Source organism: Massilia sp. Root133 (genome assembly GCF_001426525.1).
Lineage (GTDB): Bacteria > Pseudomonadota > Gammaproteobacteria > Burkholderiales > Burkholderiaceae_D > Telluria > Telluria orientalis.
This window is the reverse complement of record NZ_LMEW01000012.1, coordinates 115,344-172,496: the sequence shown is the minus strand read 5'-3', so window position 1 is coordinate 172,496 and position 57,153 is coordinate 115,344. Positions and strand designations below refer to the sequence as shown.

Here is a 57,153-nt window from a genome sequence, read left to right as displayed (position 1 = left end):
CTCGGCCGTGAAGCCCAGGCGCGCCATCGGGGCCGGATCGCCCGTCGCGTGCGCGGCCTGTTGCGCCGTGCGCAGCGCCGATTTCTGGTTGTGCGGATAGCGCCGGCCCGTCAGGTTGTTGAAGACGAGCGCCGCGAGCACGATCAGCGTGGAGTTCAGGCACACGGGCAGGAACGCGAACCCGAAGCCGGCCGCGTGGATGGCCGGGCCGCCGAGGACGGCCGTCAGCGCGACCGCGCCGCTGGGCGGGTGCAGGCAGCGCAGCAGGAACATCACGAAGATCGCGCAGGCGCCCGCCAGCGGGGCCGCGAGGGCCGGATTGGCGACGCTCTTGGCGCAAATGATGCCGATCAGCGCGGAAATCGTGTTCCCCCCGATCACCGACCACGGCTGGGCCAGCGGGCTGGCCGGCACGCAGAACAGCAGCACGGCCGATGCGCCCATCGGCGCGACGAGGGCCAGCGGCCCGATGCCCGAGCCCCTGGTCAGCATGTCGCTGAGGATCGCCGTCACGAACAGCCCCACGAGGGCCCCTGCCACCGCGCGCATGCGTTCCCCGCGCGGCACTGTATTCGGTTGCGGTACGAACGAGCGCAACCATTCCAAACTGTGTTCCAGCATCATTCCTGTCGATTGTAAAAGAACGGCAACGCCGGGGCATCGCACGCTTTTGCTAAAAAAATGTATCACGTTATGATATATTATTTGGTTCCCAAAGCCAACGCCCACGCAAAACAAGCCAGTGAAAGACGAATCTCCCCCGCTGTCCAAGACGGATTTCGCCGCATTGTCGGAATTCCGCTACCAGATGCGGCGCTACGAGCGCTTCTCCGAAAACGCCGTGCAGGCCGAGGGCATCACGCCGCTGCAATACCTGCTGCTCCTGCACATCAAGGGTTTTCCCGGACGCGAATGGGCCACCGTCGGCGACCTGGCCGAACGCCTGCAGGCCAAGCAGCACGGCGTCGTCGCGCTCGTCACGCGCTGCGAGGCGGGCGAACTGGTCGTGCGCCGCACGAATGCCGAGGACCGGCGCCGTGTGGAAGTGCACCTGCTGCCCAAGGGCGAGGCGCTGTTGACGCGGCTGGCCGCCGTCCACCGCGCCGAGCTGCGCGCCCTGCAGGGCGTATTTACGATTCCCAATCTTGCATAACAAAATGAAAACTGCCACGCACCCCTCCACGCCGCGGCGCGATTTTTCAGGCGACGCCAGCCTGCTCCGCATCGCCGCCCTCGCCGCCGTCATCGGCGCGCTCAGCACGGTCGCCGCGCACGTCCTGCTGACCATGATCCGCTTCTTCACGGACCTGTTCTTCTATGGGAAATTCTCGTTCGCCGAGCTGTCTCCCGCCGACAATACCCTGGGCCCGTGGGTCATCGGCATCCCCGTGATCGGCGGCCTGATCATCGGCCTGATCGCCCGCTACGGCACCGAGGCAATCCGCGGCCACGGCATTCCGGAGGCGATCGAGGCGATCCTGTTCAAGCGCAGCGCGATGTCGCCGAAGGTGGCCGTGCTGAAACCGGTGTCGTCGGGCATCGCGATCGGCAGCGGCGGCCCGTTCGGCGCGGAAGGGCCGATCATCATGACGGGCGGCGCGATCGGCTCGCTGATCGCCCAGCACTTCCACCTGACGGGCGGCGAGCGCAAATCGCTGCTCGTGGCCGGCGCCGTGGCCGGCATGACCGCCGTGTTCGGCACGCCGGTTGCCGCCGTGCTGATGGCCGTCGAGCTGCTGCTGTTCGAACTGCGTCCGCGCAGCCTGCTGCCGGTGGCGACCGCGTGCGCCGTGGCCGGCTTCCTGCGTCCGCTCGCGATCGGTTCCGGCGCGCTGTTCCCGGTGGCGACGGCCCCCGTCGCACCGATCGCCCTCCTCTCCTGCCTCGCGGCCGGCATCGCATGCGGCGCGCTCGCGTGGCTGATGTCGACGGCGCTGTACCGCGTCGAGGACGGTTTCCACCGCCTGCCGATCCACTGGATGTGGTGGCCGGCGCTGGGCGGTCTCGCCGTCGGCATCGGCGGCTACTTCGAGCCGCGTGCGCTGGGCGTCGGCTATGACGTCATCGGCGATCTGCTGCACAACCACATGGTGGCCAGCGCCATCGTCGGCCTGCTGGCGGTGAAACTGGTGATCTGGCTGATCGCGCTCGGTTCCGGCACGTCCGGCGGCGTGCTGGCCCCGCTGCTGATGCTCGGCGCGGGACTCGGCGCGCTGCTGGGCCCGTACCTGCCGGGCGCCGAACCCGCGCTGTGGCCGCTCGTGTTCATGGCCGCCACGCTGGGCGGCATGATGCGCGCGCCCGTGATGGCCGTCGTGTTCGCGTTCGAGCTGACGCACGACGCCAACGCCCTGCTGCCGCTGCTCGCCGCCGCGGCCGGCGCCTACGGCTTCACGGTGCTGACGATGGGCCGCTCGATCCTGACGGAAAAGATTGCCCGCCGCGGCCATCACATCTACCGCGAATACGGCATCGATCCGCTCGAGCGCCACAGCGTGGCCGAGGTGATGAGCACGGACGTCCACTACATCGATGCCGATGCCACGATCAGTGAGGTCCTCGCCACGCAGTTCGGCCCGGGCCAGAAGCACCGTGGCTTTCCCGTCACGCGCGCCGGACTCGTCGTCGGCATGGTCGCGCGCGACACCCTGGACGGCCATCCGCCGGCGATGCGCGTCGGCGACCTGTTCGGCGCCAATCCGCCGCTCGTCGCCCTGCCCGGCGAAACGTGCCGCGCCGTGGCCACGCGCCTGGCCGTGCACGGCATCGAGCGCCTGCCGGTCGTCGCGCAGACGGGGCATGCGCAACTGCTGGGCGTCGTCAGCCGCAGCGACCTGATCAAGGCGAGTGCGACCTTGCACGACGAGGAACACGAGCGCCGCACGTTGCGCACGTTGCCGCTCGTGCGCCGTCCTTGAGATAAGGCAAGCAGGGTCCAGCGAGTTACTGAACAATCATGTACGATAAGCAACCCGCGTCCGCGCGTTGTGTCATCCAGAGAGGATAAGAACATGATCAAAGCACTCAAGCACACCCTGCTCGCCGCCGCCGTCGCCGCAGCCACCGTTGGCGCCCAGGCCGCTGCACCGATGGTCAAGACCCCGGCCCCCGGTTTCTTCCGCGTGATGCTGGGCGACGTCGAAATCACGCCGATCAGCGACGGCACCTTCGACCTGCCGATGGACCAGATCATCCGCCAGAAGCCGGAACTGACGCGCACCACCCTCACGAAGAACTTCCTGAAGCTGCCGGTGGAAACCTCCGACAACGCCTTCCTGATCAACACAGGCAGCAAGCTGGTGCTGGTCGACACGGGCGCGGGCGCCATGATGGGCCCGACCGTGGGCAAGCTCGTCAACAACCTGAAGGCGGCCGGCTACCGGCCGGAGCAGATCGACGAGATCTACATCACCCACATGCACGGCGACCACGTCGGCGGCCTCGTCAACAATGGCCAGCGCGTGTTCCCGAACGCCGTCGTCCGCGCCGGCAAGGCCGATGCCGACTACTGGTTGAGCCAGGCGAACATGGACAAGGCCCCGGCCGACAAGAAAGATTTTTTCAAGGGTGCGATGGCGTCGATCAACCCGTACATCCAGGCCGGCAAGTTCAAGCCCATCGAGAAGGACGGCGAACTGGTCCCGGGCGTCTCCGCCCAGGCCGAGCATGGCCATACGCCCGGCCACACCGTGTACGCGGTCGAAAGCCATGGCCAGAAGCTCGTGCTGATCGGCGACCTGATCCACCTGGCCGCCGTCCAGTTCGACAATCCGCAGGTGACGGTCGCGTTCGACAGCGACGAGAAGGCGGCCGCAGCGGCACGCAAGAAGGTATTCGACGACGCGGCCAGGAACGGCTGGCTCGTGGGCGGCGCGCACCTGCAGTTCCCGGGTCTGGGTCACCTCCAGACGCAGGGCAAGGGGTATCGCTGGGTGCCCGTCAACTACACCCAGATGCGTTGAACCGTCGGCCCTGGACTAGCCGTCTACTTTGGCCAGGCCCGGGTTTGAGGTGACGCGACCGAAATTGGATCCCCGCCTTCGCGGGGACGACATCGGTTAAGTTTGAATCCCCGCCAGCAGCACGGCCAGCTCGTCATTGGATCCCCGCCTTCGCGGGGACGACGTCGGTTAAGTTTGAATCCCCGCCAGCAGCGCGGCCAGCTCGTCCATGTCGACGGGCTTCACGAGGTGGTGATCGAAGCCCGCCTCGAACGCCGCGCGGCGGTCCTGTTCCTGGCCATATCCCGTGACGGCCACCAGCACGATGGCCCCCGTCTGCGCATCCGCGCGCAGGCGGCGGGCCAGTTCGTTGCCGTCCATGTCCGGTAAACCGATGTCCAGCAGCGCCACGTCCGGCCGCTGGTGCCGCGCCCGCTCCAGCGCGCGGTGCGAATCGTGTTCGACGTCGACCAGGTAGCCGCACGCTTCCAGCAGCATGCCCAGCGTGGCCGCCGCGTCGACGTTGTCGTCGACCACGAGCACGCGCAGCGGACGCCGCGCACCGCCCACTGTCCCGCCTGCAACGGCACCGGCATCGGCCGGCGCCACGCGCGCGCCCCCTTCCATCAGCGGCAGCGCCACCTCGAAGGTACTGCCCTGCCCCAGCCCAGGACTCGTGCAGGCGACGGTCCCGCCGTGCAGCTCGACGAGGTTCTTGACGAGCGCCAGGCCGAGGCCCAGCCCGCCCTGCGCGCGGTCGACCGAACGCTCGCCCTGCGTGAACAGGTCGAACACGTGTCCCGTGAGCTCCGGTTCCATGCCGATGCCTTCGTCGTGCACCGTCAGTAGCAAACGGCCACGCGCAGCGTCGACCGTGGCCGCGACGTCGATGCGGCGGTCTTCCGGCGTGTACTTGGAGGCATTGTTCAGGAGGTTCGCGAGCACCTGCACGAGGCGCGCCTTGTCGCCCAGCACCAGCGCGTCCGGGTCGGCGATGCCGATGGCGAGGTGCTGGCGGCGGGCCTCGAACATGGGGCGTACCTGCTCGATGGCCTCGTCGACGATGGCGCGGGCCGCCACGGGCGCGCGCGCGAGCGTGACGAGGCCGCGCGTGACGCGCGAGACGTCGAGCAGGTCGTCCACGAGACTCGTCATGTGGCGCACCTGGCGGCCGATGATGGCGCTGCTCTGGCGCACGCGGGCTTCGTCCAGGCGGCCGATGCGCAGCAGGTCGGCGGCGGCACTGATCGGCGCCAGCGGATTGCGCAGTTCGTGCGCCAGCATCGCGAGAAATTCATCCTTGCGCCGGTCGGCGGCGCGCAGCTTGTCCTCGGCCGCCTTTCTCTCCGTGATGTCGCGGAAGAACGAGACGATGCCGCCGTCGGGCGTCGGGTAGGCGCGCACTTCGCACCAGATATCGACGCCGTCCGGTATGCGCTGGCGGTACTCGGCGGTGCCGGCCACGCGGTCACGCATCACGCGGCGGTACATGCGCCCCGCTTCGCTGTCGATCGCTTCCGGCCACACGTCCCAGTGGTTGCGCCCGATGAACTCGGCCGGATCCATGTGCGCGATGCGCAGCCCGGCGGGATTCATCTGCAGGACGGTCCAGTCGCGGTCGAGCAGCATGAAGCCTTCCGCGATCGTGTCGAGGATCGAGCGGCCGCGGTCGCGTTCCGCGCGCAGGGTGCCCTGCACGCGCGCCAGCTCGACGGCGTTCCGGATGCGCTCGGCCGTGCCGCGGGCCAGCGCCACCTCGGCGTCGGTCCACGGGTGCGGCCGGTCCAGGCCCAGCATCAGGAACGCCTGCAGCCGCCCGCTCTTGCGCAGCGGGACGGCGAGGCAAGCCTGGATGTCCAGTGCGAGATACGTGCCCTGGCGGGCGGCCGCGCGCGGGTCGGTGCGCACGTCGGCCAGCCGCACGATCTCGCCGGCGCGGCCCGCGTGCGCGAGGCCGGGGCCGAAGGCGTCGATGGAAAACGTGTGCCCGGCCGCGCTGGCGAGGCCGGGCCGGTGCCAGTCGCGCGCGACGGCCAGCGTATCGAGCGCCTCGTCGACTTCGCCGTACAGCACGCGCGCCATGCCCAGTTCCAGTCCCAGCAGGGTGCAGCCGGTGCGGATGGCGTCGTCGGCGGACGCCAGCGGGCGCAGCGCGTCGGCCACCGTCAGCTCGAACGCGGCGCGGCGCTCGGCCTGCACCCGGCTCGTCGTCTCGATGACGGTGCAATACAGGCCCGCCACGCGGCCATGGCCGTCGTGCAGCGGCGAATACGAGAACGTGAACCAGGTCTGCTCGCGGAAGCCATGACGCTCCATCGTGAGCGGCAGGTCTTCGAAATACGCGGATTTGTTGGACAGCGCGCGATCGACGATGGGCACGAGGTCGGGCCAGATCTCGGCCCAGACGTGCTGGAACGGCGCGTCGAACGCGGCGGGGTGCTTGGCGCCGAGGATCGTGGCGTAGGCGTCGTTGTACAGGAAGCGCAGGTCCGGCCCCCAGGCGACGAACATCGGGAACGCGGAGCTGACCGTCATCGACACGGCGGTCGCCAGTTCGGGCGGCCAGTCGGCCGGCGGCCCGAGCGGCGATGTGCTCCAGTCGTGCTCCTGCAGGAGACGCCGGACGTCGCTCTCTCCGCCGAGACCGGCAGTGGTACGCAGAATGTCAGCCATGGCCCGATTCTCGCATACCTGGCGGCGGGGCCCATGCACGATTGCAACTTTGTGCCCGAGCTCGCTTTGTCGCGTTACAGTTTGATGAAGTGCTCGCGGTAGTAGCGCAATTCTTCGATGGACTCGATGATGTCGGCCAGCGCCGTGTGCTTCTGCGCCTTCTTGAAGCCGGACGCCAGTTCCGGCTTCCAGCGGCGGCACAGTTCCTTCAAGGTGGACACGTCCAGGTTACGGTAGTGGAAGAACGCTTCCAGCTTCGGCATGCCGCGCGCCATGAAGCGGCGGTCCTGGCAGATCGAGTTGCCGCACATCGGCGATTTATTTGCCGGCACCCACTGCCTCAGGAAGGCGATCAGCTGTTCCTCGGCCTGGGCTTCGTCGATCGTCGACGCCTTGACGCGGTCGATCAGGCCCGAGCGGCCGTGCGTGCCCTTGTTCCAGTTGTCCATCTTGTCCAGCGTCGCGTCGCTCTGGTGGACGGCGATCACGGGGCCCTCGGCCAGCACGTTCAGGTTGGCGTCCGTGACGACGGCGGCCACTTCGATGATGCGGTCGTTGTCCGGATCCAGGCCGGTCATTTCCATGTCGATCCAGACGAGGTTGAATTCGTTCGGGCGTTGTGTCGTCGCTTCGGTGGGGTTGGCTTGTGACATAATTCTCTCTTCGCTAAAAGCTTTTAATCAGTCGGGGGCAGAGCATTAATTTGGCGAGGTCAGAGCACAATCGTGAAAACCGTGCTCTGACCCCGCTGATAGAAATTCGTGCTCTGACCCCGAAAAACAGGATTTTCTCACAGGCATAGAATGCTTTCATCCGCGTTTTCGGTTTTGTTCGTCGTCTTTCTCCTGCTCACGCTCGGCCTGCGGTACTGGCTGGCGCGCCGGCACATCCGCCACGTCCTGCGGCACCGCGACCAGGTGCCGGCCGAATTCGCCGCGAAGATCCCCCTGTCCGCCCACCAGAAGGCCGCCGACTACACCGTCGCCAAGACCCGCTTCGGCCTGTGGGCCGCGCTGTGGAACACGCTCGTGCTGACCGGTTTCACGCTGCTCGGCGGCCTGCAGGCGCTGTCGACGGCGCTGCTGCACGCGACCGGGCCCGGTATGGTGCACCAGATCCTGCTGATCGTCGCGTTCGCCATCGTCTCCGGTGCGCTCGACCTGCCGTTCTCGTACTACCGCCAGTTCGTGCTGGAAGAACGCTTCGGCTTCAACAAGATGACGGTCGGGCTGTGGATCGCCGACGCCGTCAAGGGCGGACTCGTCGGCGCCGTCATCGGCCTGCCGCTGCTGTGGGTCGTGCTCACCCTGATGGACAAGACGGGCGCCCTGTGGTGGCTGTACGCCTGGCTCGTGTGGAGCGGCTTCCAGTTGCTGATGATGGTGCTGTACCCGACCGTCATCGCGCCGCTGTTCAACAAGTTCACGCCGCTCACGGACGACAAGCTGAAGGACCGCATCGAAGGCCTCATGACGCGCGTCGGCTTCGCGGCCAAGGGCCTGTTCGTGATGGACGGCAGCAAGCGCTCCGCGCACGGCAACGCCTATTTCTCCGGCTTCGGTTCCAATAAACGCATCGTGTTCTTCGACACCCTGCTGTCGCGCCTGGCCCCGGAAGAGATCGAGGCGGTGCTGGCGCACGAGCTGGGCCACTTCAAGCTGAAGCACATCATCAAGCGCATCGGCGTGCTGTTCGCGCTGTCGCTCGCGTTCCTCGCACTCCTCGGCTGGCTCAAGACGCAGGTCTGGTTCTACACGGGCCTCGGTGTGCTGCCGCTGCTGGGGCAGTCGAACGATGCGATGGCCCTGCTGCTGTTCACCCTCGTGCTGCCGGTCTTCACGTTCCCGTTCTCGCCGCTGACGTCGATCACGTCGCGCAAGCACGAATTCGAGGCGGACGCGTTCGCCGCGAGCCACAGCGATGCGCGCGACCTCGTGTCGGCCCTCGTCAAGATGTACGAGGACAATGCCGCCACCTTGACGCCGGACCCGATTCACTCCGCGTTCTACGATTCGCACCCGCCGGCCTCGGTGCGCATCCGCCACCTGCGCCTCGCGGGGGCCGCATGAACCTGATCGACCGCCACTGCGTGCACGGCGCGCCTGCGCTGGACGATGCGACGATCCAGGCGCTGCTGCCGCAGGTGCCGGACTGGCACGTGAATGGCACGCGTCTCGAACGCGAATTCGTGTTCCGCGACTTCCATGAGACGATGGAATTCGTGAATGCCCTCGCCTTCATGATCCACCGCGAAGACCATCATCCCGACCTGACCGTCGGCTACCGCCGCTGCACGGCGGCATGGACGACGCATTCGGCCGGCAACCGCCTGTCCGACAACGATTTTATCTGCGCAGCGAAAGCCGACGCACTGTACGCGGGACGGGCTGGCGCATGACCAAACACGATTTGACGGGTACCATCGTCGCGGCGCACGGCCGCCATTACCTGGCCGACGTCGACGGCGAATTCCTGCAGTGCGTCACGCGCGGCAAGAAGACCAACGTGGCAGTGGGCGACATCGTCCACCTGAAGCGCACGTCGAACGACCAGGCCGTGATCGAGAAGATCGCCGAGCGCACGACCTTGCTGTACCGCTCCGACCAGTACAAGAGCAAGCTGCTGGCGGCGAACATCAGCCGGCTGTTCATCGTCATCGCGACGGAACCCAGCTTCGCCGACGACCTCGTGTCGCGCGCCCTCGTCGCCTGCGAGGCGGCCGGCGTCGACGCCCACCTCATCCTGAACAAGGTCGACCTGGAACCGAACCTCGCCCGCGCGCGCGAACGCGCGAGCCTGTACACGCGCCTCGGCTACCCGCTGCACGAAGTGTCGGCGAAGACGCATCCCGACGACACCGTCGCGGCATTGACGCCGCTGCTGCAGGACCAGTCTTCCATCCTGATCGGCCAGTCCGGCATGGGCAAGTCGTCGATCGTGAACCTGCTCGTGCCGGACGCCGACATCGCCGTGCGCGAAATCTCGGAAGCGCTGGACACCGGCAAGCACACGACGACCTTCACCCGCCTGTACAAGCTGCCGGCCGGCGGCACGCTGATCGACTCCCCGGGCTTCCAGGAATTCGGCCTGTACCACCTGACGGAAGGCATGCTGGAACGGGCGTTCGTCGAGTTCAAGCCCTACCTGGGCGGCTGCAAGTACTACAACTGCCGCCACCTGGCGGAACCGCAGTGCGCGGTGCTGCAGGCGGTTGCGGATGGCAAGATCGCGAAGCTGCGCCACGAGCTGTACGCGCAGCTGCTGCACGAGTCCGCGCAGACGTTGTACTGACAACTTTTCCGAAACCGATTTCCCGGAAAGCAAGCAAAAACGCTTATAATCCAAGAGATTATCGTATCTCAGGCACAAAAATGGCTGGCACGACTCCCACCAACATCAAGCATTTCCTGCAGTTCTCCGACTTCACCCGCGACGAGTTCGAGTACCTGATCGAGCGCGCGACCGTCATCAAGCGCAAGTTCAAGAACTACGAGATCTACCACCCGCTCGTCGACCGCACGCTGGTCATGGTGTTCGAAAAGAATTCCACGCGCACGCGCCTGTCGTTCGAAGCGGGCATGCACCAGTTGGGCGGCGCCGCGATCTACCTGAACACGCGCGACAGCCAGCTGGGCCGCGGCGAGCCCGTCGAGGACGCCGGCCAAGTCATGTCGCGCATGTGCGACATCATCATGGTGCGCACGTTCGGCCAGGACATCATCGAGCGCTTCGCGGCGCATTCCCGCGTGCCGGTGATCAACGGCCTCACCAACGAACACCATCCGTGCCAGGTGCTGGCCGACATCTTCACGTACTACGAACACCGCGGCTCCATCGTCGGCAAGACGGTGGCGTGGATCGGCGACGCCAACAACATGCTGTATTCCTGGCTGCAGGCGGCGGAAGTGTTCGGCTTCCACCTGAACGTGTCGACCCCGAAGGGCTACGACATCGACCCACAGCTGGTCACGACGACGAACTACACCTTCTTCGAGAACCCGTCCGACGCCTGCGCCGGCGCGCACCTCGTCAACACGGACGTGTGGACGAGCATGGGCTACGAAAAGGAAAACGCCGAGCGACTGAAAGCGTTCGACGGCTTCATCGTCGACGAAGCGAAGATGGCGCGCGCGAGCGGCGACGCGCTGTTCATGCACTGCCTGCCCGCGCACCGCGGCGAGGAAGTGTCGGCCGGCGTCATCGACGGTCCGCAATCCGTCGTCTGGGACGAGGCCGAGAACCGCCTGCACGTGCAGAAGGCGCTGATCGAATATCTGCTGCTGGGCCGCATCGAAGACAAATAATCAATCGCACTACCACGACCCATGAGCCTGATCGTCGGCCCGCTGAGGGCCGGCTGACCATCATCCCCCTCCACATCTGACACCACTGGAACTTCCATGAGCGACATCAAAAAAGTAGTCCTCGCCTACTCGGGCGGCCTCGATACCTCCGTCATCCTGAAATGGCTGCAGGATAACTACAAGTGCGAAATCGTCACCTTCACCGCCGACCTGGGCCAGGGTGAAGAGCTGGAACCGGCACGCGCCAAGGCGCTGAAGTTCGGCATCAAGCCGGAAAACATCTACATTGACGACGTGCGCGAAGAATTCGTGCGCGACTTCGTGTTCCCGATGTTCCGCGCCAACACCGTCTACGAAGGCGAATACCTGCTGGGCACGTCGATCGCGCGTCCGCTGATCGCCAAGCGCCTGATCGAGATCGCCAACGAAACCGGCGCCGACGCCGTGTCGCACGGCGCGACCGGCAAGGGCAACGACCAGGTGCGCTTCGAGCTGGGCGCGTACGCGCTGAAGCCGGACGTCAAGATCATCGCCCCGTGGCGCGAGTGGGACCTGCTGTCGCGTGAAAAACTGCTGAAGTACGCGGAAGACGCCGGCATCGACATCGACATGAAGCACAAGAACGGCGGCGCGCCGTACTCGATGGACGCCAACCTGCTGCACATCTCGTTCGAAGGCCGCCACCTGGAAAACCCGAGCGCGGAAGCCGAGGAATCGATGTGGCGCTGGACCGTGTCGCCGGAAGCGGCACCGGACGAGGCGGAATACCTGGACATCGAATTCCAGAACGGCGACATCGTGGCCCTGAACGGCAAGCAGCTGACCCCGGCCGCGGTGCTGACCGAACTGAACCGCCTGGGCGGCAAGCACGGCATCGGCCGCCTGGACCTGGTGGAAAACCGCTACGTCGGCATGAAGTCGCGCGGCTGCTACGAAACCCCGGGCGGCACGATCATGCTGAAGGCGCACCGCGCCATCGAATCGATCACGCTGGACCGCGAAGTGGCGCACCTGAAGGACGACCTGATGCCGCGCTACGCCTCGCTGATCTATAACGGCTACTGGTGGGCACCGGAACGCGTCGCACTGCAGACGCTGATCGACCACACGCAAAAGAGCGTGAACGGCTGGGTGCGCGTCAAGCTGTACAAGGGCAACGTGATCGTCGTCGCGCGCGATTCGAAGACGGATTCACTGTTCGACCAGACCATCGCCACGTTCGACGAAGACGGCGGCGCGTACAACCAGGCGGATGCGGGCGGCTTCATCAAGCTGAACGCGCTGCGCATGCGCATCGCGGCGAACGCACGCAAGAAGCGCGGCCAATAAGTTTTGATGTTCGCGTAAAAGCCGCCGGTCTGCGAGGACCGGCGGCTTTTTTCATTCACGCACCCTCAAGACCGTCGCCCCTGCGAAGGCAGGGGCCCAAGTTGCGCGCGTGCCGACTGCGCGTAAAAATTGGATCCCCGCCTGCGCGGGGACGACGGGTGGTGAGCAACCGCGGTGGAATAAAAAAGCCGTCCTCCCGCTCACGCGAAAGGACGGCAAAGGGAGGCGCACCGCTTGATCCCCGCCCCACCCCGCATTGCCCCCACGGCTGCGGCGTACGGCGGAAGCGGCTGGCGCCGGCTCACAACTCAGAAATGGAAGTTGGCGGTCAGGCTCGCCCAGCGCGGCGCGCCCGGCGTGTAGCGGTAGCCGCTCTTGTTGATCGAGGCAACATACTCCTTGTCGAACAGGTTGTAGACGTTCAGGCGCAGGTCCAGCCAGCGGTTGACCCGGTAGTCCGCGACGGCATCCGCCACCCAGTAGCTGTCCGCGTACGCCGGCGTGCCGACGGCGCCGTCCGTCCCGCGCAGCAGCTTGCCCTGGTAGCGCACGCCGCCGCCGAGCGTCAGGCCCTGCGGCAATTTGTACGTCGTCCAGCTCGTGAAGGCCTGCTTCGGCGTGTACGACAGCGCGTTGGCGCCGCTCGCCGTGACGAGCTTGCCCGCCTCGATGCTCGTGTCCATGTACGTGTAGCCCGCGTTGATCGACCACGCGCGCGTGATCTCGCCCGTCACGGCCAGCTCGATGCCCTGCACGCGTTTTTTACCGGTCTGGTAGTACTTCAGGTCGACGGGATCCTGCTCGACCTCGTTCTTCACGTCCGTGCGGTACAACGCCGCGTTCAGCCCGAGACGGCGGTCGAACACTTCCCACTTGGCGCCCAGCTCCGTCGTCGTGCTGACCTGCGGGTCATAGATCGGGTTCGCCGCGCTGTTCGCACTGGCGCTCAGCGCCAGGTTCGAGCCCGGCGGGTTCCGCGAGTTGGCCCACAGCGCGTACACGCTGCTGTTCGCCGTCGGCTTGTACAGCGCGGACACCTTGCCGCTCACGAGGTTGTCCGACAGTTCGATATGCGTCGGCACAGGCGTGCCCACGGGGAGCGTCGGGGCCGACGTGGCCGTCGACAGCGCGATGGCGTCATACGTCGTGTCGAAGTGGTCGAGACGGGCGGACGCATTGAAGATCCATTGGTCGCCCAGCTTGATCGTATCGAGCAGATAGCCGGATTCCGTCGCGGATTCCCCCCGCGTGCGTGCGCCGCTCGGCTGCAGGTTCAGGCCTGCGATCGGCAGGGCCGGGTCGGGACGGTACAAATTCGCCGGCGCCAGCGTGCCGCCGCCCACGTAGCTGCGGTTCGACTGCTTCTCGTTCGACAGGTCCAGGCCCGCGACGAGCGTGTGGCGCAAGGTGCCCGTATCGACATCGGCCGTCAGCGTCGTCTGGTTCGCGAGCACCGTGTTTTCCTGGTCCTTGACCGTCCGGATCGTCCGCGCCAGCGACCACGTGGACGGGTCCGTGGCGCTCGGCGCGATGATGTTCGCCGCCGAACCCATGAAGGCGCTCAGCAGGTAGAACTGCTTGGTCTTGCCGTAGCGGCTCGTGTTCTTCAGGCGCATGCCATTGCGGAACTCGTGCTCGATGATGGCCGTCGCCATGTCGGCCGCCACCTTGTCGTAGTCGGACAGCGCGCCGTAGAAATTCTGCGGATCGACGGGCGCGGCGCCGGTGAGGAAAGGCCGCGTCGCGTCCGGGCTGCGGTAGCCCGGCAGGCCGATGGTCGGCACGCCGCCGTCCGGGCGATTGTCCTGCTTCACGTGCAGGTAGTCGAGATAGACGTGGGTCGGGCCGTGCAGGCCGAACGCGAGCGACGGCGCGATGGCCCAGCGCTTGTCGCGCACGGCGTCGCGTGCCGGATTGCCGGCGCGCTGGTCGAGGACGTTCAGGCGGAACGCGATGCCGGACTCGCGGTCGATGACGCGGTTGATGTCGGCGGTGCCGCGCACACGGTCCGCGCTGCCCACCGTGAGGCTGGCGTCGCCGGTGTTCTTCAGCGTCGGCTGCTTCGTGTTCAGGTTGATGGAACCGGTGGGCGCGCCGCGGCCCGTGTCGGTGCCGGCCGGGCCTTTCAGCACGTCGATCTGCTCGATGTTGAAGACGTCGCGCGAGATCGAGCCGATGTCGCGGATGCCGTCGACGAACAGGCTGCCGGACGTATCGAAGCCGCGCATGTAGACCGCGTCGCCCGTGTTCGTGCTGCCGTTCTCGCCGAGGAAGAACGTGCCCACGCCGGGCGTGTTGCGCAGCGCCTCCGTCAGCGTGGTCGCGCCCTGCTGCTCGAACAACTCCTTCTTGATGACGATGACGGTCTGCGGGGTGTCCACCAGCTTTTCCGTGTACTTGGACGATTGCGCATGCTCGGCCTTGTAGTCGTTCTCGCGCGCGCCGTTGACGTGGACGCGGTGCGGGCGGCCGGCGCCGGCGTCCGCATCGGCGGCGGCGTCGGGATCCGGCGCCGCGTGGCCGGCGAGCGGCAGCACGAGCATGGCGAGCGCGGCGCCCGCGCGGCGCGGTGTGGAAGGAGACAGATGCTTACGGCTGGTGATCGAGGTTCTCATCGTGGTCGTTGAATGTTGTTTTTGAATGTTTGTCGGAACGCCACGAACTGTATCAAGTTTTAACGGACAAGTAAACGCGAATCATTCTCATTTGTGTTAACAATACAAGTTTCACTCTTTTCAGCCTGACGCCGGCGCGCTACCATCGCGTCTTCGTTTTCCGCCTGCGAAGTGCGCATGAGCGACACCGGCGAGAATCCCTGCCTGTCGTGGGGTGCCCGCTGCATGACCTACCGCGTTTCCTTCTACTGGGCCGACGCCGACGCGCGCGGCCGGCCGCCCGCGCTCACGGAACAGGTGAACGCGCATTTCTCGTGCATGGCCGGTACGAATGCGAAAGCGCCGCGGTGCGCCGCCCTGCAGGGCGAGCCCGGCGGCAGGTAAGCGTGCCGCGTGTACGAATAGCGGCCCGAGCCCTGCCGCGAAGTCCAGATCGGCGACGTCAAATGCCAGCAGGCACACGCGCGCCACGCCCTGCTGGCCCTGGCCTGAATGGGCAATCCCCGGATTGGTGCACGCGGAGTCCCTTGCCTCCGGGCAGAAATGTTACATTCACCATGTCTTCACGCCATTTGGAGCGCGCATGTTTCACAACTTGAGCATCAGGAACAAACTGGTCGCCGGCTTCGGCGCGATCGTCGCGATCATCCTGTGCCTGCTCATCCTTGCCTATAACAATTTCGCACGGCTGTCCGACGCCAATCTGTGGAACCGCCACACCCTCGAGGTGCTGCGCGAACTCGACACCATCGCGACGTCGGTGCTGCAGATCCAGTCGTCCACGCGCGGCTACCTGTTGACGGGCAACGAGAACCTGGTGACGCCGATCCGCAACGAATACGCGACGGCGCGCGCGCACGTGAAACGCGCCCAGGCGATCACCACCGACAACGCCCAGCAGCAGGACCGCCTGCGCCGCCTGGACACGCTGCTCGTCACGTGGATGGAGCAGGTGGTTACCCCGCAGATCGAACGGCGCCGGACCGCCGGCGCGGCCATGACGGCGCAGGCCGAGGCCGGGGTACTGGCCGGCACGGGTTCCGTGGCCAGCCTGCGCGAGGTGCTGGACGACGTCGAAGCCGAGGAAAACCGCCTGCTGGTCCAGCGCCAGAAGGACACCGACGAACTGCGCCAGACCATGAAGACGCTGCTGACCGGGGGCGCCGTCATCTGCGTGGCGCTGGCGATCCTCATTTCGACGCTGCTCGTGCGCGCCGTCTCGCGGCCGCTGCACAGCCTGATGAGTGCTGCCGGCCAGATCGCCGGCGGCGTGCACGGCGCCCGCGCCGAGGTGCTGTCGCGCGACGAGCTGGGCCAGGTGGCGCTGGAATTCAACCGCATGGCCCAGGCCATCGAAGACAGCCAGGCGAAGGAACTTGCGGCGACGAACGAACTTCGCGCCAAGGTCGACATGCTGCTGGACGTCGTCTCGCGCGCCGCCCGCGGCGACCTGACGGGCACCGTCACGATCGCCGGCAGCGACGCCATCGGCCGCCTGGGCGAAGGCCTGGGCACGATGCTGGGCAGCCTGCGCACCCTGGTCAGCAATGTGCAGCGCGCGGGCATCCAGGTGACCACGTCGGCCACGCAGATCGCCGCGTCCGCGCGCCAGCAGGAGGCGACCGGGATCGAGCAGGCGCAGACGAGCGTCGAGGTGCTGTCCACCACGCGCGAGATCTCGGCCAATACGTCGCAGCTGCTGCGCACGATGGAAGAAGCGGGCGAAGTCGCCGACTACACGACGGCCGCCACGGCCGAAGCGCAGGGCAACCTGACGCGCATGGACCAGTCGATGCAGCAAATGGTCGCGGCCACCGACGCGATCACCGCCAAGCTCGCGACCCTGTCCGAAAAAGCCAGCAACATCAACAGCGTGCTGACCACGATCACCAAGGTCGCGGACCAGACCAACATCCTGTCGCTGAACGCCGCGATCGAGGCCGAGAAGGCCGGCGAGGCGGGCCGCGGCTTTGCCGTCGTCGCCGCCGAGATCCGGCGCCTGGCCGACCAGACGTCCGTGTCCACGTGGGACATCGAGCAGATGCTGAAGGAGATGCAGTCCGCCGTGTCGGCCAGCGTCATGGGCATGGACAAGTTTACCGAGGACATCCGCCGCAGCGTGGGCGAGGCGCGCCACGTGGCCGAGCAGCTGTCCGGCATGACGGAGCAGGTGCGCAAGCTGGCGCCCCGCTTCGACCTGGTGCTGCAGGGGATGCAGTCGCAGGCAGTGGGCGCATCGCAGATCACGGCGACGATGACGCAGCTGTCCGACGCCAGCCAGCAGACCGTCGACTCGCTGAAAGCGACGAGCGAGGCGGTGCATCAGTTGCAGTACGCCGCCACCGACCTGCAGCAGTCCGTCGCCACCTTCTCGGTCAATACTGCATGAGGACGATGGTGTTCCATATCGGCCGCGAGCGCTACGCCTTGCCGCTGGCGAGCGTGCTGCGCGTGCTGCCGGTGGCGCGCCTGAAGGCGCTGCCGGGCGCGCCGCATTTCGTGCCCGGCCTGCTGGACCTGCACGGCGAGGCGATCCCCGTGATCGACCTCTCGCGCCTGGCCGGCACGCCGCCGGACGCCGTGCGCTACGACACGCGCATCCTGCTCGTCGAGATCATTGCTGCCGGGCGCCGGCGCCCCCTGGGCCTGAAAGCGGAGCGCGTGATCGGCGTGGCGGCCCTCGACGGCGAACTGGCCGACGCGGGCGTCGCGAGCGCGCCGTGGCTCGGCCAGGTCGCGCCCGGCGCCGACGGCATGCTGCAGCTGCTCGACCCGGAGCGCCTGCTCGCGCCCGAGGTCGAGGCCCTGCTGTTCGGAGCAGGCCCGTGAATCTCACGCTGCGCCTGCGCGCCGCCACGGGCCTCGACCTGGGCGTCGCCACGGTCGAACGGGCCGTGCGCGAGCGCATGCGCGCCGCGGGTGCCGGCATCGACTACGATCCGCGGCCGGGCACGCCCGAATTCGACGCGCTCGTCGACCTCGTCGTCGTGCCGGAGTCCTGGATCCTGCGCGACCCCGCCGTGTTCGAGACCGCGCTGCGCTTCGTGCAGGCGCGCCTGCTGACGCGGCCCGGGCGGCAGGTCCGCGTGCTGTCGCTGCCCTGCGCCGGCGGCGAGGAACCGTATTCGCTCGCGATGCTGCTGGCGCACGCGGGCATCGAATCCGCACACTGCCGCATCGACGCGGTCGACCTGTCGCGGGCCGCGATCGCCCGCGCCCGCGCCGGCAGGTACACCGGCAACGCGTTCCGCGGCGACGACCAGGGCCTGCGCGCGCGCTTCTTCACGGAGCACGGCGAGGAACACATGATCGGCGCGGCGCCGCGCGCCTACGTCGTCTTCGCCCAGGCGAACCTGTTCGACGTCGACCCGGCGCTCACGGGCACCTACGACCTCGTGTTCTGCCGCAACCTGCTGATCTACTTCGACCTGCCCACGCAGCAGCGGGCGGCCGCGCGCCTCGCCGCGCTGCTGGCCGACGACGGCCTGCTGCTGGCCGGCTATGCCGAAGCGCCCGCGCTGTGCCGCGCCGGCTTCGCGCCGCGCACGCCGCACGACACGTTCGCGTTGCGCAAGCATGGCCGGCGCGCGGCCGACGTCTGGCGCGCGCCGCCCCGCCCCGCCGGGCGTCCGGCAACCCGCCCGTCCGCGCCACCGCCGCCGCCGCCGCGCGACCTGCTGGCCGAAGCGAAGGCCCACGCCGACGCCGGCCGGCTGGCGCACGCGGAAGACGCCTGCCGCGCGCTGCTCGCCGTGCGCGCGGACGATGCCGAAGCGTGGTTCCTGCTCGGGCTCACGGCCGAATGCACGGGCCGGCCGCAGAGTGCGCAAGACTGCTGGCGGCGCTGCGTCTACCTCGATCCCGACCACTACGAAGCCTTGTGCGGGCTGGCCCTGCTCGCCGAACAGCGCGGCGACGTCGCCCAGGGCGCCAGCCTGCGCGAGCGCGCCGCGCGCGTGCATGCGCGGCGCGGGAGGCAGCACGCATGAAGCACCTGCCGGTCCGTGCGTGGGACGAGGAGGCCTGCTGGCGCGGCATCGGCGTCGCGGGCGACCGCAGCTGTCCCGAGCTGGCAACCCACGTCCATTGCCGCAACTGCCCCGTGTACGCGGGCGCCGCCCAGCACAACCTGCAGCGTCCCGTCGATGCCGACTACCGCGATGCCTGGGCGCGCGAGCTGGCCCGTCCCGAACCGCCGCCGGCGCGCACGGACGCCGCCGCGCTGGCATTCCGCGTCGGCCGCGAGTGGCTGGCCGTGGCGATGGCCCTCGCCGTCGAAGTCGCCCCGCCGGCGCCCGCGCACCGCCTGCCGCACCGCAGCCGCGGCGCCCTGCTCGGCATCGTCAACGTTGGCGGCCGCCTGTTGCCGGCCGTGTCGCTCGCGCGCCTGCTGAACGTGGACACGGACGACGTCCCGCCGCCGCCGGGCCGCCACGCGTTCGCGCGCCTGCTCGTGCTGGCCCTCGGCCCCCACCGCTACGCGCTGCCGGTCGATGAAGTCCACGGCGTGGTGCGCCACGCGCAGGACGCCATGCGTCCGACCGCCGCCAACGTGGGCCACGCGCCGCCGGGCCTCGTCGCCGGCGTGATCGCCGACGGCGCCATCGAAGCGGGCCTGCTCGACACGGCGCGTTTGCGCGCCGAGCTGGAGGCGCTGCTGCGATGAGCACGAAGGACGGGAAAATAAGTGAAGACCTGAGCGGCTACTCGATGCTGGACCTGTTCCGCATGGAGACGCGCGAGCAGATGCGCGTGCTGACGGAAGGCCTGCTGCTGCTCGAACAGGGCGCGGTCGACGCGGCCCGGCTGGAATCGATGATGCGCGCGGCGCATTCGGTCAAGGGCGCAGCCGCGATCGTCGGCCTGGAGCCGGCCGTGCGCCTCGCGCATGCGATGGAAGACGTGCTCGTCGCGGCGCAGGAAGGCCGGGCCCAGCTCGACGCGAGCGGCGTGGACGTGCTGCTGGGCGCCGTCGACGTGCTGCAGCAGCTGGCGGAAGCCGATGGCGCCAGCGCGCCGCGCGGCAACCGTATCGCGGCCACGGTCGCGGCACTGGGCTCCCTGCACGGCCAGGGCAAGGCGCCAACCGCTGCCGCCCCGCCGCCGGCGCCGGTACCCGCATCGCCGCCCGGCCCGGCGCCCGCACCGGTCGACCCGCCCTCCCGGCAAGCGGGCAGCGACGAGCTGCTCACGCTGGCCGGCCAGGCACGCCTGCACGCGGGCCAGCTGCGGCCGTGGATCGCCGGGCTGCAGCGCTACAAGCGCCACCAGCGCGCCGTCTACGAGGCGCTGGACGACCTGCAGGACGCGATCCGCGCGACGGGCGACGCGCGCCTGGCCGAACTGGCGCAGCGCGTGGCCGACCGCGCCGCGCCGCTGCGCGACACCCTGCACCGCACGATCGAGGGCGCCGAGCGCTACGAACGGCAGGCGCTGACCGTCTCCACGCGCCTCGCCGACGAGGTACTGGCCCTGCGCATGTGTCCCTTCGCGGAAGGCGTGCACGCGCTGCCGCGCATGGTGCGCGACCTGGCGCGGGGCCTCGGCAAGGACGTGCGCGTGGAGATCGCGGGCGCGGACACGCTCGTCGACCGCGCCGTGCTGGCGCGCATGGAAGGGCCGCTGCACCAGCTGCTGCGCAACGCCGTCGACCACGGCATGGAGCTGCCGGCCGAGCGCACGGCCGCCGGCAAGCCCGCCCACGGGACGATCCGCCTGGAAGCGCGCCACCGCGGCGGCATGCTGGCGCTGGCCGTCGCGGACGACGGCCGCGGCGTCGATCCGGAGCGCATCCGCACGGCCGCCGTGCGCCGCCAGGTGGCCGCGCCCGCGTTCGCGGCCGAGCTGTCCCAGGCGGAGCTGATGGAATTCCTGTTCCTGCCCGGCTTTTCGCTGAAGGAAAGCGCGAACGAACTCTCCGGGCGCGGCGTGGGCCTGGACGTCGTGCGCGACGCCGTGCAAGGCCTGGACGGCACCGCGCGCGCGGAATCGGCGCCGGGCGCGGGCTTTACCACCGTGATCACCTTGCCGCTCACGCAATCGATCGTGCGCGCCCTCGTCGTCGACGTGGCCGGCGAGGCTTACGCGCTGCCCATCGCGCGCGTCGAAGGCGTGCGCCGTGTGCCGGCCGGCGCCGTGCGCACCCTGCACGGCCGCCAGTACGTCGACGCGACGGACGGCAGCGGGCAGCTGGGCCTCGTCGCTGCCAGCCAGGTGCTGGCGCTGGGCGAGGCCGTGGCGGGAGTCGACCTCGTGCTGGTCGCGATCGGGACGGGGCGCGAGCGCTACGGCCTCGTCGTCGATGCCGTGCGCGGCGAACAAAGCCTGACCGTGCAGCCGCTCGAGCCGACGTTCGGCAAGCTGCGCGACATCGCGGCCGCCGCCCTGCTCGACGACGGCACGCCGGTGCTGATCCTCGACGTGCCCGACATGCTGCACTCGATCGCGCGCCTGCTGGACGGCGGCGCGGCGCTGCGCCTGGGCTTCGTCGCGGGGGAGTCCGCGGCCGGCCGCGCGCGGCGCGTGCTCGTGGTGGACGATTCGCTCACGGTGCGCGAGATGCAGCGCAAGCTCCTGGCCGCGCGCGGCTACCACGTGGACGTGGCGCTGGATGGCCTGGACGGCTGGAACCAGTTGCGCGGGGCCGACTACGACCTCGTGATCACGGACATCGACATGCCGCGCCTGGACGGCATCGGCCTCACGGAACGCATCCGGCGCGACCCGCGCCTCGCCCGCCTGCCGGTGATGATCGTGTCGTACAAGGACCGTCCGGAAGATCGCGCGCGCGGCCTGGAGGCCGGTGCCGATTATTACCTGGCCAAGGGCGCCTTCCACGACGCCACGTTGCTGGATGCCGTGCACGACCTGGTCGGCGGCGCCCACGAAGACAGGACGCCATGAGGATAGGCATCGCCAACGACAGTGCCACCGCTTCCGAAGCCCTGCGCCGCGCGCTGGCGATCGGCGGCGAGCACCAGGTCGCGTGGGTGGCGCGCACGGGCGCCGACGCCGTGCGCCTGTGCCGCGACCTGCCGCCCGACCTCGTGCTGATGGACCTCGCCATGCCGGTGCTGGATGGCGTCGAGGCCACCCGCCGCATCATGCGCGAGGCGCCGTGCGCGATCCTCGTCGTCACCGCCGCGCCCCAGGACAACGTGGGCCAGGTGTTCCGCGCGCTGGGCGCCGGCGCCCTGGACGTGACGGCGACGCCCGTGCTGCTCGGCCGCCCCGGCGGCGAGGCCGCCCTGCTCGCGAAGATCCGCACCATCGCGAAGCTGATCGCGGGGGCGCCGGTGCCCGCCGGCAGCGCGGCCGTCCCGGCGCCGGCCGCGCCTTCCGGGTCACCGGTTGCGCGCCTGGTCGCCATCGGCGCCTCCACCGGCGGGCCGATCGCGCTGGCGCGGCTGCTGGCACGGTGGCGCCCGCCGGCCGACACGGCCGCCGTCGTCGTGCAGCACATCGATCCCGCCTTCGCCGGCCAGCTGGCGCGCTGGCTGGGCGAGCAGGCCGGCGTGCCCGTGCGCGCCATCGCGGGCGGCGAACCGGTCGAAGGCGGCGTCGTGCAGGTGGCGGCCAGCGACGACCACCTGCGCCTCACGCCCGAACGCCGCCTCGTCTATGACGCCCATCCGCGCGACGAGGTCTACCGGCCGTCGGTCGACGTGTTCTTCCACTCGGTGGCGCGGTACTGGACCCGCAACGCCACCGGCGTCCTGCTCACCGGCATGGGCCGCGACGGCGCCGCGGGCCTGCTCGCGATGCGCCAGGCCGGCCACGCCACCATCGCGCAGGACGAGGCCACCTGCGCCGTGTATGGCATGCCGCGCGCGGCGGCCGAACTGGGGGCCGCGGAGAAAATTTTACCGCTTGACAATATCCCTATCGCATTAGGGTAAAATGACGCCCGCCATTCATTCCAGTCCCGCCAACGATTCCCGATGTCCGCAGTCAGCCACTTCCAGGGCCGCGAACGAGACGACGCCGACTACAAGGTGCGCGTGCTGCTCGTCGACGACCAGATCATCATGATCGAAGCCGTCCGCCGCATGCTTGCGCGCCACGACGACATCGAATTCCAGTTCGTCACCGACGCGCGCGCGGCGCATGCGGCCGCGCTGCGGCACCGGCCGACCGTGATCCTGCAGGACCTCGTCATGCAGGGCGCCGACGGCTTCCAGCTGATCCGGGCGTACCAGGAGGACGAGGCGCTGCGCGACATTCCCGTGGTCGTGCTGTCCACGCGCGACGAAGCGAAGCTGAAGGCGCACGCGTTTGCCATCGGCGCGCATGACTACCTCGTCAAGCTGCCCGACGAGCTGGAACTGGTGGCCCGCATCCGCCACCATTCCGCCGGCTACATCAGCGGCCTGCAGCGCGACGCCGCCTACCGGTCCCTGAGCGCGAGCCAGGAGAAGCTGGCACGCGTCAACGAGGAATTGCGCCGCCTGGCCGCGCTCGATGGCCTCACGGGCATCGCCAACCGCCGCCGTTTCGACGAGGCCGTCCACGTCGAATGGCAGCGCGGACGACGCCAGCAATCGCCGCTGGCGCTGCTGCTGTGCGACGTCGATCATTTCAAGCTGTACAACGACCACCTGGGCCATCCGGCCGGCGACCTGTGCCTCAAGAAGGTGGCCGCCGTGCTGACCGGCCAGTTGAAGCGCCCGGCCGACCTGGCGGCGCGCTACGGCGGCGAGGAATTCGCGCTGCTGCTGCCGGACACCGACCTCGCCGGCGCCCTGCGCGTGGGCGAAGCGTGCCGCGCGGGACTCCAACAGCTGGCGCTGCCGCATCCGGGGGCGCCGTGCGGGTATGTCACGATGTCGATGGGTGTGGCCTGCATCGTGCCGGGCGAGGACGACGGCCCGGACGACTTCATCGCGCGGGCCGATGCCGCGCTGTACGACGCCAAGCGCAGCGGCCGCAACCGGGTGTCCGCGGCCGGGTGAGCCTTACACCAGCACGGGTTCCGGCTCGAGCCGCACGCCGAAGCGCGCCTCGACGTCGGCCTGGATGGCGCGTGCCAGCGCCATGATCTCGCCCCCCGTCGCGCCGCCATTGTTGACCAGCACGAGCGCCTGCTTTGGATAGACGCCCGCGCGTCCGAGGTTTTTTCCCTTCCAGCCGCAACGGTCGATCAGCCAGCCCGCGGCCAGCTTTTCGCTGCCGTCCGGCTGGGCATGGTGCACGAGGTCCGGCCACGTGGCCAGCAGACGCGCGCAGTGCTCGCGCGGCACGACCGGATTCTTGAAGAAGCTGCCCGCGTTGCCGATCTCGGCCGGATCGGGCAGCTTGCGGCGCCGGATCGCGATGACGGCGTCCGCCACCGCGCGCGCGGTCGGCGCGGCGATGTCCTGCACCGCCTGCGCCAGTTCCGCATAGCGCAGGTTCGGCGTCCACGCGCGCGGCAATGCGAACGTCACGTCCAGCACGACGAGCGTGCTGCCTTCCGCATGCTTGAACACGCTGTCGCGGTAGCCGAAGCGGCAGGCCGCCGCGTCCATGGTGCGGATCGACCCGTCCGCGAAGTCGAACACGGTCAGCGAGTGAAAACTGTCCTTGACCTCGGCCCCGTACGCGCCGATGTTCTGGATCGGCGACGCGCCGACCGTGCCCGGGATCAACGCCATGTTCTCCAGGCCGCCCAGGCCCTGCGCCAGCGTCCATTCCACGAACGCATGCCAGTTCTCGCCGGCTTGCGCGCGCACGAGGATGGCGCCGGCCGTCGCGCCGACGATCTCCCTGCCTTCCAGCCCCATGTGCAGCACGAGGGCATCGACCTCGTCGCGCGCGATCAAGAGGTTGCTGCCGCCGCCGAGCACGAGGCGCGGCAGCGCGGCCAATTGCGCATCGGCGGCGACGGCCTGCAGCTGGGCCGGGTCGGTCACGCGCAGGTAGCGCCGGGCGCGCGCGGGGATGCGGAACGTGTTGAAAGGGGCGAGGGAAACGTCGGTGGACAGGGGCAGGTCGGCTGGCATGGCTGGGGCGGGTAGTGTTTGGCGCATTATAGTGGTTACAATATCGCCATTCACTCTCAATTTGTGCAAGGAAAGAACACAATGCCATCGTTTGATGTGGTCTGCGAAGCAGACATGGTCGAAGTCAAGAACGCCGTCGAGCAATCCAACAAGGAAATCGGCACCCGCTTCGACTTCAAGGGCAGCTCGGCCAAGGTCGAGCAGAAGGAACGCGAGATCACCGTGTTCGGCGATTCCGACTTCCAGCTCGGCCAGGTGCGCGACGTGCTGTTGAACAAGATGACCAAGCGTAAGGTCGACGTGCGCTTCCTCGACGAAGGCAAGGTCGAGAAGATCGGCGGCGACAAGGTCAAGCAGGTGCTCAAGGTACGCAACGGCATCGAGACCGAAGATGCGAAGAAGATCACCAAGCTCATCAAGGAAAGCAAGATGAAGGTGCAAGCCTCGATTCAGGGCGAAACCGTGCGCGTCACCGGCAAGGATCGCGATACGCTGCAGGAAGCGATCGCGCTGCTGCGCAAGGACGTGAAGGATCTGCCGCTGGAATTCAACAACTTCCGCGACTGAACGTTTCCTGCCCGCTCCGCACGACCGTGCGGCAAATGGAGCTCTCGACCCGTCCCCGCGTGGGGTAAAATGCGGGGCGTGCGAACACGCCGGTCGGCGGCGTTACCTATAACAACGAGTTGAATAGCAATGAAACGTGTTGATGATTTCCGCCTGCGTTTGGGCAACAAGGAATATGTGCCCATCATGATCGGCGGAATGGGCGTGGATATCTCTACGTCGGAGCTGGCCCTGGAAGCGGCCCGTCTGGGCGGTATCGGCCACATTTCCGATGCGATGGTGCCGGACGTGTCGGACCGCAAGTTCGACACCAGCTTCGTCAAGGAAAAGACCAAGCTGTACAAGTTCAACATCAACAACATGGACAAGTCCGTCGTCCAGTTCGACCTCGACCGCTTGGCCGAGGCGACGCGCCTGCACGTGGGCGCGACCATGGCGGCGAAGAAAGGCGATGGCCTGATCTTCGTGAACTGCATGGAAAAGCTGACGATGAACGCGCCCAAGGAAACCCTGCGCACCCGCCTGTCGGCGGCGCTGGACGCGGGCATCGACGGCATCACGATGTCGGCCGGCCTGCACCTGGGCTCGTTCGAACTCATCAAGGACCATCCGCGCTTCCGCGACGCCAAGCTGGGCATCATCGTCTCGTCCGTCCGCGCGCTCCAGCTCTTCCTGCGCAAGGTGTCGCGCCTGAACCGCCTGCCCGACTACGTGATCGTGGAAGGCCCGCTGGCCGGCGGCCACCTGGGCTTCGGCATGGAAGACTGGAAAGACTACGACCTGCACACGATCATGGACGAGATCCATGCGTACCTGGCCGCCGAAAAACTCGACATCCCGCTGATCGCCGCCGGCGGCATCTTCACGGGCAGCGACGCCGTGTCGTTCCTGGAAAAGGGCGCGGACGGCGTGCAGGTGGCGACCCGCTTCACCGTGACCCACGAATGCGGCCTGCCGGATTCCGTCAAGCAGGAATATTTCCGCGCCAGCGAAGAAGACATCATCGTCAACGGCGTCTCGCCGACGGGCTATCCGATGCGCATGCTGAAGCAGACGCCGGCGATCGGCTCGGGCATCCGTCCCGGCTGCGAATCGTACGGCTACCTGCTGGACGCGACGGGCAACTGCGCCTACATCAATTCGTACAACCGCGAGGTGCAGGCGAATCCGGGCCAGAAGAATATCCAGGTGTTCGACAAGACCTGTTTGTGCACCCACATGCGCAACTTCAATTGCTGGACCTGCGGCTCGACGACGTACCGCCTGAAGGACACGACGCACAAGCTGTCGGACGGTACCTACCAGATCCTGTCCGCCGAACACGTGTTCAAGGATTACCAGTTCAGCGTGGACAACCAGGTCGCGCTGCCGCCGCGCCAGGAAGCGGCCGCCTGACGGCTACCAGACCGATGGAAAGGCGTGCTGCGGCACGCCTTTTCTTTTGGCGGAACGGAAGCGCGGCCACGCGGTCCAACGGGTTCCATCGACACCGGGAGCCGGCATGCACGAATCCGAACCGCCCAGCCGGTGCGTCTTTCTCACCGACGAGACCGGGACCATCCAGGCCTGGAACGACGGCTGCGCCGCCGTGTTCGGAGTCGGCGCCGGGCAGGTTCTCGGCCACCCCATCACCACGCTGTTCACGCCACCTGGACGCGATGCCTGGAGCGCCGGCTGGCGCGCCCTCACCGGCCATCCCGAAGGGGCCGAAGTCCACGTCGAACTCATGTGCGCGCGCGGGCGCGTGCTCGAAAGCACGTTGACCCTGGCGCCGCTGGTCGATGCCGAGGGCCGCGCACACGACTGCGCCGTCGCCGTCGCCACCGGCTGCGCGCGGGGCGGCACGGAAGCCGAGCGGGTCGCGCGCACGCCGCTGTCCGCCATCGTCGATACCTTCCCCGGCACCTTTTACGTGCTCAATCGCGACGGCCGCTTCGTCCTCTGGAACCGGAACCTCGAAAAAGTCACGGGGATGACGCCGGATGAACTGGGCGCGACGCGCGCCCTCGACCTCATCGAACTGCCGCAGCGCGCGCCGCTGGCGGACGGCATCCGCGACGTGTTCGACGAAAACGGCGAACTGAAGCTGGAGATCGACTTCGTATCGCGCAGCGGCCGCGAGACGCCCGTACTGCTGAACGGGACGAAGATCCGCTGCAACGGCGGCGAATACCTGGTCGGCACGGGTATCGACGTGGCCGAGCGGCGCGCGCACGAACAACAGCTGCGCCTGCGCGAACGCGCGCTGCACGCGGCCAGCAACGGCATCCTGATCACCCGGCTGGACCACGGCCAGAGCGTCATCGAATACGTGAACCCGGCCTTCGAGCGCATCACCGGTTATTCCGCGGACGAGGTCATCGGCACGGACCCGCGCTTCATGGCCGCGCCCGGCATGGACCTGGCGGAGCGGGCCCAGTTGCGCGGCGCGATCGCCGCGCGCATGGGCGCCAAGGTCGTGCTGCGCAACCTGCGCAGGAACGGCGAGCTGTTCTGGAACGACCTCTCCATCACGCCCGTGCAGGACGAGCACGGCGACGTCACGCACTACATCGGGGTGCTCACCGACGTCACCGCCACCATGCTGCGCACCGCGCACCTGGAGCACGAGGTCAATCACGATCCGCTGACGGGCCTCGCCAACCGCAACCTGCTGTGGGACCGGCTGGAGCAGGCGCTGCATCTCGCGCAGCGCCACAAGTCGCTCGTGGCGACCGTACTGATCGACCTCGACAACTTCAAGACCATCAACGATACGTTCGGCCACGAGGCGGGCGACGTCGTGCTGAAGGTCGTCGCCCGCCGCCTGCAGGCGTCCGTGCGCGACAGCGACACGGTGGCGCGCATGTCCGGCGACGAGTTCGTGCTGATCCTCGCCAACCAGCCCTCGCTGCGCTTCACCCTGCGCATGGTCGAGCGGCTGCGCCAGAGCTTCGCGATTCCCGTCGCCTTCAACAACCGCGAGATCCCCGTCGGCGCGAGCGTGGGCGTGTCGCTGTACCCGCACGACGGCGCCACGGCGGCGGAGCTCGTGCGCGCGGCCGACCTCGCGATGTACCACGGCAAGGGCAGCGGCCGCAACGACGTCCACTTCTTTTCGGCCGACATGAAGTCGACCACGGAAGCCAGGCACCGCATCGAACTGGCGCTGCGCGACGCGCTCGACCACGACGAACTGTTCCTGCTGTACCAGCCCCGCGTGGCGGTCGCGACCCAGCGCGTCGCGGGCTTCGAGGCGTTGCTGCGCTGGCGCCACCCGGACCAGGGCGTGCTGTCCCCTGCCCGCTTCCTTGCCGAGGCCGAGGAAACCGGCGTGATCGTCCCCATCGGCCAGCGCGTGCTCGACCAGGCCTGCGCCTTCGCGGCCCGGCTGCGTGCGGCCGGGTACGTGGACGTGCCCGTGACCGTCAACGTCTCGCACCGCGAATACAGCCAGCCGGGGTTTCTCGCCGGCCTGTCCGACCGCCTGACGCGTCACCGCCTGCCGCCGCGCAGCCTGCAGCTCGACCTGCGCATCGATGCGCTGATCCGCAATCCGGCACTGGGCCAGGAACTGGCGGAACAACTCCATACGTTGGGGGTCGAACTGTCCGTCGACGGCTTCGGCGCGGGCCTGTGCGACCTCGGCTTTCTGCAGCAGCTGGCGGCCACCCACGTCAAGCTGGCGCACTCGACGGTCCAGACGCTGGACGACGGCGGCCGGGCCGTGGCCAAGAGCCTGATCGACATCGGGCACAACCTGAACATGGAAGTGGTGGCCGAGGCCGTGGAAACGCGGCCCCAGCTGGATTTCCTCACTTCGCATGGCTGTGACCACATCCAGGGCATCTGGGTCAGCGAGCCCCTCGCGGCGGAGGCGGCGCAGCGCATGCTGGAGGAACAACAACCGGCGTGATCAACCCTCGCTCGTGATCCGCTTGACGAGTGCGCCGAGCACGTCTTCCGCCATGTCGTTCGACACCTGGCACGTCCCCGCATTCTCGTGCCCGCCGCCGCCGTATTCGAGCATCAGCGCGCCGATATTCGTCTTCGACGTGCGGTTGAGAATCGATTTGCCCGTCGCGAACACCGTGTTCTGGTTCTTCAGGCCCCACAGCACGTGGATCGAAATATTCGCTTCGGGGAACAGTGCATAGATGATGAACCGGTTGCCCGCATAGATCACGGGTTCCTCGCGCAGGTCGAGCACGACGAGGTTGCCGTAGACTTGCGCGCAGCGCCGGATCTGCTCCTTGCACAGCTCGCTGTGTTCGAAATACAGCCGGGTACGCTCCTGCACGTCCGGCAACTGCATGATCTGGGCGATCGTGTGATTGCGGCAGGAGTCGATCAAGTCCATCATCAGCTGGTAGTTCGAGATGCGGAAGTCGTGGAAGCGGCCCAGCCCCGTACGCGCATCCATCAGGAAGTTCAGCAGGTTCCAGCCCTGCGGATCGAGCACTTCCTCGCGCGTGAAGCGCGCGGCGTCGGCCTTGTCGACGGCATCCATCATGTCGCGCCAGCCGGCCGGGAACGCGCGCGTGGCGCCGTAGTGGTCGTAGACGACACGGGCGGCCGAGGGCGCCTTCGGGTCGATGACGTGGTTGTCGCGCCGGCCCGTGTTGCGGATCGTTTCCGATAAGTGATGGTCGAATGCCAGGTGCGCGCCGGCAACGTACGGCAAATTCGTCGTGATGTCGCGCGCACTGATCGCGATCTTGCCATCCTGCATGTCCTTCGGGTGGACGAACAGGATCTCGTCGATCAGGTCCAGATGCTTGAGGAGGACGGCGCAGACGAGGCCGTCGAAATCGCTGCGGGTAACGAGGCGGTAACGCTTGGGAACGGCAGACATCGGCAAACCCCTTTCATGTCGAGAATGAAGCATGGGCTGGCGCAGCCAGGACGTCGTTCATCATACCCCGCAATATTGCTAATTAACAGTTTTTCTATACGTCATCACGGCGTCATCAACCTGTGCATTCCAGGGCTCGAATCGTGCAGGCTGTCGCAAAGGGATGGCCGGCGTTCATGCCAGCGGTTACACTCGCCGCACCTTTTGAAAAAGATAAGTTTCATGCAAACACGGCGTTCTACCCAGCAAACTTTCTCGAATACCCTGTCGGCGCTGTACCGGGCCTTCGACGCGGTCGCGACGTGGGTGACGCAGCTGTCGTGGTGGAAGTTCTTCCTGTTCGCCGCGCTGATGCTGGTCGCCGGCAAGATTCTGCAGGATGAATTGTTCTCCAGCAGCGAGGAAGAGATCGCGCGCACGGAACACAGCGCACGCCGGCCCGAACCGACCGTCACGATCGACGACAGCGGCATCCACATCAATCCGGGCAAGAACAGCCGGCGCGGCACGATCACGATCAATCCGGAAATCGAGGCGGCCAAGGCGGAAGCGGCGGCCAAGGCCGCGGAAGCGGCGCACGCGGCGGCCGAGGGCAAGGCCGACGAGGCGCAGGCGAAGGCCGATGCCGCGGAACAGGCGGCCGCCGAGGTGCAACACGTGGCCGACGCCGCCGAGCCCGCCCCGCCCGCGCCGCCGGCACCGCCCGCCCCGCCGAAGGCGCCGGTCACCAAGACCCTGCGCGGCGCCAACGGCGAAGAGGTCCACATCGACCTGCCGCCGCAAATCGGTGAAGAATTGTCCAACGCCATCGAAGCGGCCGTCGACGACGCGGCCGAAGCGAAGGCGCGCAGCTATCACAAGCAGGCGTCGACGTGGTTCACGAGCTTTGTCTGGCTGCTGATCCTCGCCCTGTTCGGCACCAAGGCCCTCGTGGGCGGCAAGAAGCGCGCGGAGGCCGAAATGCAGTCGGCCACGGCCGCCGCCGAGCGCGAGTCGATGCAGCGCCAGCTGTCCGAAGCGAAGATGCAGGCCATGCAGGCCCAGGTCGAGCCGCACTTCCTGTTCAATACGCTCGCTTCCGTCGAACACTTGATCGAGACCAATCCGCCGCGCGCATCCGCCATGCAGCGGACACTCATCCAGTACCTGCGCGCCGTGCTGCCGCAGATGCGCGACAACAACCTCGTCACGAACCTGGGCCGCGAAGTCGACATGGTCAAGTCCTACCTCGACCTGCTCAAGATGCGCATGGAAGAACGCCTGACGGTCGAACTGAGCGTGCCGGACGGCCTGCGCAGCGCGGCGTTTCCCCCGATGATGCTGCAATCGATGGTCGAGAACGCGATCAAGCACGGCCTCGAATGCAAGCCCGAGGGTGGGCACCTGGCCGTCAGGGCCGAAGTGGTCGACAGCAAGCTGCGCGTGACGGTCGCGGACGACGGCGCCGGATTCGGCGTCATGCCCAGCAAGGGCACCGGGCTGGGCCTGTCGAACATCCGTGAGCGCCTCACATTGCTGCACGGCGAGGCCGGCCAGCTGCACATCGCCGCCAACAGTCCGAGCGGGGTGATCGCCACCATCGAGGTCCCTTATCAGCTTGCACCGAAGTAAGCATTTCGGGTATTGCTAGTAACGACAATTCGTTGAATAATCGACACTCCTTTCACTGCCTGCCCCCGACCATGCCTACCGCTATCATTGCCGACGACGAAAGACTGATGCGCGACCTGCTGCGCACCCGATTGTCCCAGGTGTGGCCGGACCTCGAGATCATCGGCGAAGCGAAGAACGGCGACGAGGCCGTGCAGCTCGTCGACGACCTGAAGCCCGACCTGACCTTTCTCGACATCCGCATGCCGGGCAAGACGGGCATGGAAGCGGCGCGCGACATCGGCGACGCCAGCCAGGTCGTGTTCGTCACCGCGTACGACCAGTACGCCGTGGAAGCGTTCGAGCGGGGCGCCATCGACTACGTGCTGAAACCGCCCGAGCCCGAGCGCCTCAAGATCACCGTCGAGCGCCTGAAGGAACGCCTGGCGACGCCCGCCCAGGCGGCCACCGCGGCCGTCAACGTCAGCGACACGGTGACCGCGATGCTGTCCCAGCTCGCCGAAAAGATCGCGGCGCCGAAGCCGAAATACCTGCAATGGATCCAGGCCAGCATCGGCCAGGACCTGCGCATGATCCCGGTCGAGGAAATCCTGTTTTTCCGTTCCGACGAAAAATATACCTGCGTTCAGACCGAGAAATTCGAGGCACTGATCCGCAAGCCGGTGCGCGACCTGTCCGAGGAGCTCGATCCGGCGCTGTTCTGGCAGATCCACCGCGCCACGCTCGTGAACGTCAACGCCATCGAAGGCGTGACGCGCGACATCCGTGGCCGGCACTTGGTGCTGATCAAGGGCCGCTCGGAAAAACTGGAAGTCAGCCGCAGCTTCCTGCACCTCTTCAAGCAGATGTAAGTCAAGCCAGCAGTTTGCACGGCGGGTAAGGTAGATGCCGGACCCGCACAGCGGGTTGTTTTCTATCAAGCAAGTTGAATGAAACGCCCGCGCCGCCCCCGCGCTTCCGGCAGGACCGCAGCCTGGCTTCTCGCCGGGTTCGCGGCCGGCTATTGGCTGGGCCGGCGCTTCCGACAGGAGCCCGACACCGTGCCGGCCAGCCGCCAGATCGTCAACCACGTCAGCGAAGCCATCATTTCCGCCGACCAATCGAACACCATCGTCATGGCCAATCCGGCCGCGGCAGCCCTGTTCGCCACGAGCGTCGAGCAGATGGTGGGGAGTCCGCTGGGACGCTACATCGAGCCGCCGAACGCGGACGTCGACGAACCCGTGGACTATTTCCGCCCCGGCAGCGGCCGCGCGGGCCGCCGCGCCACCGACTACACGGTCATGGGCCTGCGCGGCGATGGCGAACGCTTCCCCATCGAGGGTTCCATTTCACGCACCAACGGCAACGCGCCGTTCTACACGGTCGTCATGCGCGACGTCAGCGACCGCAGCCGCGTGCAGGAAAAACTCACGCGCTCGCACGACCAGCTGCGCCAGCTGTCCGCCGCGCTGCAGACCATCCGCGAGGAAGAGCGCACCCACATCGCGCGCGAACTGCACGACGACCTCGGCCAGCTGCTCGCATCGCTGCGCATGGACCTCACCCTGCTGCAACACGCCGACGGCACGCCCAGCGAAAGCCTGCGGCTGATGCGCGGCATGGAAGACAATCTGCTGACCGCGATCACGTCGCTGCGCCGCATCGCCACCAACCTGCGTCCGCGCGCGCTCGACGAAGGCGGCCTGTATTTCGCGCTGCAGGGCCTGCGCGACGATTTCATCGAACGCTACGCCATCCCCACCACCCTGCTGGCCGACGAGGCCGAACTGCGCCTGGATGACACGGCCAGCACGGCCATCTTCCGCATCGTGCAGGAAGCGCTGACGAACATCGCCCGCCATGCGCAAGCCACCCGCGTCATGATGAATCTGTTCCGGCTGAACAGCGACCTGCTCATCACGATCCGCGACGATGGCCGCGGAATCCGTCCCGAAGACATGGAAAAGGCGGAATCCCTGGGCCTGATCGGCATGCGCGAACGGGTCTGGGCGATGAAGGGCGAGATCTCGATCGGCACTGACGAGCCGCAAGGTACCCGCATCGACATCGTGCTGCCGCTGCACGATCACCTCGTGTAATCCTGTTGTCACACATTGATGACAACGCGAATGTGGCAATTTCACAACATTTCGCTGTGTCATCAAATCGACATATCGCTTCGATAAGATGCCTGCCAATCAAGCAATAGACCACATTGTTTGAGTCGTCCGACATCTTATTGGAGAATCCTGAATGCAAGTCAAACGCCTGGCCGCAGCCGTGGTCGCCCTCACCCCCCTGTTCGCCGCCGCCCAGACCAACGTGACCCTGTACGGTGTCGTCGACGCCGCCATCGAGTCCGGCGACGCCGGCAATCCGGATGGCCGCCACACCAACGTCCAGTCGGGCAACCAGTCGGGCAGCCGCTTCGGCTTCCGCGGTTCGGAAGACCTGGGCAACGGCCTGAAGGCCATCTTCAACCTGGAAGCGGGCGTCGCCGTCGACACCGGCGCGCAGGATTCCTCCGGCCTGTTCCAGCGCCGCGCCGTCGTCGGCCTGGAAGGCGCCTTCGGTACCCTGACGCTGGGCCGCGAGTACTCGCCGATCGCCGTCGTGGCCGGCGCCTCCGACGAATTCGGCCAGGGCTTCTACGGCACCAACCTGTCGGCCTTCGGTTCGGGCAAAGTGACCCGCCGCCTGGCCAACTCGGTCAACTACAAGAGCGCCTCGTTCAACGGCTTCGACCTGCTGGCCACGTATTCCGCCGGCGAAAAGACCACGGGTCCGTCGGGCGACCTGAAAGGCATCGGCGCCGAATACAAGATGGGCGGCCTGTACCTGGGCGCCGCCTACCACACGCTGAAGCGCGTCTCGTCGGGCAACGACAAGGAATACGGTGCGGGCGCCGCCTACACGTTCGCCGACGTCGGCGGCCTGGAGATCAAGGCCAACTACCTGTCGGCCGATCCGGACGGCGTGAACAACAAGTTCAAGCAGTACAACCTGGGCGCCGGCTACCCGTTCGGCCCGAGCAAGGTCTACGTGAACCTGCAGCAGAACAAGCTGGAAAACGGCGCCAAGGGCAATGCCTGGGCACTGGCCTACAGCTACTCGCTGTCGAAGCGCACGAACCTGTACGCGTCGTACGCCAACATGAACAACAACGGCCTGGCCACCTTCGGCCTGAACTCGGGTTCGAACAACCTGACCCCGGCCGCGACGTCGCTGGGTGGCGATCCGTCGGTGTTCACCGTCGGCATGCGCCACGCGTTCTAAGCGCTGTGCGTGGGCACAAAGTGCCCACCTTTCTTATTTCAGGCGGCAGGTGAGCATCCAGTAATAGGTCAAGCGCTCGATCCGGATCTCCCTCACCTCGCCGCCCAGCCGCTTGCGCAGCGCGCTGTCGGCCGGATAATTCTTCGGCAACTCGAACCGCTCGCCATCCGGCGCGGCGACGATTTCATACGTATTGCCTTGCGCATCGGTGCGCGCGATGGTCGTGCTGCTGCCCTCGACGTAGGCGTCGTCCAGCAGGATCAGAGCAACGTCGTGGCCGAGCCGGACGCGCAACTGGGCCAGCAGCGCGTCCTGCTCGTCGCGCTTCAGGTGCGACCACCAGAAGCCGATGAACACGCAGGAGAACGTGCCCAGGTCCTCGGGCAGGTCGAGCCCGTCCACCTTGCGGAACGCGACCTTACCCTCCGGAAAACGGCGGGTTGCGGCGCGGGCGATCATCTCGTCGAGGATATCGGTCGCCAGCACCTTGTCGGCGTTGGCGGCGATCACTTCCGTCCAGTAGCCGGTGCCGCAAGCCAGTTCCAGCACGGTCTGCCCGCGCACCAGTTGCGCGATGCGGTCGCGTACCTTCGATAAGTCGTTGGCGCGTTCCGCCCGCGACAGCGCGGCGTCGGCCGCCTGCGTGCTGCTCGCGTAGTAACGCGCGACGGGGTCATTCTGTCGATTCATGGTATTAAAGCTCGTAATTGTCACTGGTGCCGCGCATGGCGGACTCGACCATCTTGCGGTTGAGCGTGGGGGCCAGCAGCTCGATGAACGTATAAATATAGCTGCGCAGGTAGGCGCCCTGCTTGACGGCCACGCGCGACACGTTCATGCCGAACAAATGCCCGACGGGAATAGCGCGCAGGTTGCGGTCGCGTTCCTGGTCGAAGGCCATGCCGGCGATGATGCCGATGCCCATGCCCAGCTCCACGTACGTCTTGATGACGTCGGCGTCGATCGCTTCCAGCAGGACGTCCGGCTTGAGGTTGCGCAGTTCGAACGCATGGTCGATCTTGCTGCGGCCCGCGAACGCGGCGTCATACGTGATCAGCGGGTAGCCTGCGATCTCTTCCAGCGAGATCGCCTTCGATTTCGTCAGCGGGTGCTCGTGCGGCACGACGAGGACGTGTTCCCATTGATAACACGGCAATGTGATCAGGCCGTCGACCGCCGCGATCGATTCCGTCGCGATGGCGAGGTCGGCCTGGTCGTTCTTGACCATGTCGGCGATCTGGCGCGGATTACCTTGCAATAAAGACAACCTGACTTTCGGGAAACGCTGCATGAACGCCTGCACGACCTTCGGCAGCATGTAGCGCGCCTGCGTGTGCGTGGTGGCGATGGTGAAGCTGCCGCTGTCCTGGGCGGCGTATTCCTTGCCGATGCGCTTGAGGCTGTCGATCTCCTGCATGATCAGCTCGACAGATTGCAGGACGAGGCGGCCCGGTTCCGTCAGGCCGCGGATGCGCTTGCCGTGGCGGGTGAAGATGTCGACCCCGAGCTCCTCTTCCAGCTCGATGATGGCTTTCGACACCCCGGGTTGGGACGTGAACAACGCCTTGGCGGCGTCGGTCAGGTTGTAGTTCTGGCGGACCGCTTCGCGCACGAAACGTAGTTGGTGTAGGTTCATTGCCCTTATCTTGTCAATCTGATGCCGCATTTTACAAGGATGCTTATACCGCAGGCTCATATAAGCAAATAAATTCTCCGTCGTTTGGAATATAGCTGGATTTTATTAATATTCGGGATAGTTTGGGTCAGGATTGGCCCGCCCCCTTAGGAATCTTGCCCATGTACCGTTACGACCAATACGACCATCTCATCGTACGTGAACGCATCGCCCAGTACCGCGACCAGGTACGGCGCCGTCTCGCCGACGAGCTGACCGAAGAAGAATTCCTGCCGCTGCGCTTGCAGAACGGCCTGTACATGCAGCGTCATGCCTACATGCTGCGCATCGCCGTGCCGTACGGCCTGCTGTCGACGGCGCAGATGCGCATGTTCGCCCACATCGCCCGCAAGTACGACCGCGGCTATGGCCACTTCACGACGCGCCAGAACATCCAGTTCAACTGGATCGAGCTGGAACAGACCCCGGACATCCTGACCGACCTGGCCTCGGTCGAAATGCACGCGATCCAGACGTCGGGCAATTGCATCCGTAATACGACGACGGACGAATTCGCCGGTGTCGCCGCCGACGAGATCGTCGATCCGCGCCCGTACGCCGAACTCATCCGCCAGTGGAGCACGTTCCACCCGGAATTCATCGCCCTGCCCCGCAAGTTCAAGATCGCGATCAATGGCGCCGTGGAAGACCGCGCCGCGATCGCCGTCCACGACATCGGCCTCACCGCCGTACGCAACGACGCGGGTGAAGTCGGCTTCAAGTTCATGGCTGGCGGCGGCCTGGGCCGTACGCCGATCATCGGCAGCGTGATCAACGAGTTCGTGCCCTGGCAGCACCTGCTGACGTACACGGAAGCGATCATGCGCGTGTACAACCAGTTCGGCCGCCGCGACAACAAGTACAAGGCCCGCATCAAGATCCTGGTAAAAGCCGTGGGCGCCGAGGAATTTGCGCGCATGGTCGAGGCGGAATTCGCCGACCTGAAGGATGGTCCGGAAACGCTGACCCGCGAGGAAGTCGAACGCGTGGCGCAATGGTTCAATCCGAAGCCCTACCTGACCCTGCCCAGCATCGATCCCCGTGCGGAGCATGCCGACAACAAGGCGTTCGCCAACTGGGTGCAGCGCAACGTCAAGCCGCACAAGGTGCCGGGCTATGCGTCCGTCGTGCTGTCGCTGAAGAAAACCGGCGTGCCGCCGGGCGACGCGACCGCCGAGCAGATGGATTTCGTGGCCGACCTGGCCGACAAGTACAGCTTCGGCGAACTGCGCGTGACGCACGAGCAGAACCTCGTGCTGGCCGACGTCGAGCAGTCGAAACTGTTCGAGATCTGGCAGCAGGCGAAGGCGCGCGGCCTTGCGACGCCGAACATCGGCCTGCTGACCGACATGATCTCGTGTCCGGGCGGCGACTACTGCTCGCTGGCGAACGCGAAGTCGATCCCGATCGCGGCCGCCATCGCCGAGCGTTTCGACAACCTGGACTTCCAGCACGACATCGGCGACATCGAACTGAACATCTCGGGCTGCATCAACGCCTGCGGCCACCACCACGTGGGCCATATCGGCGTGCTGGGCGTGGACAAGGACGGTTCCGAGTGGTACCAGGTGTCGATCGGCGGCGCCCAGGGCAACGAGTCGGCCATCGGCAAGATCATCGGCCCGTCGTTCTCCGCACCGCAGATGCCGGAAGTCATCGGCCGCCTGCTCGAAGTCTATGTGAAGAACCGCGTCGACGGCGAACGCTTCGTCGACGTGGCGCAGCGCCTCGGTGTCGCGCCGTTCAAGGAACATGTGTATGCCACGCCGATCCCGGCCGGCGCATTGGTTGGGGAAGACGAATATGCCTAATTTCGAATTGCACTCGCACAAGCAGATCATCAAGCACCGCGAGGTAGTCGATGACGACTGGAGCGTCCTGAAACTCGTCGAAGACGGCACCCCGGAAACGGTTGAAGTCCCGGCCGGCAAGATCATCGTCCCGTTGAAAGTCTGGCTGGCGCAGCGCGAGCAGCTGCTGGGCCGCGCGGAGCGTCGTGAACTGGGCATCTGGTTCGCGTCGGACGAGCTGGCGAACGCGGTCAAGGACGACCTCGACAAGTTCGCCGTCGTCGCCGTCGACTTCCCGAAATTCACCGATGGCCGCGGCTATTCGATCGCCTACAATCTGCGCAAGCGCCTGGGCTACCAGGGCGAGCTGCGCGCGATCGGCGACGTGCTGCGCGACCAGCTGTTCCAGATGTACCGCTGCGGCTTCAACGCCTACGCAACGCGCCAGGACCGCAACATCCATGACGCACTGAAAGGCCTGACGGTATTCTCGGCAACCTACCAGGCGGCGGTCGACACGCCGCTGCCGCTGTTCCGCCGCCACGAGCGCGGCGCACTGCCCGAGCACAGCGACGTCGGCGCCGGCATCTGACGAGCAAACAAGGAAACCCATGAGCGACCTGAACGCGCGGGTGCATGAAACCCGCGGCATCCTGGAGCGCATTGCGCGCGATTTTTCGCCCGCCGTGTTCGCTTCCAGCCTGGCGGCCGAGGACATGGTCCTGACCGACCTGATCTTGAAGGCCGGCCTGCCGATCACCATCTTCTCGCTGGAGACCGGCCGCCTGCACAAGGAAACCCTGGCCATGATCGACAAGGTCAAGGCCCATTACGGCTACGACATCGTCGTGATGCGTCCGAAGCAGGAACTGGTCGACGAGTACGTGAGCAAAAACGGCCTGAACGCGTTCTACGACAGCGTCGAGATGCGCAAGGGCTGCTGCTACGTGCGCAAGGTCGAACCGCTGGGCCGCGCCCTCGCCGGCAACAAGGCGTGGATCACCGGCCAGCGCCGTTCGCAATCGACGACGCGCCTGGATCTGCCCGTGCAGGAAGACGATACGGCGCACGGCCTGGCCAAGTTCAATCCGCTGGCCGACTGGAGCGAAGAGGACGTGTGGGAATACATCCGCGCCAATAACGTGCCGTACAACGACCTGCACGACCGCGGCTACCCGTCGATCGGCTGCGAACCCTGCACCCGCGCGATCCAGCCGGGCGAGGACGTGCGCGCCGGCCGCTGGTGGTGGGAAAACGCCGACTCCAAGGAATGCGGCCTGCACCTCGTGGACGGCAAGCTCATTCGAATCAAATCCGTAGCCCCGGCCTAATTAATGGCCATTGAAGACATCGACAGGCTCAGCAAAATGACGACTTTTAGTGACACCCCGCTCGCGCTCAGCGACGTGAATGCGCGCCACCTGGACGCGCTCGAATCCGAAGCCATCCACATCCTGCGCGAAGTCGCGGCGGAATGCTCGAACCCCGCGCTGCTGTTCTCGGGCGGCAAGGACTCCGTCGTGCTGCTGCGCCTGGCCGAGAAGGCGTTCCGTCCGGGTAAATTCCCGTTCCCGCTCGTCCACATCGACACGGGCCACAACTTCGACGAAGTGATCCAGTTCCGCGACGCGCGCGTGGCCGAACTGGGCGAGCGCCTGATCGTCGGTTCCGTCGAGGACTCGATCAAGAAAGGTACCGTCCGCCTGCGCAACCCCCAGACGGATTCGCGCAATGCCGCGCAAGCAGTCACGCTGCTGGAAACGATCGCCGAATACGGCTTCGACGCCTGCATCGGCGGCGCCCGCCGCGACGAAGAAAAAGCCCGCGCGAAAGAGCGCATCTTCTCGTTCCGCGACGAATTCGGCCAGTGGGACCCGAAGGCCCAGCGTCCGGAACTGTGGGACCTGTATAACACCCGCGTCCACCCGGGCGAGAACATGCGCGTGTTCCCGATCTCGAACTGGACCGAGCTCGACGTCTGGCAATACATCGCCCGCGAAAAGCTGGCCCTGCCGCCGATCTATTTCGCGCACGAGCGCCAGGTGATCCCGCGTAACGGCCTGCTGGTGCCGTTGACGCCGCTGACCCCGGCCCGCGACGGCGAGGAAGTCGAGACCCGCGTCGTCCGTTTCCGCACCGTGGGCGACATCTCGTGCACGTGCCCGGTCGCATCGGATGCGGCTACCGTCGACGCCATCATCGCCGAGACGGCGATCACCCAGATCACCGAGCGCGGCGCGACCCGCATGGACGACCAGACGTCGGAAGCCTCGATGGAAAAGCGCAAGAAACAAGGATATTTCTGATGAACGCCCTGAACGAACAACTGAATCACGATAACGACCAGAGCGGCCAGGCCGGTCTGCTGCGCTTCATCACCGCCGGCTCCGTCGACGACGGCAAGAGCACGCTGATCGGCCGCCTGCTGTTCGACAGCAAGGGTATCTTCGCCGACCAGCTGGCCGCCGTGTCGCGCTCCAAGCACAAGCGCACCGTGGGCGACACGATCGACCTGTCGCTGCTGACCGACGGCCTGGAAGCCGAGCGCGAGCAAGGCATCACGATCGACGTCGCGTACCGCTATTTCGCGACGCCGAAGCGCAAGTTCATCATCGCCGACACGCCGGGCCACGAGCAGTACACCCGCAACATGGTGACGGGCGCGTCGACCGCGGACGCCGTCATCATCCTCGTCGACGTCTCCAAAGTGAAGCTCGGTGACGACGGCTCGGTGGAACTGCTGGTGCAGACGAAGCGCCATTCGACCATCGCCAAGCTGCTGCAGATCGAGCACGTGATCGTCGCCGTCAACAAGATGGACCTCGTGAACTACGACCGCACCGTGTACGACCGCATCGTCGCCGAATACACGAAGTTCGCGGACACGCTGGGCCTGAAGGACATCACGGCGATCCCGCTGTCGGCGCTGGCCGGCGACAACGTCGTCGAGCGCGGCGACAACATGACCTGGTACGAAGGCCCGACGCTGATCGAACTGCTGGAAGGCCTGTCGGTCTACGACGAGACCCACGCCGCCCCGTTCCGCTTCCCGGTGCAGCTGGTCGCGCGCCACAACGGCCACGAAGCCAACGACTTCCGCGGCTACATGGGGCGTATCGAGTCGGGCAAGGTCGCCGTGGGCGACAAGCTCGTCGTGCAACCGTCCGGCCACAGCGCCACCGTGAAGGAAATCGTGACGTTCGACGGCCCGCTGCAGCAGGCGGTCGCCGGCCAGTCGGTCACCATCACCCTGAACGAGCACGTGGACATCTCGCGCGGCGACGTGCTGGCCCCGGCCGAGCAACCGGCCACCCTGCTGAAGCAGGTGAAAGCGGATGTGTGCTGGATGTCGGACGAGCCCCTGGACGTGCGCCGCAAGTACTGGATCAAGCACGGCACGCGCCAGACGATGGCCAAGGTGAAGGCGATCGATTCCGTCCTGGACGTCAACACGCAGACGCGTCGCGCCGTCGACAACCCGGCCGAAGGCCTGACGCTGAACGACATCGCGCAGATCGAACTGACCGTGCAGCAGCCGCTGGCCGCCGACGCCTACGATGCGATCCGCGCAACGGGTGCCTTCATCCTGATCGATGAAGTTACCCATCAGACGGTCGCAGCAGGTATGATCCGTATTGACGCGTAACGAACGAAAGGGATCGCATGGCTGTACTGGGGAAGGTTTATTTGATTGGAGCCGGACCCGGCGCTGCAGATCTCATCACCGTTCGCGGAGCGCGCCTGCTCGGGGAGGCGGAGGTCGTGTTGTACGACGCCCTCGTCACCCCGGAGATGCTGGCGCTGTGCGCGCAGGCCGAGTTGATCCCGGTCGGCAAGCGCTCCGGCCAGCGCTCGACGGCGCAAACCGTCATCAATGAAAAACTCGTCGATGCCGCACAGCGCTACCAGCGCGTCGTGCGCCTGAAAGGCGGCGATCCGATGCTGTTCGGGCGCGCCGACGAGGAACTCCGTGCCCTCGAGGAAGCGGGCATCGAAGTCGAAGTCGTTCCCGGCATCACGACGGCCGTCGCCGCCGCCGCCGCGACCCTGCAGCCGCTGACCAAGCGCGGCGTGGCGCGCAGCGTTGCCTTCTTCACGTCCAGCACCGCGCCGGGCGAACCCGACCACCCTGCCCTGCCCGAAACCGACACCCTTGTCCAGTACATGGGCGGCCGCGAAGCCGCGGCCACGGCGGAACGCCTGCTGGCCGAAGGCCGCCGGCCGGACCTGCCCGTCGTCGTCGTGGAAAACTGCAGCCGCGCGGACCAGCGCGTGCGCCGCCTGACGCTGGCCGACCTGGCGCATGGGCTCGACGTGGCGCATGGGCCCGTGCTCGTCATGATCGGCGAGGCGATGGGGCACCGGCCGCACCAGTCACTCGACCCGTCAGCATAAGCACGTCATTCCCGCGCACGCGGGAATCCATGCTGAGCTTCCGAAGTCAGTCTACGTGCCGCGCTGAAATGCTTCCGAGCTGACGAATTCTGCGATTCAGCATGGGTTCCCGCCTTCGCGGGAACGACGCTTTGGTGGCTTATTCCGCCCGCGCTTCCAGCTCGGCCTCGAGCCGCTGCGCGGCCGCATGCGTATCCACCGCGATGCGGTTCACGCGCGCCAGCGCCGCCGCCAGCCGCGTCCCGCACTCTCCCCCGCATTCGCGCACATGCCACAGCGCGAGATCGCAGCGCATGCGCGCCAGTTCCGCGCGCAGGCCGGCCAGCATGCGCCGCAACGCGCCATCCGCATCGGACGCGGGACCGCCTGGGGCTCCGGCAGCCGTCAGATGGTCCTGCATGCGGGCGATGCGCGCGTGCATGCGCTGCAGGCGGCCCGCGAGGCGGTCGAGGCGGCGGGCGCAGCGCAGCTCCACCCACGCGCGCGGCATCGGCGGCAACTGAGGCAGGACCGCGCGCAGGCGGGCGAACAGGGTGGCGAGCTTGCTGGACATCGCAGCAGTCTCGGCCTTCCCTTCGCCGGCGGCCATGATGCGCAACAAACTTCGTGCGACTCAACCCCAGTGCAGGTAGTCGATGCCGTTCTGGATGCTGCCGATGACCTGCACCTGGTTTTCCGTGCTCTCGCTGAACCCGACGAGGACATCGGCGCGCGACGTCGAATGCAGCGCATCCGTCCAGAACGCGTAGCCGGCGGCGTCCGGCGCGCGGTGCAGCACGTTCTGGTACAGGGCCTCAACGAATTGCGCGTCGCTCACGTTGGTGCCGTACAGCTTGCCGAACTCGGCGCTGCCGATGAAGCCGGCGGCGGCCTGCGCCAGCGACGTGCCCTTGTCCAGCGCATCGATCCAGAAGCCGAGGCCGGTCTTGTCCGGCGTGCGCGCAAACGCGGCCTGGTACAGGCGGTACGCTTCGCCCGCATTGCCGTTCACGTCCAGCGCCACCATGCCGTCGCTGAACTGGAGGCGCTCGACGCCCGTCAGCGTCGCGTGGTTGCCGACGGCATCCTTCACGGACACGACACCGTTGTCCGCGACGATGGTCGCCCCGGCGCGCGCGGTCGTGTACGCGAGCGTGTCGACGCCGGCGGTCCCCGTCACCTTGCTGTCGCCCGCCACGGCCTGCAGCACGTGGGCATTGCCGCTGAACGCGACGTTGGCCATCTTCAGCGCGCCCGAGCCCGACAGGGTGCCGCCGGCCGGCGCCACGTAATCGATGCCGTTCCGGATGCTGTTGGCGACCTGGGCCTTGTTCTCGGCGCTCTCGCTGAAACCGGTGAGGACGTCGGCGCGCGACGTCGAATGCAGGGCATCCGTCCAGAACGCGTAGCCGGCGGCGTCCGGTGCGCGGTGCAGCACGTTCTGGTACAGGGCATCCACGAATTGCGCGTCGCTCACGTTGCTGCCGTACAGCTTGGCGAACTCGGCGCTGCCGATGAAGCCGGAGGCGGCCTGCGCCAGCGGCGTGCCCTTGTCCAGCGCATCGATCCAGAAGCCGAGGCCGGTCTTGTCCGGCGTGCGCGCAAACGCGGCCTGGTACAGGCGGTACGCCGCGCCCGCGTTGCCGTTCATGTCCAGCGCCACCACGCCGTCGCTGAACTGGATGCGCTCGACGCCCGCCAGCGTCGCGTGGTTGCCGACGGCATCCGTCACGGACACGGCGCCGTCGGCCGCGGCGACGGTCGCCCCGGCGCGCGCGGTCGTGTACACGAGCGTGTCGACGCCGGACGTCCCCGTCACCTTGCTCTCGCCCGCCACGGCCGCCAGCACGTGCGTGCTGTCGGTCATGGCGACGCTTGCCACTTTCGACAGCGCGGCCGACGTGCCGGTGGCCGGGGGACTCGCCACAGGTGCCGGCGCGGGCGCGGGTGCTGGCGCGGGCGCGGGCGCGGGTGCCGGCACGTCCTGGCCGCTGGCCGTGGGCACGCCCGCCAGCACGCGCATCTCGACACTGGCCGTGCCGGACGCACCCGTATCGATCCACGCGCCGGCGAAGCCGCCGCCGGCCAGCGCCGTCACGTCCGGGCTGGCCTGGTCGCCGCTGCGCAGCTGGCTGATGCCGAATTCCTGGCTGTCGATGGCGTTGCCGTCCCCGTCGAACCGGCGGCCGAAAATACCGTTGCCGTCGCCGTCCGCGCCCTGCCACGCGACGAGGAAGGAACCCTCGGACAGCGCCGTGACGGCGGCATCATCATGCCCGCCGCCCGATGCCACGTTGGCCTGCGCGACGGCGCCCACGGCATGGCCGGCGGTGTCGAAGCGCTGGAAGAAGATGTCGCTGTTCGCGAAGCCCCACGGGTCGTTGACATAGCTGTCCCACGCGACGACGAAGCCGCCGCCCGCGAGCGCCGCCACGTGCGGCAGCGGCGCGGCCGTCGTCGTGCTGGCCGCGTAGCCGTCGCCGCTCGCGACGAACACGGATCCCGGTGCGCGGCTCAACGCGGCGTAGACGTTGCCGTCGTTGATCTCGCCCCACGACACGACGTACCCGCCATCCGCGAGCGCGGCCAGCGCGGGGCTGTAGGCCGAACCGAGGGCGTCGTATACCTGCTGCGCGCCGGCGGGGGTGCCGTCCGCGGCGGCCTGCTGCACGTGCACGGCCGCGCCGCTGCGCCAGCCGACGGCGAACGAGCCGTCGGCGAGCGTCGCCACGGCCGGCATGGCGGCGTCGCCGGACATCCCGGCGTCGAGCACGTGCTCGACGCCCGCGCTGCCGCCGGCGTCCACGACGCGGTATGCGATCTTGTTCGCGCCGCCGTCGTTCAGCGTGTACGCGACGACGAAGCGGCCGCCGACCAGCGCGGTGACGGCCGGCTGGCCTTCGACACCGGCATCGTCATTCGGCGTGAGCGCGAACGCGGCGCCCAGCGGATTGCCGGCCGCGTCGCGCAGCTGCGCCCACAGGCCCGCGCCCTGGCCCTGCCAGACGGCGGCGACGCCGCCGCCCGACAGGGTGGCCAGCGCCGGGGCGGACGTCCATGCGTCCAGCGCGGCGCCGGCTTTCGATTCGTTGGCGAAGCCGGGCAGGCCGTCCGTCGCGCCGTCTTCCACCGCATAGGTGAGGACCTGCGTGACGCCCGTGTTCGGGAGCGGGTTGCCGTTGCCGTCGACCTGGTAGCGGTCGTAGTAGTGCACGGTCACCGCGGCCGACAGGCCGCCGGCCGGCAGCTGGCTCGCGTCGGCGACCACCAGCCGGGCAGCCGTGTAGACGGCGGGGTTGTAGCTGATGCCGAACAGGCCCGGTTGCGACTGGCTCTCGATCACCCAGCGGCCGCCCGTCAGGTCGCCCGTGTCGATCCCGGCCACGACGTCGACGACGTCGCCCGCGTGCGCGGTCGTGAACACGATGCCGTCGCCGCCGACGATGCCCACGGGCTGGCTGTCCGGGAACACGGTGTCCTCGGCCGTGACGACGCTGCCGTCCGCCAGCTTGTAGTGGATGCCGAACGTGTCCGGCGTCGTCCCGTCGCCGGCCTGGCGGTCCTGGAACCGCCACAGCGTACCGGCCGTCGCGACGTACGCGCCCTGGCCGTCGAGCGGCATCGTGTAGGCGAGCCAAGTCCGGCCGTTGTCCTGGCTGTACTGCATGTCGCCGCGGGCGAATGCCTGGCCCAGGCTGCCGGCCGCGTCGAAGGCGACGGCGGTGACGGCAGAAGTCGAGGCGCCGGCTGGCAGCGTGGCGCCGGCATAGCTCCAGGCCGAGCTGGCCTGGCCCGGACGGACGTAGTGGGAGGTCGTGGGAGTGGTCATGGCGTGGGTATCGATGGCGGGTGGCAGGAGCGTGGCTACCCCATCCGCATATGATTCCCTATGGAAAACTTAAATTCAATGAGGAAATTTCCTTTCGAGAGTAAAGACGCCCGTAAACCAACGGAACGTTTCTACCGCTGCAACCGAATTGGCAGGGATGGATGCAACGACGACAACAGAGATATCGAACCTGCCAGCTTGCCGAATCGGCCATGCCCGCAAGCAGTTATAATCTTTGGAGCAACAGTCTGGCATTCCCGCGTACCTGCTTCCCAGCGCCCTTTGCGGGCCGTCCTGTTCACGGCTTCACACGATTTACCGATACACCTGAAGGATCAACATGCGTTTTTTGAATCGCTGTACCGCATTCCTGCGGCACGAGCGCGCGCCCGTGCTCATGTCGATGCTCGTCCCTGTCCTGTTCGGCCTGCTCTCCGTGTGGCTGGGCCAGGACGAAAACTGGGACCTGCGCAATTACCACTGGTACAACCCCTATGCCTTGTTCAACGACCGGTTGCACGTCGACATGGCGGCCGGGAACTGGCAAAGCTATTTCAATCCGGCGATCGACGTCCCCTATTACCTGCTGAACCAGTGGCTGCCGGGCCGGGCCGTCGGGTTCGTGATGGGGTTCGTCCATGGACTCAACTTCATCCTGCTGCTGACGCTCGCACGACTCATGCTGCCCCGGGACAAGGCCGACAACCGCCTGTGCATCCTGCTGGCCCTCGCGGGCATGTGCGGCCCCAGCTTCCTGTCGCAGGTCGGCAATACGATGGGCGACAACCTGAGCGCCCTGTTCATCCTGGCGTCGCTGTGCATCGTCATGCGCGGCTGGGACCGGTTGCAGGCCCTGTCGGACGGCGCCGTCGCCACGCTGCTGCTGGCGGGCGTCGTGATGGGACTGGGCGCAGGGCTGAAGCTCACCAATGCGTCGTATGCGCTCGCGCTGTGCATCGCGCTGCTGGCGGTGCCCGCCACGTTCGGACGCGGGATCGCGGCGGCGTTCACGTACGGCTGCGGCACGCTCGCCGGGGTCGCGATCGCGGCGGGGCCGTGGTGGTGGCGGATGTGGAAGACGTTCGGCAATCCGCTGTTCCCGCAATTTAACAGCATCTTCAAGAGCCCCCTGGCGCAGCAGGTCGCCGTCATGGACACCGACCACTTGCCGCACGGCGCGCTGGAAGCCCTGTTCTGGCCGTTCGTGTTCAGCCGGGAATTTTTCCGCGTCTCGGAACTGCCGTTCAAGCAGGCGATCGTGCCGCTGCTGTACGCGCTGGCCCTCGCGTTCCTCGCGCGCTGGCTGTACGACACGGTGCGCGGCGGCGCGCCGGCGGAACGCCTGGCGCCGCGCGCGCGCTTCCTGCTGCTGTTCGGGATCGTCGGCTATCTCGTGTGGCTGAAGCTGTTCAGCATCTACCGCTACCTGGTGCCCATCGAACTGCTGGGACCGCTGATGGTGTGGGTGCTGGTCCCGCGCCTGACCGGGCCGCGCGTCGGCCCGTATCTGGCCGGCGGCATGCTGCTGTTCACGTCGCTCTACGTCTACCCGTTCATCACGTGGGGGCATGCCGGCTGGGCCGAGAAGAGTTTCAGCGCGCAACTGCCGCCGATGGAACATCCGGAGTCGACGCTCGTTTTCACCGCGCACGGCGATCCGCCGATGGGCTGGGTCTCGACCTTCGTCCCGCGCGAGGTGCGCGTCATTTCGCTCGGCGCGGGCTTCCCCGAGTCGCCCGCCTACCTCGAGCGGATCCAGTCCGTGATCGCGAGCCGGCCCGGTCCGCATTACGCGATGCTGGCCGCCGATCCCCGCGACCAGGCCGAGAAGGACGAGGCCGTGGTCAAGGCAGCCACGCAGAACCTGGCCCGCTATGGCTTGACGCTCGACCCGGCCGGCTGCAAGCGCTATCCGGCGGCGATCGGCAAGAGCCCGTCACCGGTCCAGATGTGCCCGGTGACGGTCAACAAGTAAGACTCAGGCGGCGTCCGCCCCGGCACAGTAGGCGGCCATCGCCGCCAGCACGCCGGGGTCCTCGCCGACGGCGGGGACGGTGCGGAACGTCACCTGCGGATGGGTGGCGCGCAGCTGCTCCAGCAGCAGCGGCAGGTCGCGCAGCAGGTGGCCGCCCTGCCCCAGGAACACGGGGACGATGGTGATGTCGCGCGCGCCGAGCGCCACCTGGGCGCCCACTTCGTCCGGCAGGCTCGGCGTCATCAGTTCGAGGAACGCCAGCGACACCGCGCAATCCGGACGCTGCGCCGCGGTCAGGTCGCGCAGGCGCTGGAACGGCGCGGCCCAGGTGGCGGCACGGGCGCCGTGGGCGAACAATACGAGTGCTTTTTCCATCAGTGTCTCTCCACCCAGCGCAGGGCGCCGATCGCCAGCAGCAGGAACAGCAGGCTGGGCGCGGCCGCCGTCACGAAGGCCGGCCAGGTCGACAACATGCCCACGTGCGAAAACAACGAGTTAATCAACAGGAAGCTCACGCCGATCATGATGCCGATGAAGATCTTCAGGCTCACGCCGCCGCTGCGCGTGTGCAGGTAGCCGAACGGCAGCGCGAGCGCCATCAGCACGAAGATCGACAGCGGGTCGAACAGCTTCTTCCAGAATGCGATCTTGAAGCGCTCCGTCTCCTGGCGGTTTTCCGCGAGGTGGCGCGTGTACACGGCCAGCTCGTTCGCGGACATCCGCTCCGGATCGGAGCGCGACACCGACAGGATCTTCGGCGTGATCTCGGAGACGAGGTCGAGGTTCGCCACCTTGCGCGTGGAAACGGACGCCGTGTCCTGGCCGTACGTGCTCTGGATGGTCTGGCCGGCCGGAATGGGCGTGCCCGGCGCGGGCAGTTCGCGGCTATTCGCGAACAGAGTCTCGGTGACGTCGTTCAGGCGCCAGGTGCCGTTGCCGCTGAACGTGGCGCTGGCGGCCGTGATCAGGGAGCGCATGCGCATGCTGTTGTCGAACTCGTACAGGCGCAGGTCGATCAGCTGGCCGTCCGGGCGGATCTGGCGCGCGTTGAAGAAACGCGACCCCGTCACGGGCCCCTTCACGCCGCCCGCATGGATCGTGTCCTTGGTCCACATGCCCGAGCGGAATTCGGCCGACACCGTCGCACCTTTCGCGGACAGGCGCACGCGTTCCGCGATCGGCGCCGTGCGCGGCGTGATCAATTCGCCGAACAGGAACGTGACGGCGACGAACAGCACGCCGATCTTCGCCAGGATGATGCCGGCCTGCTGCGTCGACATCGACGACGCCCGCATGATCGTGAATTCCGAACTCTGCGCGAACTGCGCCATCGTGTAGATGGTGCCGATCAGCGCGGCGACCGGCATCACCTCGTACACGTGGCCGGGCAGCAGGAGCAGCACGTACAGGATCGCGTGCTGCATCATGTAGCCGCCCTTGCCCACCGACGGCAGTTCCTGGGTCAGGTCCATGAAGGCGATGAGGCCCAGGAACGCCACGAGCACGAAGGCGACGGCCTGCGCGATGTTGACGAAGAAGTAGCGCTGCAGGATCTTCATTGCGCGCCCTCCTGCGTCACCGCACCGCCGCGCAGCAGGCGGCGCCGCTTCAAGGCGCCCAGCAGGGCGAGCGGATGCCACGGGTGGTTGACGTTCAGGCGCCAGGCGAACAGCCCGGCCACGACCACGAGCGCGAACACGTGCAGCGGCCACCACGCCACGCCGAAGGCCATCTTGCCCTGCTTGACGCTGGCTTCGAACAGTTTCGACAGGTTGCTGTAGGTGAAAAAGATCAGCAGCGCGAGGATCAGGTTGGCGGAGCTGCCGGCGCGCGGATTGACGAAGCCGAGGGGGATCGCCAGCAGCATCAGCACGAGGCAGGAGATCGGCGCCGACACCCGGTACAGCAGTTCGGCGTTCGTGTAGCGGTTGTCCGGCAGCGCCAGCAGCGCCGGCGTGGACAAGGCGTCGGCCGGCGTCTCGGTGCCGATCACGGGCGCCTGGCTGGAGACGCGCATGCGGTAGCGCTCGAACTCCATCGACTGGAAATCGGCGCGTCCCGGCTTGCCCAGGTAGCGGCGGCCGTTCTTCAGCACGAGGTATTGCCCGCCCTTGCCGTCCGGTTCGATCACGCCTTCCTTGGCGACGACGATGGAATTGCCGTCGGCGTCGACGGAATTCACGAACACGTTCTGCACGACGGTCGCGCCGCTCGTGCTGCCTTCGACGAAGAACACGCGGTTCGTGGACGGCGATTCGCGGAACTGGCCGGGCGACACGCGCTTGAGGTCTTCGCGCTTCTCGAAGCGCTCGACGAATTCCGCGCTCTTCATCTTGGCCCACGGCGTCGCCACGAACGACAGCGCGGCGACGATCGCCACCATGGGCAGGCCGAACACGAGCACCGGCGGCACCCACCGCATCAGCGACTGGCCGGACGCGAACCACACGACCATTTCCGAGTCGCGATAGCTGCGCGTCACGGTGGCGATGACCGCGATAAAGCTGGTAAGAATGATGATTGTTGGCAGATAATTCAGCACCGAAAAGCCGATCAGCGCCAGCACGTCGCCCGAGGCGACCTTGCCGCCGGCGGCCTTGCCGAGGATGGAGATCAGGGTCCAGGTGACGAAGATCGTAAACAGGACCGTGAAGGTGGCGCCGGCCACGCTGGCCAATTCACGCTGTAGGGCGCGTTGGAAAATCATTCGATAGTTATAATTGCTGGTTGGAAGGAACCCCGGGAACCGTCACAAGCGGGTGCCATTTGGAAGGTTCCTCGGACAGCACGCGCGTCAAAAACTCGAAACGGAGAATCAAATGGACTTTAGCATAAAAGCATTCGACACAAAAAACACGCTGGCCGCAGCCAAATCGGGCTGTGTGGCAGTCGCGGTGTTCGAAAACAAGAAACTGTCGGAGGCGGCGAAAGCCCTCGATCTGAACGGCGCGATCGGCGCCGCCGTCAAGTCGGGTGACATCTCCGGCAAGCCCGGCTCCACCCTGCTGCTGCGCGGCGTGGCCGGCGTGAGCGCTGCCCGCGTGCTGCTGGTCGGCATGGGCGCCGACGAAGCCGTGAGCGAGAAAAGCTTTGCCGGTGCCGTGACCGCTGCCCTGAAAACCTTCGCTTCGCTGGGCGCGCAGGATGCCATTATCGCATTCCCGCTGGAGAATGTGAAAGCCCGCGACCTGAACTGGGCGCTGAAGAACATCGTCATCGCCGCGAACGAAGCCGAATTCCGCACAGACGCGCAAAAGAGCAAGAAGGATCCGGCGCCCACCGGCGTGCGCAAGCTGGCCATCGCCGTCCCGGCCGCGACGCCGCAGATCAAGGCCGTGCTGGCGCAGGCGCAGGCCGTCGCGAACGGCATGAACCTGACGAAGGAACTGGGCAACCTGTCGCCGAACGTCTGCACCCCGACCTACCTCGCGAACACGGCGAAGAAGCTGGCGGGCGACTACGGCTTCGACATCGAAGTCCTGGACCGCAAGCAGCTCGAAGCCCTCAAGATGGGCAGCTTCCTGTCCGTCACGCGCGGCAGCGAAGAGCCGCCGAAGTTCATCGTCCTGAAGCACAACGGCGGCAAGAAGAACGATGCGCCGGTGGTCCTCGTCGGCAAGGGCATCACGTTCGACACGGGCGGCATCTCGCTGAAGCCCGGTCCGAACATGGACGAGATGAAGTACGACATGTGCGGCGCCGGTTCGGTGCTGGGCACCTTCCGCGCCATCGGCGAGATGGGCCTGAAGCTGAACGTCGTCGGCATCGTGGCCGCGTGCGAGAACATGCCGTCGGGCCGCGCCACCAAGCCGGGCGACATCGTCACCGCGATGAACGGCACCACCATCGAGATCCTGAATACGGACGCCGAGGGCCGCCTGATCCTGTGCGACGCCCTGACCTACGCCGAGCGCTTCAAGCCGGCCGCCGTCGTCGACATCGCGACCCTGACGGGCGCCGTGATCGTCTCGCTGGGCCACCACACGTCGGGCGTGTTCACGCGCCACGACGACGCCCACGACGCGCTGGCCCAGGAACTGCTGGACGCCGGCAGGCAGGCGGGCGACCCGGCCTGGCGCCTGCCGATCGGCGAGCAGTACAACGAGCAGCTGAAGTCGAACTTCGCCGACCTGGCCAACATCGGCACGCCGGGCGGCGCATCGATCACGGCGGCCTGCTTCCTGGAGAACTTCACGCGCAACTACACGTGGGCGCACCTGGACATCGCCGGCACGGCGTGGAAATCGGGCGCGGCCAAGGGTGCGACGGGCCGTCCGGTGCCGCTGCTCACCACGTTCCTGCTGAACCGCGTGTAAGCGCTTTTCGCCCCCGCGCACGACGGACGCCCGCGGGCGTCCGTTTCTTATCCGGGCATCAGAACACGACGTTGCCGGGCGCCGCCGACTCCGCCGCTCGCGCGCGCGGCACCGCGGGCCGCATCAGCACGGTCAGGGTGGACTGGTAGGCGACGCCGTTGCCGTCGTACGGATTGACGTAGCCGTCGCCCCCGGCGCTGACGATGACGTTGCCGATCAGCCGGTCGGTGTCGAAGAACGAAGTGGCGTGCGCGTCGGCGACTTCGCGCGCGCTGCCCGTGCCGTCGCGCGCGCAGTCGATCGTCAGGGGACTCCTGCTGCGCTCGACCGTGACCCGTGCCGGCGTCACGACGAACCAGCGCCCCGCCGCGTTGGACAGCACGCAGCCGACACCCTTCACCTCGCGGTGGTCGAGGATGGTGTGAACTTCCAGCTGTTGTGTGGGGGTTTCGGCAGGCGCCGTCACGCAGCCGGCCATGGCGGTGCTCAGCGCGCCGATGCAGGCGGTACGAAAAAAAATCAGGGACATGTCTTCACCGGGAATGCTTACCACCCGTTTACGGCGGCAATCGGAAAGACATGAGGCGAAGCGCATCCCAGGGTCGCCGGGATGGCGTTGCTAAACCGCGGCCGGCACCGGGTCGATGGGCGCGAAGCGCGGCATGCGCTTCCCGTCCACGTCGACCAGTCCGAAAAATGCATCCCGCGGGCGGACCCAGGTCTTGCCGTCCTGCCCGCGATACACGATCACGGCCGTGTGGTCCGCCTCGAGGACAGCCTCGCAGACCACGTCGTACAGACCGCCCTTGTAGTGGCGGTAGCGCATCAGGCCTTTTCTTCGGCCGTGGCGCGATTCCTCTTCTTGAGGTTCTGGATGACCTTGACGATGCCTTCGATGCCGGCGTTGTCATCCAGTTCGCTGAACGCGTCCAGCACCTCGTTGAGGACGCGATTGCGCACGCTCGCCTCGTCGGCCTGCATCTTCTGCGGCTGGTTCTCGGACGGCGCGAATTTCTGCGGCGCTTCGGCCGCAGTCTTTTGTCCGTGTGCCAGCGCGGCCTGCCAGATCAGCCAGCGGCGTTGGGTTTCGTACACGAGGTACTCTTCCGGCTTGTCTTCACGACGCCGGACAATGTGGCCATCGCGTTGGGCCCATGCTTCAAATGCTTGGCGCATTGTTGTCCTTTACAAAGCTGTGTGCAAATCCTGCTCTCGGATCCGCGATCGTACACACCTGCCTAAGCCGGCCGCTCGACCGACCACGGCAACCATCTGATCAATGCAACGAATTGCTGTTGAATAATTGGTTCCAGAGCAATATGCCAATAGTACAACCAAAGTTGGCCTACTGCAATTTTTTTCTTTCGAGAAGGAGACAATACGTAAATGTCCCGTCTCTTGCTGTGATTGTTACATCTTGTCACAGTTCGGCGCAACTTTCCAGCGTCGTTACGATTTTTTACTCCACGGACAATAATTTTACGACATCTTTGTTGCAATCGAAACAAATAATGACAATCGTGTCATGGCTTCAGAGGCCAACGTATGTTGCAAGAATGATTCAAAGACACGATACTGCCCGGATTGTGCCGGACGGTCCGGCCTCCGCACCAAGATAGCCCATGAAAATCGCAACCTGGAACGTGAACTCGCTGAAAGTGCGGCTGCCGCACCTGCTCCAATGGCTCGCCGCCAACCCCGTCGACGTCCTCTGCATCCAGGAGACCAAGCTCACCGACGACAAATTCCCCGTCGCCGCGATCAACGAGGCCGGCTACGAAGTCGTGTTCAGCGGCCAGAAAACGTACAACGGCGTGGCGATCCTGTCGCGCCTCCCCATCGCCGACGTCGTGCGCAACAACCCGCATTACCAGGACGAGCAGCAGCGCCTGATCGCCGCCACCATCGGCGGCGTGCGTTTCATCTGCGCCTACGTGCCGAACGGCCAGGCCGTCGGCTCCGACAAATACGCCTACAAGATGGGCTGGCTGGCCGCGCTGCGCACCTGGGTCGGCGCAGAGCTCGCGATCCACGAACAGTTCGCGATCCTGGGCGACTACAACATCGCGCCCGAAGACCGCGACGTGCACGATCCGGAACTGTGGGCCGGCCAGATCCACTGCTCCGACCTGGAACGCGAGCAGCTGCGCGAACTGTGCGGCCTCGGTCTCGTCGACGCGTTCCGGTTATTCGAGCAGCCCGAGAAGCAGTACAGCTGGTGGGACTACCGCCAGATGGCGTTCCGCCGCAACCGCGGCCTGCGCATCGACCACATCCTGCTGTCGCAGGCGCTCGCCAAGCGCTGCGAGGCGTGCGTCATCGACCGCGAACCGCGCAAGTGGGAGCAGCCGTCCGATCACACGCCGGTGATCGCGACGCTCCTTTAATCCAGCAGGGCCGGCACGGCAGCGGCATCCAGCGGCCGCGCGAACAGGTAGCCCTGGGCATACTGGCACCCGTGCCGGCGCAGCAGCGCCAGCTGCGCCTCGTTCTCGACACCCTCCGCCACGACGGCCATGCCGAGGCTCCCCGCGAGCGCCATGATGGCCGCGACGATGGCCTGGTCCTCGCTGCTCGTCTCGAGGTCGCGCACGAAGGCACGGTCGATCTTGATCTTGCGGACCGGGAAGCGCTTCAGATACGCCAGGCTCGAATAGCCGGTGCCGAAATCGTCGATCGACAGGCGGATGCCCATGCGGTAGATCTGGCCCAGCGTCTCCGGCGTCTGGCCGCCGTGCTGCATCAGCGCCGTTTCCGTGATCTCGAATTCCAGCAGGCCCGGCTCGATGCCGGTGTCGTCGACGATGGCGCGGATCGACTGGATCAGGCCCCGGTGCATGAACTGGCGCGCGGACAGGTTCACCGCGAGCGGCAGCGCCGGCAGGCCCGCGCGCTGCCAGGCCATCGATTGTTCGCAGGCGCGCCGGATCACCCATTCGCCGACCGGCACGATCAGGCCGTTCTCTTCCAGGATCGGGATGAAGTCGTCGGGCGCCACGAGGCCCTGCTCCGGATGGCGCCAGCGCAGCAGCACTTCCAGGCCGTGCACGCGGCCGTCGCGCACGTCCACGATCGGCTGGTAGAACAGCACGAATTCCTCGCGCAGCAGCGCGCCGCGCAGGCGCGTCTCCATCTCGAAATGGCGCGCGGCCGCCGCGTTCATCGGCTCCGCGTAGAACTGGTAATTGTTGCGGCCCGCCGCCTTGGCGTAATACATCGCGGCGTCGGCCTTGCGCATCAGGCCCGCCGCATCATCGCCGTCGTCCGGGTACAGGCAGATGCCGATCGACGGCGAGATGTGCAGGCTGTGGCCTTCGAATTCGATGGGCGCCGCCAGCGCCGCGATGATCTTGTCGCCCACGAGGCCGCACTCCTCGGCCGCGCGCACGCCCGGCACCAGCACGACGAATTCATCGCCGCCCAGGCGCGCGACGGTGTCGCTGGCGCGCACGACGCGGCACAGGCGCTGCGCGACTTCCTTCAGCAGGTGGTCGCCCGCCAGGTGGCCGAGGGAATCGTTGATGGTCTTGAAGCGGTCCAGGTCGATGAACAGCAAGGCCAGCTTCATGCCGTCGCGCCGGACCGACAGCAGCGCGCGGTCCAGGCGGTCGGACAGCAGCGCGCGGTTCGGCAGGCCCGTGAGCGCGTCGTGGTACGCCATGTGGTGCACGCGCGCCTCGGCCTGGCGCCGCTCGACGATCTCGGCCTGCAGCTCCGCCGTGCGTTCCTGCACGCGCACTTCGAGCTCGTCGCGCGCGCGGCGCAGCGCGTCCGCCGCCTCGCGCTGGGCGGTGACGTCGTCGATCAGCCAGACGCTGCGCCCGCCCCGGTCCGCCATGTCGAACGGGCGGCCCGACAAGCGCGCCCAGAAGCGCTTGCCGTCGCGCCGCACCAGTTCGTACTCGGCCATGTGCACGCGGCCCGCCTCGAAATCGCGCCGCGTCTGCTCGCGCGCGGCGATCCAGCCCGCGTCGTCGGGATACAGCTCGCGCACCGGCAGTCCCTCGATGCTGCCGCCCTGGTGGCCAAACAATTCTTCCATCTTGCGGTTGCAATGGAGGGTCCGGCCCTTCTCGACGACC

Annotated in this window: 49 protein-coding genes (2 of these 49 running past the window's edge); 32 read left to right on the top strand and 17 right to left on the bottom strand. The window is 67.0% G+C overall.

Translation table 11 applies throughout. From position 1 onward, the window contains the following. Window positions 1-549 carry the start of an HPP family protein gene (locus ASD28_RS11455; protein ID WP_307167972.1) on the bottom strand. Its footprint begins 567 nt before the window's first position, so 549 of the gene's 1,116 nt are visible here — the first part of the coding sequence; it begins with the start codon at window positions 547-549; the stop codon falls past the left edge of the window. 259 nt (window positions 550-808) lie between these two features. On the opposite strand from ASD28_RS11455, the gene ASD28_RS11450 reads away from it, so the two are divergent. The 3 genes from ASD28_RS11450 (at window position 809) to ASD28_RS11440 (ending at window position 3,962) form a co-directional block, all read left to right on the top strand. Continuing rightward, entirely contained in the window at window positions 809-1,153 is a 345-nt protein-coding gene (locus ASD28_RS11450) for a MarR family winged helix-turn-helix transcriptional regulator (protein ID WP_156403887.1), read from the top strand. 4 nt (window positions 1,154-1,157) lie between these two features. Beyond that, entirely contained in the window at window positions 1,158-2,918 is a 1,761-nt protein-coding gene (locus tag ASD28_RS11445; protein WP_056127239.1) for a chloride channel protein, read from the top strand. 93 nt (window positions 2,919-3,011) lie between these two features. After that, window positions 3,012-3,962 carry an MBL fold metallo-hydrolase gene (locus ASD28_RS11440; RefSeq protein ID WP_056127236.1) on the top strand — a complete coding sequence of 317 codons (951 nt, stop codon included), beginning with the start codon at window positions 3,012-3,014 and terminating at the stop codon, window positions 3,960-3,962. A gap of 168 nt (window positions 3,963-4,130) precedes the next feature. On the opposite strand, the gene ASD28_RS11435 is transcribed toward ASD28_RS11440, so the two are convergent. Together ASD28_RS11435 and orn are read right to left on the bottom strand one after the other, a co-directional pair. Next, a complete protein-coding gene (locus ASD28_RS11435) occupies window positions 4,131-6,614 on the bottom strand; it encodes a PAS domain-containing protein (protein WP_056127233.1) in 2,484 nt (827 codons plus the stop codon). A gap of 74 nt (window positions 6,615-6,688) precedes the next feature. Then, on the bottom strand, window positions 6,689-7,267 hold the full coding sequence (gene orn / locus ASD28_RS11430) for an oligoribonuclease (protein WP_056127229.1): 579 nt from the start codon (window positions 7,265-7,267) through the stop codon (window positions 6,689-6,691). Between the two features lie 150 nt (window positions 7,268-7,417). Between orn and ASD28_RS11425 the strand changes: the two genes are divergently transcribed. The 5 genes from ASD28_RS11425 (at window position 7,418) to ASD28_RS11405 (ending at window position 12,247) form a co-directional block, all read left to right on the top strand. Continuing rightward, window positions 7,418-8,683 carry a M48 family metallopeptidase gene (locus tag ASD28_RS11425; protein ID WP_056127226.1) on the top strand — a complete coding sequence of 422 codons (1,266 nt, stop codon included), beginning with the start codon at window positions 7,418-7,420 and terminating at the stop codon, window positions 8,681-8,683. Further along, window positions 8,680-9,012 (top strand): 4a-hydroxytetrahydrobiopterin dehydratase, encoded by a 333-nt coding sequence (locus tag ASD28_RS11420; protein ID WP_056127223.1) that lies wholly within the window; start codon window positions 8,680-8,682, stop codon window positions 9,010-9,012. The genes ASD28_RS11425 and ASD28_RS11420 overlap by 4 nt, the downstream gene beginning before the upstream one ends. Further along, a complete protein-coding gene (gene rsgA / locus ASD28_RS11415; protein ID WP_056127219.1) occupies window positions 9,009-9,905 on the top strand; it encodes a ribosome small subunit-dependent GTPase A in 897 nt (298 codons plus the stop codon). The genes ASD28_RS11420 and rsgA overlap by 4 nt, the downstream gene beginning before the upstream one ends. A gap of 80 nt (window positions 9,906-9,985) precedes the next feature. Further along, window positions 9,986-10,918 (top strand): ornithine carbamoyltransferase, encoded by a 933-nt coding sequence (gene argF / locus ASD28_RS11410; protein ID WP_056127216.1) that lies wholly within the window; start codon window positions 9,986-9,988, stop codon window positions 10,916-10,918. Window positions 10,919-11,014: 96 nt separating this feature from the next. Continuing rightward, window positions 11,015-12,247, top strand: coding sequence for an argininosuccinate synthase (locus ASD28_RS11405; protein WP_056127213.1), 1,233 nt, complete (start codon window positions 11,015-11,017; stop codon window positions 12,245-12,247). 308 nt (window positions 12,248-12,555) lie between these two features. Here ASD28_RS11405 and ASD28_RS11400 read toward each other — a convergent pair whose 3' ends face one another. After that, the gene (locus ASD28_RS11400) at window positions 12,556-14,862 is read right to left on the bottom strand and encodes a catecholate siderophore receptor Fiu (protein WP_056127210.1); all 2,307 of its coding nucleotides are present in this window, start codon (window positions 14,860-14,862) and stop codon (window positions 12,556-12,558) included. 177 nt (window positions 14,863-15,039) lie between these two features. Between ASD28_RS11400 and ASD28_RS11395 the strand changes: the two genes are divergently transcribed. From ASD28_RS11395 to ASD28_RS11360, 8 genes are all read left to right on the top strand, one after another. After that, window positions 15,040-15,246 carry a hypothetical protein gene (locus ASD28_RS11395; RefSeq protein ID WP_229412186.1) on the top strand — a complete coding sequence of 69 codons (207 nt, stop codon included), beginning with the start codon at window positions 15,040-15,042 and terminating at the stop codon, window positions 15,244-15,246. A gap of 199 nt (window positions 15,247-15,445) precedes the next feature. After that, window positions 15,446-17,251 carry a methyl-accepting chemotaxis protein gene (locus ASD28_RS11390; RefSeq protein WP_056127206.1) on the top strand — a complete coding sequence of 602 codons (1,806 nt, stop codon included), beginning with the start codon at window positions 15,446-15,448 and terminating at the stop codon, window positions 17,249-17,251. Between the two features lie 5 nt (window positions 17,252-17,256). Next, window positions 17,257-17,691, top strand: a complete 435-nt coding sequence (locus tag ASD28_RS11385; protein WP_229412187.1) for a chemotaxis protein CheW — start codon at window positions 17,257-17,259, stop codon at window positions 17,689-17,691. After that, window positions 17,688-18,851 (top strand): protein-glutamate O-methyltransferase CheR, encoded by a 1,164-nt coding sequence (locus ASD28_RS11380; RefSeq protein WP_056127201.1) that lies wholly within the window; start codon window positions 17,688-17,690, stop codon window positions 18,849-18,851. The genes ASD28_RS11385 and ASD28_RS11380 overlap by 4 nt, the downstream gene beginning before the upstream one ends. After that, entirely contained in the window at window positions 18,848-19,528 is a 681-nt protein-coding gene (locus tag ASD28_RS11375) for a chemotaxis protein CheW (protein WP_056127196.1), read from the top strand. Before ASD28_RS11380 ends, ASD28_RS11375 begins: the two co-directional genes overlap by 4 nt. Beyond that, a complete protein-coding gene (locus ASD28_RS11370; protein WP_056127194.1) occupies window positions 19,525-21,765 on the top strand; it encodes a hybrid sensor histidine kinase/response regulator in 2,241 nt (746 codons plus the stop codon). Before ASD28_RS11375 ends, ASD28_RS11370 begins: the two co-directional genes overlap by 4 nt. Beyond that, on the top strand, window positions 21,762-22,760 hold the full coding sequence (gene cheB, locus ASD28_RS11365; protein ID WP_056127191.1) for a chemotaxis-specific protein-glutamate methyltransferase CheB: 999 nt from the start codon (window positions 21,762-21,764) through the stop codon (window positions 22,758-22,760). Before ASD28_RS11370 ends, cheB begins: the two co-directional genes overlap by 4 nt. A 42-nt stretch (window positions 22,761-22,802) precedes the next feature. Next, window positions 22,803-23,813, top strand: a complete 1,011-nt coding sequence (locus ASD28_RS11360; RefSeq protein WP_056127182.1) for a diguanylate cyclase domain-containing protein — start codon at window positions 22,803-22,805, stop codon at window positions 23,811-23,813. Window positions 23,814-23,816: 3 nt separating this feature from the next. Here the strand turns inward: ASD28_RS11360 and murB are convergent, their stop codons facing one another. Then, complete coding sequence (gene murB / locus ASD28_RS11355; protein WP_056127177.1) at window positions 23,817-24,842, bottom strand: UDP-N-acetylmuramate dehydrogenase; 1,026 nt, start codon at window positions 24,840-24,842, stop codon at window positions 23,817-23,819. 81 nt (window positions 24,843-24,923) lie between these two features. Here murB and ASD28_RS11350 point away from each other — a divergent pair, with 81 nt between their 5' ends. The 3 genes from ASD28_RS11350 (at window position 24,924) to ASD28_RS11340 (ending at window position 29,304) form a co-directional block, all read left to right on the top strand. Further along, entirely contained in the window at window positions 24,924-25,409 is a 486-nt protein-coding gene (locus ASD28_RS11350) for a YajQ family cyclic di-GMP-binding protein (protein WP_056127174.1), read from the top strand. A gap of 129 nt (window positions 25,410-25,538) precedes the next feature. Then, entirely contained in the window at window positions 25,539-26,804 is a 1,266-nt protein-coding gene (locus ASD28_RS11345) for a nitronate monooxygenase (protein WP_056127172.1), read from the top strand. Window positions 26,805-26,910: 106 nt separating this feature from the next. After that, window positions 26,911-29,304: an EAL domain-containing protein gene (locus tag ASD28_RS11340; protein ID WP_056127170.1), complete on the top strand. Its 2,394-nt coding sequence runs from the start codon at window positions 26,911-26,913 to the stop codon at window positions 29,302-29,304. Here the strand turns inward: ASD28_RS11340 and ASD28_RS11335 are convergent, their stop codons facing one another. After that, entirely contained in the window at window positions 29,305-30,243 is a 939-nt protein-coding gene (locus tag ASD28_RS11335; protein WP_056128357.1) for a hypothetical protein, read from the bottom strand. Window positions 30,244-30,465: 222 nt separating this feature from the next. Here ASD28_RS11335 and ASD28_RS11330 point away from each other — a divergent pair, with 222 nt between their 5' ends. The 4 genes from ASD28_RS11330 (at window position 30,466) to ASD28_RS11315 (ending at window position 35,112) form a co-directional block, all read left to right on the top strand. Next, window positions 30,466-31,854, top strand: coding sequence for a sensor histidine kinase (locus ASD28_RS11330; RefSeq protein ID WP_056127168.1), 1,389 nt, complete (start codon window positions 30,466-30,468; stop codon window positions 31,852-31,854). Between the two features lie 71 nt (window positions 31,855-31,925). Further along, a complete protein-coding gene (locus ASD28_RS11325) occupies window positions 31,926-32,705 on the top strand; it encodes a LytTR family DNA-binding domain-containing protein (RefSeq protein ID WP_056127166.1) in 780 nt (259 codons plus the stop codon). Window positions 32,706-32,783: 78 nt separating this feature from the next. Next, a complete protein-coding gene (locus ASD28_RS11320; protein WP_056127164.1) occupies window positions 32,784-33,935 on the top strand; it encodes a PAS domain-containing sensor histidine kinase in 1,152 nt (383 codons plus the stop codon). A gap of 154 nt (window positions 33,936-34,089) precedes the next feature. Beyond that, the gene (locus ASD28_RS11315; RefSeq protein WP_056127162.1) at window positions 34,090-35,112 is read left to right on the top strand and encodes a porin; all 1,023 of its coding nucleotides are present in this window, start codon (window positions 34,090-34,092) and stop codon (window positions 35,110-35,112) included. 33 nt (window positions 35,113-35,145) lie between these two features. On the opposite strand, the gene ASD28_RS11310 is transcribed toward ASD28_RS11315, so the two are convergent. Both ASD28_RS11310 and ASD28_RS11305 read right to left on the bottom strand, forming a co-directional pair. After that, a complete protein-coding gene (locus tag ASD28_RS11310; RefSeq protein ID WP_056127160.1) occupies window positions 35,146-35,802 on the bottom strand; it encodes a class I SAM-dependent methyltransferase in 657 nt (218 codons plus the stop codon). 4 nt (window positions 35,803-35,806) lie between these two features. Further along, a complete protein-coding gene (locus ASD28_RS11305) occupies window positions 35,807-36,748 on the bottom strand; it encodes a CysB family HTH-type transcriptional regulator (protein ID WP_056127158.1) in 942 nt (313 codons plus the stop codon). A 161-nt stretch (window positions 36,749-36,909) separates the two neighbouring features. Here ASD28_RS11305 and ASD28_RS11300 point away from each other — a divergent pair, with 161 nt between their 5' ends. Genes ASD28_RS11300 through cobA form a run of 6 tightly spaced genes read left to right on the top strand, consistent with a single transcriptional unit; the run spans window position 36,910 to window position 42,972 of the window. Continuing rightward, window positions 36,910-38,598: a nitrite/sulfite reductase gene (locus tag ASD28_RS11300; RefSeq protein WP_056127156.1), complete on the top strand. Its 1,689-nt coding sequence runs from the start codon at window positions 36,910-36,912 to the stop codon at window positions 38,596-38,598. Further along, on the top strand, window positions 38,591-39,169 hold the full coding sequence (locus tag ASD28_RS11295; protein ID WP_056127153.1) for a DUF934 domain-containing protein: 579 nt from the start codon (window positions 38,591-38,593) through the stop codon (window positions 39,167-39,169). The genes ASD28_RS11300 and ASD28_RS11295 overlap by 8 nt, the downstream gene beginning before the upstream one ends. Before the next feature lie 19 nt (window positions 39,170-39,188). Next, window positions 39,189-39,908, top strand: coding sequence for a phosphoadenylyl-sulfate reductase (locus ASD28_RS32730; protein WP_056127151.1), 720 nt, complete (start codon window positions 39,189-39,191; stop codon window positions 39,906-39,908). A 36-nt stretch (window positions 39,909-39,944) separates the two neighbouring features. Then, window positions 39,945-40,883, top strand: a complete 939-nt coding sequence (gene cysD, locus ASD28_RS32725; RefSeq protein WP_056128354.1) for a sulfate adenylyltransferase subunit CysD — start codon at window positions 39,945-39,947, stop codon at window positions 40,881-40,883. Next, a complete protein-coding gene (locus ASD28_RS11280; RefSeq protein ID WP_056127149.1) occupies window positions 40,883-42,223 on the top strand; it encodes a sulfate adenylyltransferase subunit 1 in 1,341 nt (446 codons plus the stop codon). The genes cysD and ASD28_RS11280 overlap by 1 nt, the downstream gene beginning before the upstream one ends. Window positions 42,224-42,240: 17 nt before the next feature. Continuing rightward, window positions 42,241-42,972, top strand: coding sequence for a uroporphyrinogen-III C-methyltransferase (gene cobA / locus ASD28_RS11275; protein WP_056127147.1), 732 nt, complete (start codon window positions 42,241-42,243; stop codon window positions 42,970-42,972). Between the two features lie 139 nt (window positions 42,973-43,111). Here cobA and ASD28_RS11270 read toward each other — a convergent pair whose 3' ends face one another. Beyond that, entirely contained in the window at window positions 43,112-43,570 is a 459-nt protein-coding gene (locus ASD28_RS11270) for a hypothetical protein (RefSeq protein WP_056127144.1), read from the bottom strand. A gap of 15 nt (window positions 43,571-43,585) precedes the next feature. Next, window positions 43,586-46,780 (bottom strand): DUF4214 domain-containing protein, encoded by a 3,195-nt coding sequence (locus tag ASD28_RS11265; RefSeq protein WP_056127142.1) that lies wholly within the window; start codon window positions 46,778-46,780, stop codon window positions 43,586-43,588. 340 nt (window positions 46,781-47,120) lie between these two features. Between ASD28_RS11265 and ASD28_RS11260 the strand changes: the two genes are divergently transcribed. Next, the gene (locus ASD28_RS11260) at window positions 47,121-48,755 is read left to right on the top strand and encodes a hypothetical protein (RefSeq protein ID WP_056127140.1); all 1,635 of its coding nucleotides are present in this window, start codon (window positions 47,121-47,123) and stop codon (window positions 48,753-48,755) included. Window positions 48,756-48,758: 3 nt separating this feature from the next. Here ASD28_RS11260 and ASD28_RS11255 read toward each other — a convergent pair whose 3' ends face one another. From ASD28_RS11255 to lptF, 3 genes are read right to left on the bottom strand one after another with little or no spacing between them, the layout of a single operon-like run. After that, complete coding sequence (locus tag ASD28_RS11255; RefSeq protein ID WP_056127138.1) at window positions 48,759-49,130, bottom strand: sirohydrochlorin chelatase; 372 nt, start codon at window positions 49,128-49,130, stop codon at window positions 48,759-48,761. Then, a complete protein-coding gene (lptG, locus tag ASD28_RS11250; protein WP_056127136.1) occupies window positions 49,130-50,314 on the bottom strand; it encodes an LPS export ABC transporter permease LptG in 1,185 nt (394 codons plus the stop codon). Before lptG ends, ASD28_RS11255 begins: the two co-directional genes overlap by 1 nt. Continuing rightward, window positions 50,311-51,462: an LPS export ABC transporter permease LptF gene (gene lptF / locus ASD28_RS11245; RefSeq protein WP_056127134.1), complete on the bottom strand. Its 1,152-nt coding sequence runs from the start codon at window positions 51,460-51,462 to the stop codon at window positions 50,311-50,313. Before lptF ends, lptG begins: the two co-directional genes overlap by 4 nt. 112 nt (window positions 51,463-51,574) lie before the next feature. Between lptF and ASD28_RS11240 the strand changes: the two genes are divergently transcribed. Next, the gene (locus ASD28_RS11240) at window positions 51,575-53,071 is read left to right on the top strand and encodes a leucyl aminopeptidase (RefSeq protein ID WP_056127132.1); all 1,497 of its coding nucleotides are present in this window, start codon (window positions 51,575-51,577) and stop codon (window positions 53,069-53,071) included. Window positions 53,072-53,129: 58 nt separating this feature from the next. Here ASD28_RS11240 and ASD28_RS11235 read toward each other — a convergent pair whose 3' ends face one another. The 3 genes from ASD28_RS11235 to ASD28_RS11225 all read right to left on the bottom strand — a co-directional run bounded on the left by ASD28_RS11235 (window position 53,130) and on the right by ASD28_RS11225 (window position 54,247). Beyond that, entirely contained in the window at window positions 53,130-53,600 is a 471-nt protein-coding gene (locus ASD28_RS11235) for a hypothetical protein (protein ID WP_229412190.1), read from the bottom strand. A 90-nt stretch (window positions 53,601-53,690) separates the two neighbouring features. Further along, on the bottom strand, window positions 53,691-53,897 hold the full coding sequence (locus tag ASD28_RS11230; RefSeq protein ID WP_056127131.1) for a DUF1653 domain-containing protein: 207 nt from the start codon (window positions 53,895-53,897) through the stop codon (window positions 53,691-53,693). Continuing rightward, on the bottom strand, window positions 53,897-54,247 hold the full coding sequence (locus ASD28_RS11225; RefSeq protein WP_056127129.1) for a hypothetical protein: 351 nt from the start codon (window positions 54,245-54,247) through the stop codon (window positions 53,897-53,899). Before ASD28_RS11225 ends, ASD28_RS11230 begins: the two co-directional genes overlap by 1 nt. 446 nt (window positions 54,248-54,693) lie before the next feature. On the opposite strand from ASD28_RS11225, the gene xth reads away from it, so the two are divergent. Further along, entirely contained in the window at window positions 54,694-55,458 is a 765-nt protein-coding gene (xth, locus tag ASD28_RS11220) for an exodeoxyribonuclease III (RefSeq protein WP_056127127.1), read from the top strand. Here xth and ASD28_RS11215 read toward each other — a convergent pair. Continuing rightward, window positions 55,455-57,153 carry the 3' portion of an EAL domain-containing protein gene (locus ASD28_RS11215; RefSeq protein ID WP_229412191.1) on the bottom strand. It continues 1,118 nt past the right edge of the window, so the window shows 1,699 of its 2,817 coding nt (coding positions 1,119-2,817); the start codon falls outside the window, past its right edge; it ends in the stop codon at window positions 55,455-55,457. The two genes, xth and ASD28_RS11215, sit on opposite strands and share 4 nt — an antisense overlap.

Bases quoted from the DNA above. Each gene is read 5' to 3' on its own strand.
- ASD28_RS11450 (WP_156403887.1), top strand. From the start codon at position 809: ATGCGGCGCTACGAGCGCTTCTCCGAAAACGCCGTGCAGGCCGAGGGC.
- ASD28_RS11445 (WP_056127239.1), top strand. From the start codon at position 1,158: ATGAAAACTGCCACGCACCCCTCCACGCCGCGGCGCGATTTTTCAGGC.
- ASD28_RS11440 (WP_056127236.1), top strand. From the start codon at position 3,012: ATGATCAAAGCACTCAAGCACACCCTGCTCGCCGCCGCCGTCGCCGCA.
- ASD28_RS11435 (WP_056127233.1), bottom strand. From the start codon at position 6,614: ATGGCTGACATTCTGCGTACCACTGCCGGTCTCGGCGGAGAGAGCGAC.
- orn (WP_056127229.1), bottom strand. From the start codon at position 7,267: ATGTCACAAGCCAACCCCACCGAAGCGACGACACAACGCCCGAACGAA.
- ASD28_RS11425 (WP_056127226.1), top strand. From the start codon at position 7,418: ATGCTTTCATCCGCGTTTTCGGTTTTGTTCGTCGTCTTTCTCCTGCTC.
- ASD28_RS11420 (WP_056127223.1), top strand. From the start codon at position 8,680: ATGAACCTGATCGACCGCCACTGCGTGCACGGCGCGCCTGCGCTGGAC.
- rsgA (WP_056127219.1), top strand. From the start codon at position 9,009: ATGACCAAACACGATTTGACGGGTACCATCGTCGCGGCGCACGGCCGC.
- argF (WP_056127216.1), top strand. From the start codon at position 9,986: ATGGCTGGCACGACTCCCACCAACATCAAGCATTTCCTGCAGTTCTCC.
- ASD28_RS11405 (WP_056127213.1), top strand. From the start codon at position 11,015: ATGAGCGACATCAAAAAAGTAGTCCTCGCCTACTCGGGCGGCCTCGAT.
- ASD28_RS11400 (WP_056127210.1), bottom strand. From the start codon at position 14,862: ATGAGAACCTCGATCACCAGCCGTAAGCATCTGTCTCCTTCCACACCG.
- ASD28_RS11395 (WP_229412186.1), top strand. From the start codon at position 15,040: ATGAGCGACACCGGCGAGAATCCCTGCCTGTCGTGGGGTGCCCGCTGC.
- ASD28_RS11390 (WP_056127206.1), top strand. From the start codon at position 15,446: ATGTTTCACAACTTGAGCATCAGGAACAAACTGGTCGCCGGCTTCGGC.
- ASD28_RS11385 (WP_229412187.1), top strand. From the start codon at position 17,257: ATGGTGTTCCATATCGGCCGCGAGCGCTACGCCTTGCCGCTGGCGAGC.
- ASD28_RS11375 (WP_056127196.1), top strand. From the start codon at position 18,848: ATGAAGCACCTGCCGGTCCGTGCGTGGGACGAGGAGGCCTGCTGGCGC.
- ASD28_RS11370 (WP_056127194.1), top strand. From the start codon at position 19,525: ATGAGCACGAAGGACGGGAAAATAAGTGAAGACCTGAGCGGCTACTCG.
- cheB (WP_056127191.1), top strand. From the start codon at position 21,762: ATGAGGATAGGCATCGCCAACGACAGTGCCACCGCTTCCGAAGCCCTG.
- ASD28_RS11360 (WP_056127182.1), top strand. From the start codon at position 22,803: ATGTCCGCAGTCAGCCACTTCCAGGGCCGCGAACGAGACGACGCCGAC.
- murB (WP_056127177.1), bottom strand. From the start codon at position 24,842: ATGCCAGCCGACCTGCCCCTGTCCACCGACGTTTCCCTCGCCCCTTTC.
- ASD28_RS11350 (WP_056127174.1), top strand. From the start codon at position 24,924: ATGCCATCGTTTGATGTGGTCTGCGAAGCAGACATGGTCGAAGTCAAG.
- ASD28_RS11345 (WP_056127172.1), top strand. From the start codon at position 25,539: ATGAAACGTGTTGATGATTTCCGCCTGCGTTTGGGCAACAAGGAATAT.
- ASD28_RS11340 (WP_056127170.1), top strand. From the start codon at position 26,911: ATGCACGAATCCGAACCGCCCAGCCGGTGCGTCTTTCTCACCGACGAG.
- ASD28_RS11335 (WP_056128357.1), bottom strand. From the start codon at position 30,243: ATGTCTGCCGTTCCCAAGCGTTACCGCCTCGTTACCCGCAGCGATTTC.
- ASD28_RS11330 (WP_056127168.1), top strand. From the start codon at position 30,466: ATGCAAACACGGCGTTCTACCCAGCAAACTTTCTCGAATACCCTGTCG.
- ASD28_RS11325 (WP_056127166.1), top strand. From the start codon at position 31,926: ATGCCTACCGCTATCATTGCCGACGACGAAAGACTGATGCGCGACCTG.
- ASD28_RS11320 (WP_056127164.1), top strand. From the start codon at position 32,784: ATGAAACGCCCGCGCCGCCCCCGCGCTTCCGGCAGGACCGCAGCCTGG.
- ASD28_RS11315 (WP_056127162.1), top strand. From the start codon at position 34,090: ATGCAAGTCAAACGCCTGGCCGCAGCCGTGGTCGCCCTCACCCCCCTG.
- ASD28_RS11310 (WP_056127160.1), bottom strand. From the start codon at position 35,802: ATGAATCGACAGAATGACCCCGTCGCGCGTTACTACGCGAGCAGCACG.
- ASD28_RS11305 (WP_056127158.1), bottom strand. From the start codon at position 36,748: ATGAACCTACACCAACTACGTTTCGTGCGCGAAGCGGTCCGCCAGAAC.
- ASD28_RS11300 (WP_056127156.1), top strand. From the start codon at position 36,910: ATGTACCGTTACGACCAATACGACCATCTCATCGTACGTGAACGCATC.
- ASD28_RS11295 (WP_056127153.1), top strand. From the start codon at position 38,591: ATGCCTAATTTCGAATTGCACTCGCACAAGCAGATCATCAAGCACCGC.
- ASD28_RS32730 (WP_056127151.1), top strand. From the start codon at position 39,189: ATGAGCGACCTGAACGCGCGGGTGCATGAAACCCGCGGCATCCTGGAG.
- cysD (WP_056128354.1), top strand. From the start codon at position 39,945: ATGACGACTTTTAGTGACACCCCGCTCGCGCTCAGCGACGTGAATGCG.
- ASD28_RS11280 (WP_056127149.1), top strand. From the start codon at position 40,883: ATGAACGCCCTGAACGAACAACTGAATCACGATAACGACCAGAGCGGC.
- cobA (WP_056127147.1), top strand. From the start codon at position 42,241: ATGGCTGTACTGGGGAAGGTTTATTTGATTGGAGCCGGACCCGGCGCT.
- ASD28_RS11265 (WP_056127142.1), bottom strand. From the start codon at position 46,780: ATGACCACTCCCACGACCTCCCACTACGTCCGTCCGGGCCAGGCCAGC.
- ASD28_RS11260 (WP_056127140.1), top strand. From the start codon at position 47,121: ATGCGTTTTTTGAATCGCTGTACCGCATTCCTGCGGCACGAGCGCGCG.
- ASD28_RS11255 (WP_056127138.1), bottom strand. From the start codon at position 49,130: ATGGAAAAAGCACTCGTATTGTTCGCCCACGGCGCCCGTGCCGCCACC.
- lptG (WP_056127136.1), bottom strand. From the start codon at position 50,314: ATGAAGATCCTGCAGCGCTACTTCTTCGTCAACATCGCGCAGGCCGTC.
- lptF (WP_056127134.1), bottom strand. From the start codon at position 51,462: ATGATTTTCCAACGCGCCCTACAGCGTGAATTGGCCAGCGTGGCCGGC.
- ASD28_RS11240 (WP_056127132.1), top strand. From the start codon at position 51,575: ATGGACTTTAGCATAAAAGCATTCGACACAAAAAACACGCTGGCCGCA.
- ASD28_RS11235 (WP_229412190.1), bottom strand. From the start codon at position 53,600: ATGTCCCTGATTTTTTTTCGTACCGCCTGCATCGGCGCGCTGAGCACC.
- ASD28_RS11230 (WP_056127131.1), bottom strand. From the start codon at position 53,897: ATGCGCTACCGCCACTACAAGGGCGGTCTGTACGACGTGGTCTGCGAG.
- ASD28_RS11225 (WP_056127129.1), bottom strand. From the start codon at position 54,247: ATGCGCCAAGCATTTGAAGCATGGGCCCAACGCGATGGCCACATTGTC.
- xth (WP_056127127.1), top strand. From the start codon at position 54,694: ATGAAAATCGCAACCTGGAACGTGAACTCGCTGAAAGTGCGGCTGCCG.